This window comes from Massilia genomosp. 1 (assembly GCF_011682185.1).
In the GTDB taxonomy this organism is placed as follows: domain Bacteria; phylum Pseudomonadota; class Gammaproteobacteria; order Burkholderiales; family Burkholderiaceae_D; genus Telluria_A; species Telluria_A rubra.
In genome coordinates, this window is sequence record NZ_WHJF01000007.1 from 1 (window position 1) to 55,356 (window position 55,356).

Consider the following 55,356-nt stretch of genomic DNA (forward strand, 5'->3'; position numbering starts at 1 on the left):
GTCAGAAAAACCATCGATATCGTCTTGGATGCGTCCTGCTGCTGGTGTCATATTCGATTCCATGTGGGTACCAACTTCCTTAATTAGAGTTATGAAGTTGTCTCACAACAGTTTGACACAGGGGGGATCATGCCGCTGATCGCAGTGCCAATTGCGGCGCCAGCGGCGGCCCCGGCGCCGACCAAGGCCAAAGCGGCCAGTCCACCGGTACCGATGACAGCGACGGCAACCAGGGCGATTGCCGCGCCCACCAGCAAGCCTTTAAGCAGGCTGCTTACGACTGGCGCATGGCCGATTGGATCAAGAGCGCGTGCTGCTTTTGGCATGTCTAGCGCTCCTTTACGAGATGGGCGCGCACGTCGGCAATGCTGGTAAATAGCAATGCTGGTGAACTGGTGACCAATAGCGCTGCCATGTGCAGACAATCGTGCAGGCGTGGAGCAGACGAATCTGCCCGTACGTCGAGTACATACGATTTGCGCCCCGGCTTGTCGTCGGTCGGATCGAGCAGACGGGCGTGCAGCGGCGCACCGCTTGCACTAAAAAATGCCCAGGCATCCTGCTCGACTTCTCTCGGGTCAATTTTGCCACACGCCTCATTCATGTCGACAAAGGCGTGCAGCGTTCGGCGGCGTTCCGACAAAACAAAGATGGTGGACAAGGCCTCAGCTGGCGTGGCGAGGTCCACCGGCTGCGCCAGTTTGCGGCGTAGCCGGGTGCTATTGAGAATGCCATCAAAAGTTGCGTTCCAGCTCGCGCTAAATGGCGCAAGACAGGTCGCTGCGATCAGCATGGCCTGAACCGTACCACCTTGTGCGCCCTCCACCAGCGTCATCACCTGACGCTGGTACATATAGTGATTACCGCTGGGCCAGCTGTACGCAAGTTCCCAGGCTGGGGCGTCATCAAGTCTGCGTTCTTCAGAAAGGCTGAGTGTGAATCGTGGCAGGGCGTTCGACATCTCTTGGATCATGCGTTTGCTAAAGGCGATCAAGGTCTCGCCATCGAGCACCTCGGCGTGCGAAACGACTACGCTGAAATTGCTCGGCCCGCTGTCATTGAGCGTGAACATGTGCATGGACTTGTCCTTGAGTTGCGTCGGCATCTCAAAGGACGCGTGATTGGCATGGTACTCGGTTGCTGATTGTTGTTGCATAATTCTTGCGCTAATAAGCGCGGCCTATTTTCTGAAATCGGTGTTGTGAATGGTCACGAGTTACTAGATGCCCGCGAGAGGTTCGAAATACTGCCGCTCATATTTGACTGACAGCAAACAATTATTGCATCTTTTGCTAGCATTTCGGATTGTAAAACATTTCGGTGTAATCGAAGCCTATCTGAAGAGATTGATACGCCTCTTTAGCATATTTTTCTGGATTTTGTGATTTCTCTAGTCTGTGCCATGACATCCATTCCTCTTGTGCGTACCGCATTCGTCCCTAGGGACCGATGTGGACGTAAAATCCTGTTGGATTGCTGGGCAGTCGGAAATGTTACTTTAGACCATTTCCGTCACCGCCCCAAGGTGCTCAGCTGTAATTTGAGCTTAGCGTACTATTTTTTCCGAATTCTGTGGTCACCCCTTATCAGGCGTAGACGCGCACCCTTTCGACGGATTCCGGCACCACCGCACGCAGCACATCAACCCGGATCGCCGCTTCAAGCGACGGAATCGAGCCACCGGCGCGGTAATGAAAACTCACCTGCAACACATCGCCCGCCTTGCACTGTACGCCTTGTTGCAGCGGCAAGGTCATGTAATGGTTCAGCCAGTCGATGGTGGCGTTCTCTTCGCTCACGACTGCCAGCACGTTCTTGGTAATGAAACGCATCGCATTGACGACGCCATTCTTTTCGATCAAAAACTTGCCTTCCCATGCGATGCGGGTGTCTTGCGGCTGGCTGAAGTCGAGAATGCTGTACACCGACGGCGGCGCCAGTTCGACCGTGCCGGGATGGATCACCGTGGTTTCCTGGAACTGCACGATAGGCGCGTAAAACCCCTCGAAATCGTATTCCTGCTGCAATGGCTGGACCGCCATGATCACCGCTTCCGGCAAAAAGCGCGGCAGCGGGCCGCCAAAGCGCGCCAGGTAGCGCTGCTTGAACGATTCGATCACTTCCACCTGCTTTTCGCGCAACATGCCAACGTGGATCATTTCGCAGATGACGATGTCGACCGGTTCCGGCGGCAGGTATTCGAAGGCGTCGGCATGCACCACCTCGACCTTGTGGCCGTTCGGGTTCATCGACATCATCTTGCGCGCTTCCTTGACCATGTCGGGATTGAATTCGACGCAGTACACTTTTTCAGCCTTGGCGGCCGCGAACCAGGACAGCACGCCCGTTCCGCCGCCGAGCTCGAGCACCTTGGCGCCAGGGAAAACCGCGTAGTGGATCGCCGACTTGAAACCGTGCATCCGGTTTTGGTCCATCAACATATTGTGGTGATAGTGGACAGGAATGAACTGTCCCAGATAGCAGCTTTCGATTTCGCGTTCGTTCAGCATGATTTTCCCTTTGGATTGGCGGCCAGGCCGTCACGGCCCGGATGCCCCGCCGTTGCTTGGCTTTGATTAGTACGACCTAATCATTATCAACAACATGGGTGCAGTTTGATGCCGCGAGATAACTCGCTTTTCCGTGCCAGTTCGGCGCTTGACGGCGCCCGCTTGCGGCACCTGCTTGCGGTGCCCGCTTGCGGCACCCGCTTGCGGCACCCGCTTGCGGTGCCCGCTTGCACCGCCGGGTCCCCTAAAGGCCGCGCCGCCTCTGGGCAAGATGGGCGTTGATGGCGTCGGCAATGCGCGGCTTGTCGGCACGCTCGGCGATCTGGGCGGCGGTCAGGCTTTCATTATTGCGCAGGGTGGCGTCGGCACCCTCCCGCATCAGCAGCTTGGCGGCCGCTTCGTGGCCTTCGCGTGCGGCAATCATCAGCGGGGTCAGTCGACTGGGCGTTTCGGCGTCGATGTAGGCGTGGTGCTCGAGCAGGATGCGGACGATCTCGTCGTCGCCGCTGGCGGCCGCGTAGTGCAGCGGGGTCCAGCCAGGATAGGTGACGATGGCGCCCTTGGCCAGCAAGGCCAGCACCGCCGGCTTGTTGCGCTTGAACGCGGCCATCATCAGGGCGCGGTTGCCGTTCGGCGCGGCAAGTTCAAGGTCGATCCCGGGCTGGTCGAGCAACACATTGACGACATCGTTGGCGCCCTCGCGCAGCGCCAGGATCAGCACGCTCTGGCCGGTGATCGGATCGACCGTGTTCGGGTTGCCGCCGTTGTTGAGCAGTTTGCGGACCATGGACGCGTTGTCCATCTGGGCGGCAACGACGACATCGCGTACCGGATCGGCCGCCGCCGTGGCCGAGGCGCTCGCAAGCACGGCGGCCAGGAACAAACGACTGATCAGCTTGAGCATGAAGTTGACTCCCTAATCCCTTGAATTCATTGACAAATATCGATTTCCTCAGAAACGGGTTTACCTGCGCTCACAGTGCAGAATCGACTTCAACTTCATCGCGTATGGCCTTGAAAAGATTGAAAAAATTGTCGGTCGTTTGCTGCGCCACCGTTGCCAGCGGCACATCCTTGAGCGCCGCCAGGTATTCGGCCACATGGCAAACAAAGCCCGGTTCGTTCATCTTGCCCCGGTGCGGCACCGGCGCCAGGTAAGGCGAATCGGTCTCGATCAGGATGCGCTCAAGCGGCACGGCGCGGGCCACCGCTTGCAACTCCTTGGCGCTCTTGAAGGTGACGATGCCCGAAAAGGAAATGTAGAAACCCATCGCAATCGCGGCCTCGGCCACTTCCAGTGATTCAGTAAAACAATGCATGACGCCGGCCACGCCGCCCTTGTCGGTGCCGGCGCCCTCTTCCCGCATGATGCGGATGGTGTCCGCGCTGGCGGCGCGGGTGTGAATGATCAATGGCTTGCGCGTGATTCTGGAAGCACGGATATGCACCCGGAAGCGCTCGCGCTGCCACTCCAGGTCGCCCTGGAGCCGAAAATAGTCGAGGCCGGTCTCGCCGATGGCGACGATTTTCGGATGCTGTGACAATTCGACCAACTGGTCGACGGAAGGTTCCGGCGTGTCCTCGTAATCGGGATGCACGCCGACCGAGGCGTAGATATGGGGATATTCCTTGGCCAGGGCCAGCACCTGCGGAAAGTCCGGCAGGTCGACCGACACGCACAGGGCGTGGGTGACCTTGTTGGCGGCCATGGTGGCGAGGATCTCGGGCATGCGCGCGGCAAGCTCGGGGAAATTGATATGGCAATGGGAGTCGATATACATCCCGCCATTGTAAACCTTAGCCGATACGCTTGCCCAGAATGATCAGGTCGCGCTCGATGCCGTCCAGGTTGGCCACGCGCGGGAGGTTGGCCCAGGTATCGAAGCCAAACTTCTTGAACAAGGCCAGGCTGGGCGCATTGTGGCCGAAGATGAAGCCGAGCAAGGTATGCACGGAAATGTTCGGCGCGTAGGCGATCGCCTGTTCCAGGCAATAGCGCCCGATGCCCTTGCCGCGCCAGCTTTCGGCGATATAGATCGACAGTTCGGCGGTGCCCGAGTAAGCCGGACGGCCGTAGAAGTTGGAGTACGACATCCAGCCGATGAGCGCCGGGCTGGCGCCGGCGTCGTCGGCCGCGTGCAGCACCCACAGCGGGCGGCGCTCGGGATCATGGTCGTCGAACCATGCCTGGCGCGAGGCCACCGACACCGGCTCGGTATCGGCAGTCACTTCGCGCGAGGCGATGGTCGAATTGTAAATGTCGACGATGACAGGCAGGTCGTCGGGACGGGCAACACGATGGACGAAAGACGGCATACAGCGAGCGGTGACAGTCAGGTTAAGGGGTTGTTACAAGGGCGATTACAAGGTATGCGTGGCGCGCGAGGAGCGCAGGGCCGCGCCCAGGATCTCTTCGATGCGCAACTTGGCGCGCTGGCCGGTCTCGTCGTCGGGGAAATGCACGCCGATGCCTTGCGCCTTGTTGTTGTTGGCGCCCGCGGGCGTGATCCAGGCCACCTTGCCTGCGATCGGGTATTTATTGGTATCGTCCATCAACGCCAGAATCAGGTAAATCTCATCGCCGATCTTGTACGGCTTCACAGTGGGCACAAACATGCCGCCGTTGCGCAGGAAAGGCATATACGCGGCATACAGCGCCGCCTTTTCCTTGATGGCAAGCGACAGGACCGAAGGACGCGTGATTTGCGGAGCGCTTGGGTCAGTAGGGTTGCCAGACATTAAAATCCTTTCAGGTACAGCATGCAGTGTAATCAAGCAACAGGTCTTCGACAAACAATTTCGGCGACAGCGGATGGTCCGCGATCGCGCGCCGGTCGTTTGCATTTTTCATCGCGCGCAGCAGGTTCGCGGTGTGTACTTTGCCAGCAAGCACGGCGATTTCGTTCTGGTAACGTGGATAATACCGGATACTACCCGCTAGTTTGTAGGAAAACAGATCGTAAAGCCAGCGCTGCATCCAAGAAACCAACGTCAACAGCGGTGCTTTGCTCAATTTTTCAGCAGTCCGCAGTGCGCCGTCGACGCTCGGATGCGCCAGACAGTGCAATAGCGCCTCCAAATCCTCGCGGCTACCCGTTTCCGATTGCGCCAGCGCGGCCAGCGGCGCGCCGCCCTGCTCGCGCAGCCAGCTGGCGGCATCAAGCAGGCCCTGTTCTTTCAGCCAGGCCAGCGCGGCGGCTTCATCGGGCATGGGCAGGGCGAACTTGCGGCAGCGCGACAGGATCGTCGGCAGCAAGCGGTCCAGGCTGTTCGACGAGAGCAGGAACACGGTGCCCGGCGGCGGCTCTTCCAGGGTCTTGAGCAAGGCATTCGAGGCCGGCATGTTGAGCGCCTCGGCCGGATACACGACCACCACCCGCAGCCCCTGGCGGTGGGTGGAGATGTTCATGAAGTCGGCCAGCGCCCGGATCTGCTCGATCTTGATCTCTTTCGACGGCGCCTTGGTCGACTTGGCTTTCTTGCCGCCGTCAAGCTCGGCGCCCTCGTCGCCGTCCGCCGGCGCCTCGTCTTCCAGCGCTTCGGGCCGTACGCGGCGGTAGTCGGGATGGTTTTGCTGCGAAAACCAGCCGCAGGACCCGCAGGCGCCGCAAGCGTGGCCGTCGGGACGCACGTTCTCGCACAGCAAGGATTGGGCGAAGGCTTCGATAAAATCGGCCTTGCCGGTGCCGGCGGCGCCGTGGAACAGGATCGCGTGCGGCAAGCGCTCGCGCATCAGCTGCAATTGCTGCCACGCACTCGCCTGCCAGGGATAAATTGTATTGCTCATCGCGACATTCTTAGTTTAATCAATCACTTACAGCAGCGTTTCGAGGATGTCGACCAAGGCGGCCTGGATCTCGGCAATCGATTTCGTGGAATCGATGACAACAATCCGTTCTGGAAACTGCGCCGCGCGGCGCAGGTATTCATTGCGGCAGGCCGCGAAAAAATCGGCTTTTTCCTGTTCGAACTTGTCCAGCGTGCGGGTCGCGTCCAGGCGCGCACGGGCCACAGCGAGCGGCACGTCGAACAGCAAGGTCAGGTCCGGTTGCAGGTGCGGATGCACCCATTGCTCGAGCGCCTCCATCTTGGCCCGCTCCAGGCCCCGTCCGCCGCCCTGGTAGGCAAAGCTGGCGTCGGTAAACCGGTCGGAAATGACCCAGTCGCCACGCTCCAGGCCGGGTTCGATGACCTGGGCGATGTGCTCGCGGCGGCTGGCGAACATCAGCAAGGCCTCGGTTTCGAGGTGCATCTTTTCGTGCAATAGCAGTTCGCGCAATTGTTCGCCGAGCGCGGTGCCGCCCGGTTCGCGTGAGGAGACGACGCGCTTGCCGCGCGCCGCCAGGGCGGCGGCGACGAAGCCGATATGGGTGGACTTGCCGGCGCCGTCGATGCCTTCAAAGCTGATGAACTTGCCTCTTGAGGCGGTACTGTCGGTCATGGAACGGGAAACGCCTATCGTTGATATTGATTCACTGCCCGGTTATGATCGGACAAATTGCTGGAAAACTGGCTGGTGCCATCCTTGCGCGCCACAAAATACAGGGCGTCGGTCTTGGCCGGCCCCAGCGCGGCGGCCAGCGATTGCACGCCAGGCAAGGCAATCGGGGTCGGCGGCAGGCCGGTGCGCGTATAGGTATTGTACGGCGTGTCGGTTTCGAGGTCGCGTTTGCGGATGTTGCCGGCGTACTTGTCGCCCATGCCATAGATCACGGTCGGATCGGTCTGCAGCATCATGCCCTGGCGCAGGCGGTTCACGAACACGCCGGCGATCATGGCGCGCTCGGACTTCTGGCCGGTTTCTTTTTCGATGATCGAGGCCATGACCAGCGCCTGGTACGGGTTGTCGTACGGCAGGCTGGGGTCGCGCTTTTCCCAGGCGGCGCCGAGGCGGTTCATCATCAGGGTGTGCGCCTGCTTGTAGATCTGCATGTCGCTCGATCCCTTGGCGAACAGATAGGTGTCCGGGAAGAACAAGCCTTCGGCCGCCTTGTAGTCGGTCGTGATCCTGGCCAGCAGTTCGGCATCGGACAGCGTGTCCGTATCGTGCTTGAGGCCTTTGTTGCTGGCAATCGCCTGGCGCATCTGCTTGAAGGTCCAGCCTTCGATGATGGTCAGCGATTCCTGGGCGAATTCGCCGCGCACCAGTTGGTCGAGCAGGCGGCGCGGCGAGGTGTTCGGCTTGAGCTCGTAGGTGCCGGCCTTGATCTTCGACGCTGTCTGGGTGGCGCGCGCCAGCAAGGACAGCATGTAGGGATTGACCGGCACCCCGGCGTCGGCGATCTCCTGGGCCGCCGTGCCCACGCTGCTGCCAGGCTGGACCGTGAATGCGATGGGCTCGCCGGACGTGGTGATCGGCTCCTTGGCCCAGGTGAAGAAGTACATCGCCGCGCCGGTGCACAGCAGGAGGATCAATATGAGTAATTTTTTGAACAAGTCCGAACTCGATTCTGTGGTTTTACGCCGTGTCCGGCGCGATTTTCGCGACATCTCTATAATGAGCCCGTAATGATAAAGCTTAAATCGGGAAATATTTGGAATTTATGAACAACTGGAATGAATATCTCTCGTCGCAGGGCGCGCAACTCGCCACTGACGGCTCCGGCCACGTGCCGGACTTCGGCCATGCGCTCACCGCCGCCGAGCTGGCATCGGGCTTCGTTGCCGCCATCACCGACCAGGCCGTGCTCGCGGTCAGCGGCGACGATGCCGCCACGTTCCTGCACAATCAGCTGAGCAATGATGTTGAACATCTTGGCCTGGCGGACGTGCGGCTGGCGGGCTACTGTACCCCCAAGGGGCGCTTGCAGGCAACTTTCCTGATGTGGCGCGGCAGCGAGTCGGTCTTCCTCCAGCTGGCGCGCGACATTGCCCCCGCGCTGCAAAAGCGCCTGTCCATGTTCGTGCTGCGCGCCAAAGCCAAGTTCAGCGATGCTGGCGGCGCCATGGTGCTGCTTGGCATTGGCGGCGCTGGCGCCGAGGCCGCGCTGCTGCCCCTGTTCGGTGCGCTGCCGGCCACGCCGTACGCGCGCATCGACCACCCGCTCGGTACCTTGCTGCGCGTGGCCGACGTGTTTGGCGCGCCCCGCTACCAGTGGCTGGCCACGCCCGAGGCGGCCCAGGCGGCCTGGCCGGCGCTCGCCAGCGCCTTGCGCCCGGCTGGCGCCGACGCCTGGCGCCTGTCCGAGATTCATGCCGGCGTGCCGCAGGTCACCCTGCGTACGCAGGAGCAATTTGTTCCGCAGATGGTCAATTTCGAGTTGCTCGGCGGCGTCAATTTCAAGAAAGGCTGTTATCCGGGCCAGGAAATCGTTGCCCGCAGCCAGTATTTGGGCAAGCTCAAGCGCCGTACCGCGCTGGCGACGATCAATGCGCCGGCCCAGGCCGGTGACGAAGTATTCGCCGCAGACGATCCCGACCAGCCGTGCGGCATGATCGTCAACAGCGCGCCCAACGGCGCCGGCGGCGTCGATGCGCTGGTGGAAATGAAACTGGCGGCCATCGAGCAAGGCAATGTCCACCTTGGCTCGGCCAGCGGCGTGCCGCTGCGCATGTTGCCGATGCCCTACGCGCTCGACGCGCTCGACCTCTAGCCTGCCATGGTCGACCTGTATATTTACTACAAGGTGCGCGACGAGCACGCGGCGCGCCTCGCGCCGCTGGTGCGCGCCATGCAGGCCGCCCTGGCCTTGCCAACGGGCGTGACGGGCTCGCTCAAACGCCGTCCCGGCGCGCAAGACGGGCGCCAGACCTGGATGGAAATCTATCCCGCCAGCCCCACCGGGTTCGACACTGCGCTGGCGGCGGCGGTCGGGCAAGCCGGGCTGGATCAGTTCACCGATGGCCCGCGCCATACGGAAGTTTTCATGGATATAAGCACATGTGCCTGATTGTTTTTGCATGGCAGGTCGTTCCCGGCGTGCCCCTGATCGCCGCCGCCAACCGCGACGAATTCTATGACCGCCCGACCGCGCCGGCCGGCGTGTGGCCCGAGCATCCGAACATATACGCGGGGCGCGACCTCAAGTTCGGCGGCAGCTGGATGGGCATCACGCAAGACGGCGCCAACGGCCCGCGGTTTGCGGCGCTGACCAACATCCGCGCGCCCGAAGAGCGCCGTACCGATGCGCCCTCGCGCGGCGCGCTGGTGGTCGATTTTTTGGCCGGCACGATGACGGCGGCCGACTATATCGCGCAGATTGCCGATGGCAGCGCAGCTTACAACGGCTTTAACCTGGTGCTGGGCGACCGCAGCGGCATGGTCTGGTTTTCGAATCGCGGGGCCGGCGACGCGCGCAATGGGCAGGCTTTGGCGCCGGGCATTTACGGCATTTCCAACAGCCTGCTCGACGCGCCATGGCCGAAGGTGGTGCGCACCAAGGCGCAGTTCGCCAGTTTGCTGTGCCAGGGCGCGCCCGAAGACGCGTATTTCGAAATGCTGGCCGACACCACCCGCGCGGCCGACATGCGCTTGCCCGACACCGGCGTCGCGCTCGACCTGGAACGGGGCTTGTCCGCGGTATGCATCGAGATTCCGGGTTACGGCACGCGCACCTCGACCGTGGTCAAGCTGTATGACGATGCGCCTGCGGAGTTGCACGAGCGGATGCTGGCGTGAGTGCCCTGCCGGCACGCCATTAGCCTCCCCGCCCAGCCAGCTTGCGAAGCGGCGTTGATCGGTCTAAGCTGAATTTCCGAACGGAGAACCCGATGAGCGTCAGAGGATCAAGCAAACGCCCGATTGGCGAAAAGGCTGCTAACTTACCGATCGCCATGGCTTTGCCGCTCAGCTAAGCGGTTTTATGACCACCAACTTCCAGACCGTCATTCCCGCCTGCGCGGGAATGACGTAGCTTAAATTTGCGGCATTAGTGCCGGAGCCGCTCTTTTGGATGCTCGCAGCGCCATCCCTACCCAGCACAGCTGATGTCTTCAAGTCGCAGCAATTCCATGTCGCCGCACGAGATTTTGCCTTTGTCACCCATATCCAGCTTGACGATCAGCTTTCGGTTCCCAAAGGGGTTTCCCTTCTGGATGACGCTGAACCGGCGTACATCGCCCAGGGTGAAGCGCGGCCAAAAATCCATCCAGACATTGCGGCGCATTGCGAACGTCGCCACGCAGCTGCGCACCACCACCCGCTCGTAGGCGCCCGCGTCGATGCTGCGCCGCTCGTCTTCGGTAATCTGCAAGGACATCGTCCATTGATCAGGACGAGCACGCGGATTAGGCACTTCCCGAGCCAGGCCAACCAACTCCACGCGCAGCAGGCTGTCCTCGGCCGGGAGGCGCTGTTGCAGCGGTTCAATGGCGCGGATACATTCCAGTCCCCTGAACACGGGTACCGGGACCGCGATGCGGGTCATCGATTGCGGCACCAGATTTGCCGCAGCCAGGGTCGTGATCGCGGCGCGCGCCTCCGGCCCGCCATCCCAGAGTCGAGCGTCGGGCACGGCGCACAACTCGCGCTGCCCGGTTCTCCGATAGTGGCGCAAGGCGCGCAAGACGATTCGCCGGACGTCGGCTTGGGACTCTGTGAACAGCGCCGCACTAGCTGTTTGCGCCAACGACGCCAGCACGATGTCGGCCAATTCCCAGTAAGCGCTGCTGGGGTGCATGTGATAGCTCTCAGCGTCGTTGCGGACCTTATCGCATTTGTTGCGAAAGTCATCAATTGTCAGCGTGGTGTGAAGGTCCATTTGCATCCCCGGTTATGCAGAAACGATGAGTTTAGCAGATTGCACCACGTCAACTCCGGGGCGAGCCGAGGCCCCGGCATGCGTCGTCCTCAGCCCCTCATCTTGGCCCGCAACATGTCGCGGATATGCGGCGCGGCCTTGTACGGATCGCCCGGATTGATGCCCTTGACGATCTCGTCCATCCGCTCGCCCACGTTGCCCAGCGCGCCCGGATGCGAATAGATATAGAACTGCCCGTCGCGAATGGCGTCGAAGGTAATCTGCGCCACATCGCCGGCCGAGACCTTGCCCGACTCGACCGCCTTGACCGTCATCGCCTGCGCCGCCTTCTGGCTGGCGGTTGGCCCGCCGGTCATCTTCACGTCCTCGGGCCGGTTGCGGTGCGACTGGCTGATGCCGGTCGGTACAAAATACGGGCACAGCACCGACGCGCCGATCGGCGCCTCCACCAGTTGCAAGTCCTGGTACAAGGTTTCCGACAAGGACACCACCGCATGCTTGGACACGTTGTACACGCCCATGGTCGGCGCGTTCAGCAGCCCCGCCATCGAGGCGGTGTTGACGATATGCCCCTCGTACTGCGGGTCCTGCTTGGCGCATTCGAGCATCAATTTGGTGAAAATGCGCACGCCGTGAATCACGCCCCACAGATTGACGCCCAGCACCCATTCCCAGTCGGCTTCCGAATTCTCCCAGATCAAGCCGCCCGAACCCACGCCCGCGTTGTTGAACACCAGATGCACCGCGCCGTAGCGCGCCATGGTGGCGTCCGCCAGCGCCTGGACCTGCTCGCCCTTGCGCACGTCGCAGAGCATGGCCAGCACCTGCGCGCCCTCGCCTTCGAGCTCGGCCTGCGTGGCGTCCAGCGCGTCCTGCTGCACGTCGGCCAACACCACTTTCATGCCCAGGCTGGCGGCGCGTTTCGCGAATTCGCGGCCGAGACCGCTCGCGCCGCCGGTGATCACGGCGACTTTGTCTTGGAAGTTTTTCATGTCAGATGAGCTTTACCAGTTGTTTGCCGAAGTTGCGGCCCTTGAGCAGGCCGATGAAGGCGTCCGGCGCCGATGCCAGGTCCGGCGCCACGGTTTCGCGGTACGTGAGCTTGCCGCTCGCGACCAGCGCGCCCAGTTCACCCAAGCCTTGCGGCCACAGGTCGAGGTGTTCGCTGACGACGAAGCCGCGAATCGTCAGGCGGCTGGTGAGCATGAAGCGCATGTTGCGGATCGACACATCTTCGCCGTTATAGCCGGCGATCATCCCGCATAGCGCCACACGGCCGAAGGCGTTCATGCGCGGCAAGGCGCAATCGAAGCCGGCTCCGCCCACGTTCTCGAAAATGGCGTCGATGCCGTCCGGCGTGGCAGCGGCCAGGTCCTCGACCAGCTTGCCGGCCTTGTAGTCGATGCAGGCGTCGAAGCCCAGTTCCTTGACGACATAGGCGCATTTGTCCGGTCCGCCGGCGATGCCGACCACGCGGCAGCCTTGCATCTTGGCCAGTTGTCCGACCACGCTGCCGACCGCGCCGCTGGCCGCCGATACCAGGATGGTGTCGCCCGCCTTCGGCTTCATGATGTGGTTCAGGCCATACCAGGCCGTCATGCCGGGCATGCCCGCCACGCCCAGGAAGGCCGACAGGGGAATCTGGCTGGCATCAACCTTGCGCAAGGTCGTACCGTCGGCCACGCCCATCTCGGCCCAGCCGAGCATGCCGACCACCATGTCGCCAACCGCAAATGTGGGGTGCTTCGATTCCAGCACTTCGCCCGCAGTGCCGCCGATCATGGTCTCGCCGATGGCCTGGGTGGCCGCGTAGCTCTTCGCCTCGCTCATGCGCCCGCGCATGTACGGGTCGAGCGACAGATAATGGTTGCGCACCAGCACCTGGCCCTCGCCCAGTGCGGGCAGCTGCGCCGTCTCGAGACTGAAATTGTCGGGCTGGACTTCGCCGCGCGGACGCGACGCCAGGACCACGCGCTGGTAGGTAGCGGCCGTCATACCGCCGATACTCCACCGTCCACCGCCAGGGTCTGGCCGGTGATGTGCTTGCCCGCGTCGGATGCGAACAGCAAGGTTGCCCCTTTCAAGTCTTCATCGTCGCCGATGCGGCCCAGCGGCGCATCCTTGGCCAGCGCTTCCTCGCCAATGGTTTCCAGCACGCCCTTGGTCATCTTGGACGGGAAAAATCCCGGCGCGATGGCGTTCACGGTGATGCCGTACGCGCCCCACTCGCCCGCCAGCGCGCGCGTGAAGTTGACCACCGCGCCTTTCGAGGTGTTGTAAGCGATGGTTTTCATGGTGCCCGGCGGGTTGCCCGCCAGGCCGGCGATGGAGGCGATATTGACGATGCGGCCGTACTTGCGCGGAATCATCGACGCCTTGCCGACCGCCTGGGTCACCAGAAAGATGCTGCGGATGTTCAGGTTCATGACCTTGTCCCACGCCTCGACCGGATAGTCTTCGGCCGGCGCGCCCCAACTGGCGCCGGCGTTGTTGATCAAAATGTCGATGTGGCCGAGGCGCTTCATCGCTTCATCGACCAGCGGCTGGATATGCGCTTCCTGCGCCAGGTCGGCCGCGATGGCGCTGGCCTCGATGCCGCGCTCTTTCAGGTGGGCAACCGCTTCGTCGAGGTCAGCCTGCTTGCGCGAGGAAATGACGATCCTGGCGCCCTGCTCGCCTAGCGCTTCGGCCATTTGCAGGCCCAGTCCGCGCGAGCCGCCGGTAATCAGTGCCGTCTTGCCGGCGAGGGAAAACAGTTCTTGCGTAGTACGCATAGGGAATCCTTGTTATTCAGATGTGGTAGTCCATGCATTGGCGCTCGTCACGAATGGCGCCAAAGAATGGTTTGAGTGCGTGGTGGGTCGGATGCTCGCCGTACGCCTTCAACGCTTCCTTGTCGGCGAACTCCGCGTACAGCACCACGTCGTACGTCGCTTCCAGGCCCGGCTGGGCCAGCGACACTTCAAACGCGAACATGCCCGGCACGATGTTACGGCAGGCTTCCAGCTGCTCCTTCATCTTGCGCGCATTGGAGGCGCGGTCGGCGCCTTCGGCAACTGCTTTCAGCTTCCACATGACGATGTGCTTGATCATTGTCCGGTCGGTCCTCAGAACCACGCATCGCGCATGTCGAGCGTGGTGGTGTCGATGCTGGCCAGCAGGTCGAGCTGTTGCTGGACCTTGGGCAGTTCCCAGTGGAAGAAGTAGCGGCAGGCTTGCAGTTTGCCCTTGTAAAAGTTGCTGTCATCCAGAGACGGCGACCCCGCCAGTGCATGCGTGGCCACCAGCGCCTGTTCCAGCCAGATCCAGGCGACGACCGTGTGGCCGACCGCTTCCAGGTACAGGCTGGCGTTGGCCAGGGTCTTGTTCAGGTCGCCCACGGCGTACAGCGCCTTGGTGACCGTGGCGATGCGCTGCCATTCTTCTTCGAGCAAGTCGGCGTTGGCGTGCAGGTCGACCGACACATCGGCCGCGCGCACTGTGGCAATCGTGGCCGCAATCTCGCCGCCGATGGCCTTGAACAGCGCGCCCTCCTGGATCGACGCCTTGCGTCCCAGCAGGTCGAGCCCGTGGATGCCGTGCGTGCCTTCGTGGATGGCGTTGAGGCGGTTATCGCGGTAAAACTGTTCGACGTTGTACTCGCGCGTGTAGCCGTAGCCGCCATGCACCTGGATCGCCAGGCTGTTCGCTTCCACGCACCATTGCGACGGCCACGACTTGGTGATCGGGGTGAGGAAGTCGAGCAGGCGCCCGGCGTGTACCCGTGCGTCCGGGTCGGGCGCGCTGCGTTGTTCGTCCACCAGGCGCGCCGAATACAGCACCAGCGCCATGGCGCCTTCGGCATACGCTTTCTGGGCCAGCAGCATGCGCCGCACATCGGTGTGCTCGATGATCGGCAACTGCGGCTTGACCGGGTCTTTCTCGGCCGGATGGCGCCCTTGCGGGCGGCTGCGCGCGTAATCGAGGGCGTGCAGGTAGCCGGTCACGCCCAGCACGGCAGCGCCCAGGCCCACGCCGATGCGCGCTTCGTTCATCATGTGGAACATATTGGCCAGGCCCTGGTGCGGCTGACCGACCAGGTAGCCGACCGCGCCGGCCTTGCCGAGCGGCTTGAAGCGCCCTTCGCCGAAGTTGAGCAGGCAGTTGGTGGTGCCGCGATTGCCCATCTTGTGGTTCAGACCGGCCAGCACGACGTCGTTGCGCTCGCCCGGCTCGCCATCGTCGCCGACCAGGAACTTGGGCACGATGAACAGGGAGATGCCCTTCACGCCGGGAATCAGGCGCCCGTCCGGGCCGGGAATCTTGGCCAGCACCAGGTGGACGATATTGCCGGCCAGGTCGTGTTCGCCGGCGGAAATCCACATCTTGTTGCCGGAAAGGCGGTACTGGCGCTCGCCATCGACGCCGTCGACCGGGTCCGCCTCGGCGCGGGTGCTGATGTCGGACAGGCTGGACCCGGCCTGCGGCTCCGACAGGCACATGGTGCCGAAAAACTTGCCGGCGTACAGAGGCCGCACGAAGCGTTCGATCTGCTGCGGCGTGGCGGTTTTCAGCAAGGTGTTGGCGTTGCCGATGGTGAGGAAAATGTAGGCCGAGGTGGCCACATTGGCCGCCGTGAAGTAGGCGGTCACGGCTTTTTCCAGCACGCATGGCAACTGCATGCCGTCGAATTCGTAGTCTTGCCCGGCCGCCATCAGGCCGGCGGCGGAAAAGGCATCGAGCGCGATTTTTACTTCGGGAATGATGGTCACCGTGTGGCCATCGACATGCGGCTCGTGCTGATCGTTCTTTTTGTTATGCGGCGCGAACAGCTCGGTGGCGATCTGTTCGGCGGTATCGATGGCCGCGTTGAAGGTTTCGCGGCTGTGGTCGACAAAGCGCGGACGCGCGGTCAGCGCCTCGACATCGAGCCATTCGTACAGCAGGAAGTCGAGGTCGCGGCGCGACAGTATGTTCGATGGCATCTAGCGTCCCCCGGGAAGGCAAAGAAAGCGGGGCTGCGCCGGAGCGGCGCGCCCCGGCGTGGATCAGACGACTTCGAACAGGCCGGCGGCGCCCTGGCCGCCACCGATGCACATGGTGGCAACGACGTACTTGACGCCACGGCGTTTGCCTTCGATCAGCGCGTGACCGACCAGGCGCGCACCCGAGACGCCGTACGGGTGGCCGACGGCGATCGCGCCGCCGTTGACATTGAGGCGGTCCATCGGGATGCCGAGGCGGTCGGCGCAATACAGCACCTGGACCGCGAACGCTTCGTTCAGTTCCCACAGGCCGATGTCGGCGACCGACAAGCCAAGCTTTTTCAGCAGTTTGGGAATCGCAAACACCGGGCCGATGCCCATTTCGTCCGGCTCGCAACCGGCCACGGCGAAGCCACGGAAAATGCCGAGCGGCTGCAAGCCGCGCGCTTGCGCCACATTGCTGCTCATCAGGATGGCAACCGAGGCGCCGTCCGAAAACTGGCTGGCGTTACCGGCCGAAATGACGCCGCCCGGCACCGCGCTGCGGATCTTGGAGACGGCTTCGAGCGTGGTGTCGGCGCGGATGCCTTCGTCCGCGCTGATGGTCACTTCGCGCGTGACCAGCATGCCCGAGGCTTTGTCGGCTACGCCCATGATGGTGGTCATGGGCACGATCTCGGCGTTGAACAAGCCGGCGGCCTGGGCGTTGGCGGCGCGCTGCTGGCTCTGCACGCCATATTCATCCTGGCGGTCGCGCCCGATGTTGTAGCGCTTGGCCACGGTTTCGGCCGTTTGCAGCATGGGCCAGTAAATCTCTGGCTTGTGTTCCTTGAGCCAAGGATCGGCCAGCATGTGCTGGTTCATTTCCTGCTGCACGCAGGAAATCGATTCGACCCCGCCGGCGGCGTAAATATCGCCCTCGCCGGCAATGATGCGCTGCGCCGCGAGCGCGATGGTTTGCAGGCCCGACGAGCAGAAACGGTTGACCGTCATGCCGGCCGTGGAGACCGGGCAGCCGCCGCGCAAGGCGATCTGGCGCGCGATGTTCGCGCCCGTGGCGCCTTCCGGATTGGCACAGCCGATGATGACATCCTCGACCTCGCCCGGCTCGATGCCGGCGCGGGCGATGGCGGCCTGCAGCACGTGGCCGCCGAGCGTGGCGCCGTGCGTCATGTTGAAGGCGCCCTTCCACGATTTGGCCAGGCCGGTGCGGGCGGTCGATACGATGACGGCATCTATCATGTGTGTCTCCTGAGTTGGATTAATATGCGCAATGCGCTGTGTTGATCGCTACGAGAATAGCACATTTTAGTACGGTCGTTCGCAAAATCATTCGCGCCTGGCGCGCCGTCGTCCACCACCTTGAAAAAGAGGCCCATGAGCATTGCCGAACAAGTGACATCGCTGCTCGCGCCGCTGGCCGACCCGGCCCGGGCGGCGCGCATGAGCGCCTATATGCGCGACCAGTTCGCGTTCCACGGCATCCCCACGCCGGCGCGGCGCGCCGCGCTCAAGCCGCTCGTGGCCAGCCTCAAGGGGGCGGATCCGGGCGTGCTGCTCGACGCCGCCACCGCCCTCTGGCGCGCGCCGCAACGCGAATGCCAGTACGCGGCGATCGACCTGCTGGCCGCGCACGTCAAGCGCTTCGATGACGCGCATATCGACGCGCTGCTCGCGCTGGCGCGCCAGGCGGCGTGGTGGGATACGGTCGATGCGCTGGCGGCACTCGTCGGCACGGTGGTGCGCGCCGACACGTCGCAGCGCCAGCCGCGCATGGACGCGGCCGCGCGCCACGCCGACCTGTGGACGCGCCGCATCGCCATGCTGCACCAGTTGGGCTGGCGCGCCGAGACCGATCTGGCGCGCCTGTTCGGCTACGCAGGGCAACTGGCGCACGAAGAGGATTTTTTCATCCGCAAAGCCATCGGCTGGGGCTTGCGCGACTACGCCCACCATGACCCCGAGGCCGTGCGCGCATTTATCGTGGAAAACGACGCCAGCTTGTCGGCCCTGACCCGGCGTGAGGCGGCCAAACATCTGGATATGCAACAGTAAATTGATGCCAATCTTGGTTTTCCGAAATTTCTTTCTTGTCGGTCGCGTTGGGCATGTCCGTGCTGGTCTCGTTCAGTATCGTGCTGGTGCCAGGCGCCCCCGCCTGCCTCGGCAACAGCACACGGCAAGGTCACGCTGACAGGCGCGCCGGACAGCGCCGCCCGCAGCTTTCCTTGTTGCCTTTTTACGTCATACGCCGCGCAGCGCCCGCCACAATACGATCTTTACCGCGCTTACTTACTTGCCGATCGGGATATGTGGCAATATTGATAAAACAGCGCATGTGGACTCGTAATGACCACCCTGACCCAAGTTGAGAAACCATGCGAACCGGACAGCCTCGCGCCAACACCGCCGCTGCCCTCGCATTACGACATCCGCAGACGCCTTGGCGAAGGCGGCTTCGGCGTCGTCTACGAAGCTTGGGACAGCAAGCTGCGGCGCAGCGTCGCCATCAAATTTACCAAGCACAGCGTGCCGGGAGCGTCCGATAGCAGCCTGATGCGCGAAGCGCGGATTGCCGCCTCCCTGCACCATGCCGCCTTTGTCAAGGTGCATGCGATCGAGGAAACGGGCGACGCCCCCGGCATCGTGATGGAACTGGTGCGCGGCCGAACGCTCAAGGAAGTCCTCCAGGACGCTCTGCCGGGCATCGCTTCCGCCTGCGACTGGCTTACGCAACTGGTCGATGCGATGTGCGAAGCGCACGCCAGCGGCTTGATTCATGGCGACCTCAAGCCGTCGAACCTGATGATCGAACCGGGCGGCAGGCTGCGCATCCTCGATTTTGGCCTGGCGCAACTCCAGGACCCGCTGATCACCACCTCGCTGCATCAGGACTGCCTGCAAGGCACCATCGCTTACATGGCCCCGGAACGCCTGCTCGGCGCGCGGCCCGACGCGCAGGGAGACGTCTACGCGCTTGGCGTCATCTTCTACGAATTGCTGTGCGGCGCGCGCCCCTTCGACGACTTGAAGGGCATGGCGCTGGCGGCCGCGCAGATCCAGTCGGACCCGCGCAGCTGGCGCTTTACGCCGGGCCTGGCCACGCCGCTGCGCGAGCTGATCTGCGACATGACGGCGCGCCAGCCGGCCCAGCGCTTGCCGGACATGGCGCAGGTGCGCTTGCGGCTGGGGCAACTGGCCGACGCTGTGCCGGCGCCGGCCGCCCCGGATGCGGCGCCGCCACCCAAGGCGCGCGCGCGGCCTCGCCTGGCATGGGCTTATGCGGGCTGCGCCGTGCTGGCCGTCGCCGTGCTGGCCGGCGCCGCCTGGCGCTACGCGGCGCCAGCGCTGGTGGCTGTGGAGGCCGCCCTGACGCCCTACTCCGAGGCGGGCGAACTCAAACTCGGCCTGGCCGAACTGAAATTGCATGACCGCCCGGGCAGCCTGCAAAGCGGCAGTGCGCGCTTCCATCGCGTTCTCGCGCACCGTGCCGAGAACGCCGCCGCCGTCGCCGGACTGTCGCTCGGCTACAGCCTGCGCTACATGGCCGATACCCAGGACGAAAACTGGTTGCAAAAGGCCGCCGCCAGCGCGCAACAAGCCTTGAAACTGGACGACCAGCTGGCGCTGAGCCATACCGCCATGAGCTGGGTATTCCTGAACCAGCGCCGCCACGACCAGGCGCTGCACGAAATCGAGGCCGCCCTGCGCCTCGACCATGGCGACTTTTTCGCGTGGTACGGCAAGGTCCAGATCCTGCGCCACGCGCGCCGCTTCGACGAGGCATTCAAGGCGCTGGCGCAGGCACGCCAGCGTTTTCCCACCGAGCGCGCCTTCGAAGACGAACTGGGGGCGCTGCATTACGCCCGGGGCGAATATGCCGACGCCGAGCGGGCCTTCCGCCGCAGCATCGTGCTTGAGCCGGACGCGGTCGCCTCCTATGCCGGCCTGAACGCCTCATTACTGCGCCAGCAGCGCATCGAGGAGGCCTTCGCCGTGCTGCAGCAAGGCTTGCAGGTCCGGCCGAGCGCCAAACTGTACGGCAACCTGGGCAACGCCATGTTTCTCGTCGGCGACTACGTGGCCGCCGCCGCCGCCTTCGAGCATGCCGTCTCGCCCACGCGCGGCGCGCCCGGCGATTACCTCAACTGGGCCAACCTGGCCGACGCCTTGCAGTGGATTCCCGGGCGCGAAGCGGAGGCGCGCAACGCCTATGCCAGGGCGCGCGACTTGCTGGCGCCGCAGTTGCAGCGCGCGCCCGGCAACGCCACGCTGGTCTACCGCATGGGAATGTATTGCGCCCGCACCGGCGACAAGGCGCAGGCGATGGACTTGATGACGCGCGCGCTCGGACTGGCGCCGGAGAGCGCCGACGTGCGCTTTTACGCCGGCCTCGCGTATGAACTCATCGGCCAGCGCCGCCTGGCGCTGCAAGCCATTCTCAAAGCCAGGGAACTGGGCTATCCGGTCAAGTTCATCGAGGCTGAACCCGACCTGATCGCGTTGCGGCGCGATCCGGCCTATCACGCCGATTGACACCGATCGGTCCACGCGGACGCAAGCCCGCCCCTTTGTAGTTCTGGAAAGGAAGTGTATGTCGCAATATACGTTTACCATCGCCTTCAAGAGCGGCGTCAAGATCGCCACCTTCACCACGAATTGCCCCCGCCTTCCGACGGGTCTTTACAACCCCCAGAGCGGCGATACGCTCAAGTTCATATTCATATGCAAGAACGAGCCGATCGAGATACATAACGGCAAATTGATGGCGACGAACATGCACCTTCCCGAGGCATCATCGCCGTTCAACGGCGTGGTCGATGGCGCCGTTCCGATTATCAACAACAGCGTGGTGTCATTCGATGTCATCAGCGGCGACTGGTGCTTCTACATTAGTTTTTACGCCAGGAACAACAGCGGACAGTGGGAGTTCCATCTCTTGCCCGATCCCGAACTGCAGGTCGGATCGATCCCCAACGAGAAGAACACCCGCTGACGCCGCGACCGGCGCGCGGCGCGCCGCCCCTCCCATCTCAGCGCCGCTGTGCGGCTGCGACGCGCGCCATCCCTCTCCCTTCCAGCTCGTAGCCGAGGCCGACCGGCCGGCAACAGCGCGCCAGTATCGCGTTGGCCGCGAGTGCGCGCTCCCTGGCGTTTCAAGAGCGCCATGCTCGCATTCGCCGGGATTCCCGGCTCGAATTCACGGCAAATGACGGCATGGCCCGGTTCACGTAAATTGCCCATGAAACCTGCACCTTGACAGTCACCCTGTGCTGAACTTGGGGCGAACCTGGAAAACGGGAAAATGGACTAAATGAGTACTTCCATAGGTTCCTGGAAAGCGCGAGGGATGCCGGGCGCCACTCTTTTTCATATCCATGGTGTAAAGAAAGCGTGTCAACAAGACACTGATATGTCAACAAAGGCTGGATTAGACATGAAAACCCTGAAAAAGCAGGCATAAAAGCGGTCTTTTTTGCTGGCACGCTGCTTGCGATAGTGAAGATGCGGGCGGCAACAAACCATTAGCCGGTAAGTTGCATCACCGCTTAACCTCAACATTTTCTTTCTCAAGGATAAATCATGACAACCCAGTACAAAATCCACATCGTCAACCAGAGCATGGCGACCCAAGATTTCTGGTGCTTTCTGAGCGCGCCTGAAATGAATGTCGGCTCCACGGTGTATGCAAACTCGGCAGCGAATTTGAGCGTTGTGCCAAATTCGCCGTCGGACAATTCCTTTACCATTCCCCTGCAGTTCAGCATCGGCGCCGATGCGTCGAATCTCGCAGTTGGCCTGAATGTCGTGGTCGATTCCAAGGTCACGGAAAATGTCGAGCTGGGTCAAGCCTGGACTGCAGGCTATGCAACCACCCCTCCCGCGCAAGGTCCGACGCTTGCCATGGCAAGTCAGGGGGGGCCAAGCACTAGCCTCAGTATCGCCAGCAATCACTTCAACGCCGGAATCAATGCCGGAAATAATTGGTACGAAAGCCAGTCGTTTGGCGTTGAAAGTGCCCAGGGCTTCATGGGAGTGACCTGGGCGCCCAATCCGGGCGACGTCACTACCATCACCCCAACCCTGTCGTTCTATGTCGCTACGGGCACCTTCTCGGCCAACGCGCTGGCCGAGATGAACACCATCTCCGGCGACTGCGCCACCATCAGCACTAACCAATTTTCTGGGAGCAATGAAGCATGGGTGATGCTGGACAGCCAGGGATACTGGCATGTCTCTAGCACCAATCCCGGCAGCTCCGGCAACGCCAATGTCGACCTGCTCATTCACAGCCATGCCAAGCTCGCGATCGCTCACGCACAACTGGTGAACTACGCGGTCGGCGATGGCAAGGAACGCGGCACCTCCCCCTCCATCAATGACACGGTCAAACGCGTTAGCTGGGGACCGGCAACGATCGATGCCGAAACCGGTGACATGATCGTTGTGACAGGCGCCATGGTGCTGGCCACCGCCGCAGTGGCGATCACGACATTCATCGTCGGCGGGATCAGTTTCACAGCGAATGGCACCACCGACGGTGGAAGCACGTGGAATTTCTCGTACAATGGACCGAAGACGCTCAAGACGCTGAAAGAAGCCCTGAAAGAAGGCGCGACCATTGCGTATCAAAAATAGTGCGGCGCATTGAGCAAGTGAACGCCGGAGGCCGCGCGCCGGAGGCCGCGCGCCGGAGCGCGCCCTCTTTTCTTGGAGACCGGACAGCTTGTTCAGGCCAGTGGCACCAGCACCTCAAAAACAGCCGCCAAAAAAATGCCTGGGAGCCACTCCTAGGCATTTTTCTATCCACGCCCGCGAGGATGTGCTCGCGTAACGCTGGATATCCGAAAATGCATGGTAACCAATGTCAACGTGCCGAACTTCACCGTTTTCAGCACTATTGCCATCTCAACGGTCACTGGCGCATCACCGCTTTCTTTCGGTAAACACGTCATTGTATTTACACAAAACACCTGCGTTTTCGACATCGGAAAAGTCAGCTTCATGTAAGTTCCAAGCAAGCATCGCGTAAGTTTGGGAGTCCACACTCGGATCCGGCTGGACAAACACGGCTATTCCGATGACGCAATAACTATATTAAACACGGAGACATCTATGGCAATTACACCTGGCAACGCGATCGACGGGCGCAAGGGGAATCCCGCCGACGCGGGAATGACCAAGGAAGAGCGCAAGGTCATCTTTGCCTCCTCCCTGGGCACGGTATTCGAATGGTATGACTTCTACCTGTACGGCTCGCTCGCTCCCATCATCGCCAAGCAATTTTTCGTCGGCGACCCCACCACCACCTTCATTTTCGCGCTGCTCGCCTTCGCCGCCGGCTTCATCGTGCGTCCGTTCGGGGCGCTGGTGTTCGGCCGCCTCGGCGACATGATCGGCCGCAAGTACACCTTCCTGGTCACCATCCTGCTGATGGGCGCCTCGACCTTCATCGTCGGCCTGTTGCCGAGTTACGCATCGATCGGCATTGCCGCGCCAATCATCCTGGTCAGCTTGCGCATCCTGCAGGGCCTGGCGCTGGGCGGTGAATACGGCGGCGCGGCAACCTATGTGGCCGAGCACGCGCCGCACGGCAAGCGCGGCTTTTTCACCTCGTGGATCCAGACCACCGCCACGATGGGCCTGTTCCTGTCGCTGCTGGTGATCCTGGGCACCCGTACCGCCCTCGGCGAACCCGAGTTCGCGGCCTGGGGCTGGCGCATCCCGTTCCTCGTGTCCGTGCTGCTGCTCGCCGTGTCGGTCTGGATCCGCCTGTCGATGAACGAGTCGCCCGCATTCGCCAAGATGAAAGCCGAAGGCAAGACCTCCAAGGCGCCGCTGTCGGAAGCCTTCCTCCAGCCAAAGAACGCCAAGATCGTGTTCCTGGCCCTGGTCGGCCTGACCATGGGCCAGGCCGTGGTCTGGTACACCGGCCAGTTCTATGCCCTGTTCTTCCTGACCCAGACGCTCAAGGTCGACGGCGCGGTGGCCAACATCCTGATCGCCATTTCGCTGCTGCTGGCCACGCCGTTCTTCATCGTGTTCGGTACCCTGTCGGACAAGATCGGCCGCAAGTGGATCATCCTGGGCGGCTGCGCGATTGCGGCGGTTACCTACTTCCCGATCTTCAAGGGCATCACCCACTACGCCAACCCGGCGCTGGAAGCTGCGCTGCAAAGTTCGCCGGTGGTGGTCGTGGCCGATCCGGCATCGTGCCACTTCCAGTTCAAGCTGACCGGAACCGAAAAGTTCCCGTCCTCGTGCGATATCGCCACCGGCATCCTGACGGCGGCATCGGTGAGCTACACGCGTGATGACGCCCCGGCCGGTTCGCTGGCCAAGGTGCGCATCGGCGACAAGGAATTTACGTCCTTCACCGCCGGGATGACGGCCGGCGACCTGGATTTCGACGCCGACAGCAAAGCCAAGGAAAAAACGCTGAAAGCCGATGTCGGCGCGGCGATCAAGGCCGCCGGGTATCCGGCCAAAGCCGACTCGGACCAGATCAACAAGCCGATGGTCGTCCTGCTGCTGTTTATCCTGGTGCTGTATGTGACGGCCGTGTACGGCCCGATTGCGGCCATGCTGGTCGAAATGTTCCCGACCCGCATCCGCTACACCTCGATGTCGCTGCCTTACCATATCGGTAACGGCTGGTTCGGCGGCTTGCTGCCAACTACCGCGTTCGCACTGGTTGCGTACAAGGGCGATATTTACTACGGCCTGTGGTATCCGATTATCGTGGCGCTGGTCACGGTGGTCATCGGTGGCCTGTTTGTCCGCGAAACCAAGGACAACGACATTTACGCCGCCGATTAAGCCATCCGGCTTCACTTATGAAAAATGCCGCTCTCGTGAGCGGCATTTTTTTGTCTCAGCGTACCGCCGCGGGGCGCCTGCCATCGAACAGGGTCCACACGCCTTCGTGATGGAACATCCAGACCAGCTTCGAGTCGATGCCGATAATGAAGGTGTCGCTATCGAACATGTCCACCCCATGGCGTTCGGGATAAGCACGGATGAAGCCGGACAAGTCGTCACGCCGCACGGCGAATGCCCCCACGCCTTCCCGGTACGATTCGTCGCTCACCACGTACAGCGTTTCGGGCAAAAAGGCGGCGCTGTCGGCCACGGCCTGGCACGCCGGATCATGCGGGCGGCGCCAGCGCCCGGGCGGCACCAACTGCTCGATCAGGGCCGAGAACGAGGCGAAGTCCCATCCGAAGGCCGCATTCACGCGCCCCAGCAAAACAGCCAATGCCGTCATCGATGCACTGCCATGCCTAGGTCGCGCCAAGGTAGTTATTTTTCACGCGCACATAATGTTCGGCCGAGTATGTGAGGAAGGCCAGCTCCTCCGGCGTCAAGGCGCGCACTTTCCGTACCGGGCGGCCGACATACAGATAGCCGCTTTCCAGCACTTTGCCCGGCGGGACCAGGCTGCCCGCACCGACCATGACCCGGGACGAAATGAGGGCGTCGTCCATCACGATCGCGCCCATGCCGACCAGGCATTCGTCCTGTATGGTGCAGCCGTGCAGAATGGCGTTATGGCCGATGGTGACGTAGTCGCCGATGACCAGCGGCGAACCGAGCGGCTTGCCGGGGTTCTTGTGCGAGACATGGCACATCACGAAATCCTGGATATTCGAGCAGCGCCCAACCACGATGTGATTGACGTCGCCGCGCACCACCGCATTGCACCAGATCGATGAATCGTCGCCCAGGGTAACGTCGCCGATGACCTGCGCCGACGCGTGGATATACGTTTGCGCGCCAATGCGCGGGTGTACGCCGAGATAGGAAGCGAGCGCCATTCAAGCCGCCTTCTGGATCAGCATTGCCATGCGTTGCAGGTCGATATTGCCGCCCGAAACGATCACGCCGACCCGCTTGTTCTTGAAGTCCATGCGCGGATCGAGCGCCACGGCCGCGCCCAGGCATCCGGAGGGCTCCACGGTGATTTTCATGTGACCGGCGAAAAACGTCATCGCCGCGACCAGTTCGGCGTCCGGCACCGTCAGGATATCGTCCACCCGCGCGCGGATCACGGCAAAGGTATGCTGGCCCAGGTGCTGGGTCTGGGCGCCATCGGCGATGGTGTCGGGCGTGGCGATGTGGACGATCTGGCCGCTGCGAAAACTGCGCTGGCCATCGTCGCCCGCCTCGGGCTCGACGCCCAGCACGCGGCAATCGGGATTCATCGCCTTGGCGGCGGTGGCGCAACCGGACAGCAGGCCGCCGCCGCCCAGCGGCACCAGCAGCACGTCGAGCGGGCCGGCGTCTTCGATCAGTTCCTTGGCGGCGGTGCCCTGCCCGGCCATCACGTGCGGGTGGTCGTACGGCGGAATCAGGGTCAGCCCGCGCTCAAGCGCCAGCGCGTTGCCGATCGCTTCGCGGTCTTCGGTATAGCGGTCGTAGGTGACGACCTCGGCGCCGTAGCCGCGCGTGGCGGCCACCTTGATGGCGGGCGCGTCGAGCGGCATGACGATCACCGCCTTGATGCCGAGCAGTCTGGCCGCCAGCGCGATGCCCTGCGCGTGGTTGCCGGACGAATAGGTCACCACGCCACAGGCGCGCTGCTCGGGCGAAAATTGCGCCAGCGCGTTGTAGGCGCCGCGGATCTTGAAAGCGCCGGTGCGCTGCAGGTTTTCGCACTTGAAGAAAATCTGCGCGCCGGTGCGCTCGTTGGCGCTGCTTGAGGTCAATACCGGCGTGCGGTGGACCGCGCCGGCGATGCGCTCGTGCGCGCGCGCCACGTCGTCGAAGGAAATGGGAAGCTGGATCATGGCGATGGATCTTTCTGTGGAAGATAGGAATACACGGTGGGCCGGGCAACGCCGAGCATGGCCCCCACCACCGCCTGGGCGTTCTTGAGGTCCATCAGGCCGGCGTCGGCCAGTTGCTGCACGGCCTCGCGCCGCTGGGCAGGCGTGAGCGCGCGCGGGGTTTTGTTGAGGCCGGCGGCAAAGCGTTCGAGGGTGGCGCGCAGCTCGTCCAGGCGCGGCGACGCCAGCGATTCGCGCACGGGGACCACCTCGGCCTGGGTTTGCGCCAGCTGCGACAGGCTGGCGACGACGCTGGCAAGCATCGACACATCGACATTCAGGCACAGTGCGGCAACATAGTCGCCAGCGCTGTTGCGCAAGCCAATTGACGTGCTTTTCGCCGCGCGGCCGTCGGGAAACTGGTTGGCGTAGTTCTGCAAAATATCGGGAAACCTGGGATCGGTGATCCGGGCCATGCCGATTTCGGTGGTGGGATCGCCCACTTCGCGCCCGGACAAGCTGTTCGAGATCGCCACGATGGAGGACGCCGGACGAGTCAGGTCGTGCAGCACCACCTCCACCATCGGCGCCAGGGTGCGGCCAAGGGCATCGACAATCTTTTTGCCTTCGCGCAGGAGCAGTTCGTTTTCGGTGAGGGTCATGCCTGACATTATGTCACCAACAAACAAAATGTCAATCCACTTTACCATACTGCACGGTATTGACGAATGAGATGCATTGCCCGTATAGTGATGCCCATACCTCAAGGTATGGACAAATCAAGCCGCTTGCATCATAGGATGAAACCATGACAATTTCCTCAGGACATATCGCCGCCGCCACCTTGTTCGTGCTCGGCATGTTGCACATCGTGTTTGGCGTGGCGAAATTCCGGCAAGCCTTGGGCGCAGCCTGGGGCGAAGGCCTGTTCAACCGGTTCGGCGCCAATGACGAGCGCCGACTTGCCTTCTGGTTCATCGCGTTCGGCCCGCCGCTGGTCTTGTGCGGCCACCTTGCCTGGCGCGCCGCCGGCGCCGCCGATGCGGCCGGACTGGGGCTGGTCGGGATCTACGGCTTCGCGACCGGCGCCGTGGGGGTCGCCGCCTTTCCCCGCTCACCGCTATGGGGCTTGGTCGCCGTCTCGGCCGTGCTCATTGCCATTGGCGAGGGTTGGATCGCCTAGCCGCCTGGCGGAAGCGACCCTTTGCGCGGCGGCGTCAGCAATTGCACCACGATGCCAATCTCTGCCTCGCTCATCTCCGGCGCGCCAATGGCGGCGTGCCCGATAAAGGCGCAGTAATTCCAGCGCGCAATCACGGGCGCCTGGTCCGCCGGCCAGCCGATATCGGTCAACAGGCGCGCCACGTAATCGACCCGCTTGCGGTCGACCCGTTCCTGCACTTGCCTCACCTGTTCATTGGTCATGGACCATGCGCGGATCGCCCGGCCCAGCGTAAACAGGTGCGGCGGGCCACCCGTGAACAGCTTGCCGAGCTTGCTGCCGACATCCACATCCTGCTGGTCGACAATATCCATCACCTGTTGGGTGTGGACCTGCTCCCACTCTTCCATGAGCACGGATTGATAATCTTCCAGATTCTTGAAGTGCCAGTAAAAACTGCCCTTGGTCACGCCCATCTTTTGCGCGATCGTCATGATGCGCAAACCTTCCGGGCCGTCGTCGGCCAGTGCCTGCAAGCCGGCGCCGAGCCAGCTTTGTCGGTTCTTTTTATCGTCCATGCCGTCATCATACCGAATGGTCCTGGCAACTCCAATGCTTGATGTAATGCTTGCCATGCCTTACGGTGTGGAAAGAGGCGATAATGCGCCGTCTTCCACCAGCAGTTCCCAAGGACATTCTGCCGTCAGGGGGCAGACAGGCGGTCGGCAAGCGCTTTCACGCCGTCCTCCGGGATGAACTGGTCGGCAAATCGGCTGGCAGCGCGCCGTCCCTGAGCGCCGTTTGCAGCAAGTGGAGCGCCATGTCAGCCAGCAGTATCGGCTCCTTGTCCGCCCACCCCGCTTCACCGCGCGTGGAAGGGTGGCTGCGCTAGGCGGCCTCGGTCAAGTCGTGCGCCGTGTACCCCAACGCGGCAATTTCCTTCTTCATCGCCTCATCCATTGCTCTCAATCCTAGTCGAAATTTGATGATACATTGCAATTTGAGCAGGATAAGCTGCTTTTGAACACCTTACATGGATGATAACCGCATGAGCACGATTCATATTCGCCAGGCCGTACTTGCCGATCTTGACGCATTGTCAGTTCTATTCGATGGCTACCGCCAGTTTTATGAACGCGACAGTAATGTGGCGGCTGCGAAGCAGTTTCTGACGGACCGTTTCAATCACGGCGAATCGGTCTTGTTGATCGCGCATGAAGGCGCCGAACCAGTCGGTTTTGCGCAGTTGTACCCGAGTTTTTCGAGTGTGTCGCTCGGGCGGATCTATATCCTGAATGATTTGTTTGTCAATGAACTGGGGCGTCGCAAGGGCGTCGGCTCCCGGCTCATTGCCGCTTCCGTCGATTTTGCGAAGACGGTTGGGGCAATCCGTCTCACCCTGTCGACCGCGCACACCAACACCAGGGCGCAAGCGCTGTACGAGGCGAAAGGCTGGGAGCGCGACGACGACTTCTTTTATGTCTACCCCATTGCTGGATAAGCGCGCCGGAAAGAATCTCAAGGCAGCGCGACGAGTCGCTTGTCAGGCGTTCTGCTTCCCGATCCGCTTCCAGTACAACAGCGTGCCCGTCAGGCCGCCGTGGGGTTTGAGCGCGTAGCCGGGGATTTCCCCGGTCAGCGTGAAGCCGTGTTTCGCGTAGAGCCCGGCCGCGCCGCCCTCGCTGGCGGTGTCGAGCACCAGCAAGGTCTTGCCGCGTGCCACGGCAGCCGCTTCGGCGGCGCGCAGCAGGGCCGCCGCGATGCCGCGTCCACGACAGCGCGGCAAGGTCATCATCTTGGCGATTTCCGCGCGATGCGCTTGGTTGGGCGGGCAGTCGAGCAGCAAGCTCACTGTCGCCACCAAGTGATCGTCCTCAAAAGCGCCGAACACGATGCGCTGGCCGTCCGCCGCCGCTTGCAGCGCGCGTTCCCAGAAGAGGCGCGCTTGCGCCAGGGCCAGCGGATGCATGAAGCCGACCGAGCCGCCTTGCGCGACGACGTCGGTGAGCAGCCCGGCGAGGACGTCGATCAATGCCGGGGTGGCCGCGAGTGGGGCAATGTGCATGTTGCGCATGTTTCAGCTCCTTGATTCTTCGCACTCGATCTTGCTGAAGAAAAAGAACCGTTCATAGGCAAACGCCGGCAGGGCGGGAGTTGCCGGGCTGCCGCTTGATGCTGCCGCGCGTTATTATTTATAGCTCAATTGTGTTTTTATAGTTAATATCAAAGTTCTACGATAACCAAGAAGAGGTGACCTCATGCTGAATGTGGACAGTCAAGGCTACATTGTCAATGGACGCGTGACGCGCACGCCCCGCCCTGTGATCGAGCACGGGGTGTTGACCAAGGTAAACGGCATCATCGTGCATCAGACTGGCGGCTCGACTGGCGCCTCAAGCTTGAGTAGCTACACCTTGCCCAATGCGAACGGCGCGCATTTTTTGATCGACAAGGATGGATCGATCTATCAGTGCGCGTCCTTGAAAAAGCAGACCTGGCACGTGGGCAAGCTGAAAGCGCGCTGTGTTGCCGAGCACCGTTGCAGCCCGACCGAGTTCAAGTACAGTCCATCGGCGGAAAACAAAAGGGAACTGGCCAAGAAGGTGCCCGAGCGTTACCCCTCCAACCAGGACAGCGTGGGCATCGAGATTGTTGGCGCCCTGGCCACCAAGGATGTCTATGAAGCGGTCAACGAGGCACAAAACGCGTCGCTCAAATGGCTGGTCGCCGAGCTCAGTGCGACCCTGGGCGTACCGATGACGGAGGTCTTCCGGCACCCGGACGTATCGCGCAAGAACATGACCGAAGCGTCGACCGCATCATGGTAAGCGCCCCCTTCGTCTTCGCGCTGATGGTGAGCGCCTCTGCGGCGGCGTCCGATGGTTCAGGAACGGAACCGACGATGCGCAATGCGCATCTTGCTGCGGTCACCAAAGTCACTATCGAGCACAATGGCGCCACGTCCCCGGCGGCCACCGAGCCTGCGCCGCAATGCGCGGATTTCAAACTGAGCCCGCAGGAGGTTCGCAAGTACCTCGGCACGGCCGCCGAAGTCGCCGAACACGATTACCTGCACATGCTCGACTGGTCGCCCTGCAACGCGAGCGGCAAGGTCACCTTTAAGGGCGGCGTCACGGGTACCTGGGAAATCCAGCAATATCGCGCCGGATCGCTGAAGCTGAGCAATGGCCGAACCGTGTATCTGTATTGCCCAAAATGCAAAGCGAAAGCATTCCCGGCGGCCGATGAATAAAGACAGGCCCGCTCGTCAGTGAGGTACGCGACATCGATGACGACGGCGGCGTGATCATGGGGACCACGCAGGTCAAGATGAGCCGGCATGGGTTTGCGCGCGTCAAAAGAATCGTCACGAAAATGGCCAGGGACAGCGGCCTGCCATTGGACTAGCGCCCCGCACAGGCGGGCCAACAAAAAGGCAGCGCCGGATTACCGGGCTGCCTTTTTTAATGGGCGAAGCTACATCAACTGTTGAAGCCCTTGCCTTCGGCAGCCAGGCGCACCATCAGCGGCGCCGGTTTCCAGGCGTCGCCATGGCGGCCCTTGGCGTATTTCTCCATCGCCATGAGCACATTCGCCAGGCCGACGGTGTCGGCGTAGAACATCGGGCCGCCACGGAACACGGGGAAGCCGTAACCGGTCAGGTAGACCATGTCGATGTCCGATGCGCGCATGGCAATGCCTTCTTCCAGGATCCGCGCGCCTTCGTTGACCAGCGAATACACCAGGCGTTCGACGATTTCTTCATCGCTGATCTTGCGCCGTTCGACGCCAATGTCGGCCGAGTGCTTGACGATCATGTCGTTCACATCCTGCGCGGCATAAGCCTTGCGGTCGCCCGCCTTGTAGTCGTACCAGCCGGCCCCGGTTTTCTGGCCATAGCGGCCCATTTCGCACAGCAGGTCGGCGGTTTTCGAGTACGTAATCTCTGGCGACTCCACATAGCGGCGCTTGCGGATGTACCAGCCGATATCGTTGCCAGCCAGGTCGCCCATGCGGAACGGCCCCATGGCAAAGCCGAATTTTTCGACGGCTTTATCGACCTGTTCCGGCAAGCAGCCCTCTTCCAGCAAGAAACCGGCCTGGCGGCTGTACTGTTCGATCATGCGGTTGCCGATGAAGCCGTCGCACACGCCCGATACCACGCCGGTCTTGCGCAGTTTTTTCGACAGCGCCAGCGTGGTGGCCAGCACGTCCTTGCCGGTCTTTGCGCCGCGCACGATTTCGAGCAGCTTCATGACGTTGGCGGGGCTGAAGAAGTGCGTGCCGACCACGTCCTGCGGGCGGCTGGTGAAGTCGGCGATCTTGTTCACGTCCAGGGTCGAGGTGTTCGATGCCAGGATCGCGCCCGGCTTCATGACCGCGTCGAGTTGCTTGAACACCGATTCCTTCACGCCCATGTCTTCGAACACGGCTTCGACCACGATGTCGGCCTGGGCGATGTCGGCATAGTTCAGGGTGCCGCTGATAAGCCCGACACGCTGTTCGAACTTCTCTTGTGTGAGCTTGCCCTTTTTCATCGTGTTTTCGTAATTCTTGCGGATCGTGGCGATGCCTTTGTCGAGCGCTTCCTGCTTGGTTTCGAGCAGGATGACCGGGATGCCGGCGTTGACGAAATTCATGGCGATGCCGCCGCCCATGGTGCCGGCGCCGATGATGGCGGCCTGCTTGATCTCGCGGGTCGGCGTGTCGGCCGGCACGTCGGCAATCTTGCTGGCGAGGCGTTCGGCGAAGAAGGCGTGGCGCAGCGACTTCGATTCCGGCGTCTGGATCAGGTGCAGGAAGCGTTCGCGTTCGAACTTGATGCCGTCTTCAAACTTCTTGGTGACCGAGGCTGCGACCGTCTCGACGCATTCCAGCGGCGCCGGGAACGCGCCCGACATGGCCTTGACGGTATTGCGCGAAAATTGCAAGAACGCTTCGTGGTTCGGGTAGTTGACCTTGCGGTCGCGCACGCGCGGCAGCGGACGCACGTCGGCGACCTTGTTGGCGAAGGCCACTGCCGCGTCGATCAGCTTGGCGTCGGAGGCGAAGACTTCGTCAAACAGCGCGGTGCCGGCGAATTTTTCCGACGGCACAGGCGTACCGGAAACAATCATGTTCAGAGCCATTTCGAGGCCGACCACGCGCGGCAGGCGCTGGGTGCCGCCGGCGCCCGGCAGCAGGCCGAGCTTGACTTCCGGCAGGGCGATTTGCGCGCCCGGCATGGCGACGCGGTAGTTGCAGCCGAGGGCCAGTTCGAGGCCACCGCCCATGCAGACCGTGTGGATGGCCGCGACGACCGGCTTGGTCGAGCTTTCGGCGACCTGGATCAGCGAATGCAGCGATGGTTCGGTAAGGGCCTTGGGCGAGTTGAATTCCTTGATGTCGGCGCCACCGGAAAACGCCTTGCCGGCGCCGGTGATGACGATCGCCTTGACGGCGTCGTCCGCCAGCGCGCGGCGAATGCCGGCGACCGCGGCGGTACGCGTCTCAAGGCCCAGTCCATTGACCGGTGGATTGTTCAGTGTGATGACGGCAACGCTGCCATTGACCAGGTATTCGGCGCTCATGTCTCTTCCTTTGTTAGTGGGTTCAGCAGTCTTCGACTATACATCATAATAGAACGGTCGTATTATTTTTTGTGGGGAGAAAGACGGGAGTTTTCATCGTAATCGTATGCGCGGCAAAGTTGGGTTGCCGTGGGGGCGCCAAGCCCTTCGCGGGAACGACGGAGGTATGGACGGAGGTATGTTTTGTCCACCACCCTTAAATCCGTCGTTCCCGCGCAGGCGGGAACCCAATTTCGTCAATCCACCTACACCTCCAACCATTCCTTCCTCACCCCCGCATCCGCCTTCAACGCCTGCGGCGTCCCCTCGAACACAATCGCGCCATGCCCCATCACATACACCCGCTGCGAAATCTCCAGCGCAATGGCCAGTTTTTGCTCCACCAGCAGCACCGACATCCCCTTTTCTTTCAGCGCCAGCAAATACTCGGCCACCAGCGCCACAATCTTCGGCGCCAGGCCCTCGGTCGGTTCATCGATCATGATCAGGTCCGGATCGCCCATCAAACTCCGGCACAAGGTGAGCATCTGCTGCTCCCCGCCCGACAAAAAACCGGCCGCCACGGTGCGCCGTTCCAGCAAGCGCGGGAACATCTTGTACATATCCTCCAGCGACCAGCGTCCCACCACACCGGTCTTCTTCTGCCCCAGAATCAGGTTCTGCTCCACCGTCAAGGTCGGGAAAATATCGCGATTTTCCGGCACATACGCCAGCCCTTTATGCGCAATCTGGAACGCCTTCAAGCCTAATACTTCCTCGCCCTTGAACAGCACCGAGCCGGTCGCATTGACCTGGCCCATTACCGCCTTGACCAGGGTGGAGCGCCCCACGCCATTTCTCCCCAGCAGGGAAACGATCTCGCCTTTGCCGATCCGCAGATCGACGCCGTGCAAAATATGGCCCTTGCCATAAAACGCGTGCAGGTTCTTAATCTCCAGAATGGCGCTCATGCGGCTTCCTCGCTGCCTTCGTGTCCCAGGTAGGCCGCCTGCACCGCCGCATTCGAGCGGATATTGGCCGGCGTATCGCAGGCAATGACTTCGCCATACACCAGCACCGCGATTTTATCGGCCAGCCCGAACACCACGCTCATATCGTGCTCCACCATCACCAGCGATTTCCCGACCGTGACCTTGCGGATCAACTCGACCGCCGCGTCGGACTCCGAACGGCTCATGCCGGCGGTCGGCTCGTCGAGCAAAATCACATCGGCCCCGCCGGCGATGGTGATGCCGATTTCCAGTGCGCGCTGTTCGGCATAGGTCAGCACCCCGGCCAGCACCTTGCGCTGGCGCTGCATGCCGATCTGCTCCAGCACCTGTTCCGCGCGCTCATGGGCGTCGCGCAGCCCGTTCAGGCGCTGCCAGAACGAGTATCGATACCCGAGCGACCATAATACCGCGCAGCGCAGGTTGTCATACACCGACAGCTTGTCGAACAGATTACTGATCTGGAAGCTGCGTGATAATCCCAGGCGGTTGATTTCAAACGGCCGCAAGCCGCTGATGCTGTTCCCGTTGAGGCGGATATCGCCCGAGCTGATCGGAAAACGGCCCGATACCAGGTTGAACAAGGTCGATTTACCCGCCCCGTTCGGCCCGATCACGGCGCAGCGCTCGCCTTTTTGCACGGTCAGGTTGGCGCCCCGGATAATCTCGGAACGGCCAAAACTCTTGCGCACGTCTTTCAATTCAAGTGCGGCCGTTGTCATGCGACACCTCCGCGCTGCTGGGCCACGATTTCTGCATTCACATCACTCCAGACTGCGTCATATCCCGGCTGGAAGCGCCGGTAGCCAACAATGCCTGCCAGCAGGAACGCGCCGGCCACCAGCCACGGCATGGCCGTTCTGGTGTCGATCGCCTGCCCGAACCGGGTCATGACGCTGCCGTTGGCCGCGTCCAGGGTCAAGTGATACAGCATTTCGATACCCATCACCATGCCCACCAGCCCGACCAGCGCGCAGGCGCTCACCGCCAGCAAGGGCTTCCAGAGACGCCCGAACTTGCGTGCGCCGGCCACCCGCAGCAACATCAAAATCAGGCTCGACAGTCCAGCCGGAGCGTAGCGCACCAGCAAGATGAAGAACAAGCCCAGGTACAGTTGCCAGGCCGGCGTGAAGTCCGACAACATCACCGAAAAAAACACGCCGACGATGGTGCCGAGCAAGGGGGCGAAGAAGAATCCAATCCCGCCGATGAATACGAACAGCAAGATGCTGCCCGAGCGGATGGCGCTGACGTTCTCGGCGCTGACGATCTCGAAGTTGATCGCCGACAGCCCACCCGAGATGCCGGCGAAAAAAGCGGACAGGATCAGGGTCAGGTAGCGCACCCACTGGGTGTCGTAGCCGATGAATTCGACCCGTTCCGGATTGTCGCGCACGGCGTTGGCCATGCGCCCGAGCGGCGTTTGCGTGAAGGCGAACATGGCGACCGTGCTGACGAACAGCCATGCGGCAATGAGGTAGTACACCTGCACCTGCGGCCCGTAGGTCAGGCCCAGGAAGGCCTGGCCGCGCACGCGGTTGGTGGTGATGCCGCCTTCGCCGCCAAAAAAGCCCGGAAACATCAGCGAGCAGGCAAACACCAGTTCCACCAGGCCCAGGGTAATCATGGCGAAGGTGGTGCCGGATTTCTTGGTCGTCACGTAGCCGAACAGCACGCCGAAGGCCATGCCGGCCACGCCGCCCACCAGTGGAATGAGCGAGGTCGGCAGCAGCGCGCCGATGCCGCTGCTGTTCATGGCATGGATGGCAAAGAAGGCGCCCAGGCCGGAATAGACGGCGTGGCCGAACGACAGCATGCCGCCTTGCCCCAGCAGCATGTTGTAGGACAGGCCGAAAATCATGACCGTGCCGATCTGGGACAGGATCGACAGCGCCGCGCCCTTGGAAAAGATCAGCGGCGCCAGCGCCAGCAGCAGCGCAAAGCCGCCCCAGACGAGATAGCGGCCCAGGTTCGGTGGGGTGTAGGTCAGTCTCATTCGCGCGTCCCCATCAAGCCTTTTGGGCGGAAAATCAGGATCAATACCAGCAGCAGGAACGGCAGGATGGCAGCACTTTGCGAGATGGTCAGCTTGAGCACCTCGTAGCCGGGCGTGTCCGCAGTGATGTTGGCGCCGAGGCCGTTGAACAGGCTCATCAGCGAATAATCGAGCGCCACGGCAAACGTTTGCAGCACGCCAATCAGGATCGAGGCATAGAACGCCCCGGCCAGGGAGCCCATGCCGCCGACCACGACCACCACGAAGATGATGCTGCCGACCGTGGCCGCCATGCCCGGTTCGGTCACGAATGCGTTGCCACCGATCACGCCAGCCAAGCCAGCCAGCGCGCAACCGCCGCCGAACACCCACATGAAGATGCGCGGCACGTTGTGGCCAAGCGCCTCGACCGCGTCTGGATGGGTCAGCGCCGCCTGGATCACCAGCCCGACCCGGGTGCGCGTGAGGACCAGGTAAATACCGGCCAGCATCGACAGCGCAACGAGCATCATGAAGCCGCGGTACATCGGGAAACTGGTCGAAAACAGGGTGAACAGCGGGCCGTCGAGTTCCTTGGGGATGGGATACGGCACCGCCGCCCTGCCCCAGATCAGCTGGACCAGCTCGACCACCAGGAAGGACAGGCCGAAGGTAAACAACAGTTCAGGAATATGCCCGAATTTATGCAGCGGGCGCAGGCCGTAGCGCTCGACCAGCGCGCCGATCAGGCCGACCGCGACGGGCGCAAGCACCAGCGCCGGCCAGAATCCGAGTACGCTGCTGATGGTATAGGCGATGTAGGCGCCGAGCATGTAGAAACTGGCGTGCGCAAAGTTGAGCACGCCCATCATGCTGAAGATGAGGGTCAGTCCGGACGAGAGCATGAACAGCAACAGTCCGTAACTGATCCCGTTCAGCAGGGTGAACAGTGTAAATTCCATAGGTGTGATCGGCTTGGGTGGGCATGCGGGCTCCACCGTGGTCGGAAACGCGAAGGTGGTGGACACGCGCGCCGCAACTACCGGAACCGGACCCGTCCACCCTGCAGTCTTGCCGGGAAAGCGCCGCCGGCTGGTGGCCGGGCGGCGCATCCCGCAGCCAGGGCGCTGCTTAGGCCCCGGGCCGCTTCATCTGGCAGGAAGTCGGCTGGTTCGCCAGGTAGGCGTCGATCTTCTTGTCCATTCTCCAGCCGTAGCCGGTATTTTCCTGATCGTACTTGATGTCCTTGCCGTTGGTCTTGGTCCAGGTGCCGATGTACAGCGGCTGCTGCAACTGGTGATCGACCTTGTTCATGAGGACTTCGCCATTGACGCTGTTGAACTTGGCGCCTTCCAGGGCGAACGCCACTTTGACGGGATCGGTGGTTTTGGCGGCCTTGATGGCCTGGGCCAGCATGCCGATGCCGCTGTGGGTCTGGGCGGCGTAGTAATCGTCGTTGTATTTCTTCTTGAACGCTTCGACGATGTCCTTGCCGGTGAACTTGTCGTTGTTGACCATCCAGTTGCCGACGATCTTGACGCGGTCGGCGCCGGCCGCCCCCATGGCGGTCGGCACGCCCGTGGTGACGCCGTAGTAGGTGTAGAAACTGGCCTTGAGATCGGCATCTTTGGCAGCGCGGATCAAGAGGGCCAGGTCGGCGCCCCAGTTGCCGGTAATGACGGTATCGGCCCCGGACGCCTTGATCTTGGCGATGTACGGCGAGAAATCCTTGACCTGGGCGATCGGGTGCAGGTCGTCGCCGGCGATCTTGATGTCCGGCCGCTTGCGTTTCAGGTATTGCTTGGCGGCGCGGCTGACGGCCTGGCCGAAGGCATAGTTCTGGCCGATGATGTAGACGCTCTTGATGTCTTTATTGGGCGCCATGTAGGAGGTCAGCGCCTCCATTTTCATGTCGGAATTGGCGTCGAAGCGAAAGTGCCAGAAGCTGCATTTGCTGTTGGTCATGTCCGGATCGATGGCCGCGTAGTTGAGGTAGACGACTTCCTTGCCCGGATTGCGCTCGTTATGCTTGTTGATGGCGTCGAGCAGGGCCAGGCCGACGCCCGAGCCGCTGCCCTGGGTGATGTAGCGGTAGCCCTGGTCGATGACGGTTTTGAGCAGGGTGAGCGATTCCTGGGGGCTGCCTTTGTTGTCGAAGCCGACCACCTCGAGTTGATGCTCGCCGGCCCATTTTTGCTGGGTGGCCATGTCGGCGATCAACTGGAAGCTTTTTAGCTGGTTCTGCCCGACCGGCGCAAAAGGCCCCGACAGAGGGTCGATGTAGGCGATCTTCACGGTTTCGGCCTGGGCCGCAGCCGACAGCAATGCAAACGAAACAGCCAGTGTCAACGGGCGAATAGTCTTGATCATGCGTCTCCATCCTTCTCTATTGTCTATGCGGGTCTGATGCCCTTGCAGCGAGTGCTGCCCATCCTGATGCTGAATACCGCTTGTTAGGTGTTAATCGTATTACGCCCACCGGCCGCCAGACCGTCGCCCCCGCGCCAAGGCGGCCCTCGGCGGGGGCGACGAATCTTAGGTCAGCGTTGTTATCGTTGAAGCGCCTCAAACCACCGGCAACTGATGCGCCTTGAACTGTTCGCGCAGCTTGTTCTTTTGGATCTTGCCGGTCGCCCCCATCGGCAGCGCCTCGATGAACAGCACATCGTCCGGCATCCAGAATTTGGCGATCTTGCCACCAAAGAAAGCGAGCATCTCGTCCCGCGTCACATCCATCCCTGGACGTTTGACCACCAATAACAGCGGACGTTCATCCCATTTCGGGTGCGCGATGCCGATGCAGGCCGCCTGCAGCACCGCCGGATGCGACATGGCGATATTTTCCAGGTCGATCGTGCCGATCCACTCGCCGCCGGACTTGATCACATCCTTGCTGCGGTCGGTAATCTGCATGTAGCCGTCGGCGTCGATGGTGGCCACGTCGCCGGTTGGAAACCAGCCATCCTGGAGCACGTCGCCGCCCTCGTTTTTGAAGTAGCTCTTGATGATCCACGGGCCTTTGACCAGCAAATGGCCATAAGTACTGCCATCCCACGGCAATTGCGTACCGGCGTCGTCGACGATTTTCATGTCCACGCCGTAAATCGCATGCCCCTGCTTTTGCAAGATCTTGCGCTGGGCATCTTTCGGCAAGCTCAAATGGCGGGTCTGCAAGCCGCCGGCGGTGCCCAGCGGCGACATTTCGGTCATGCCCCAGGCGTGGATGACCTCGACATTGAACTTGTCGATCAAGGTATCCATCATCGCCGGCGGACAGGCCGAGCCGCCGATGACCGTGCGCCGCAACGTGCTGAACTGCAGCTGATTCTGGAGCGCATGGTTAATCAGGCCCAGCCAGACGGTCGGCACGCCGGCCGAGAACGTGACCTTTTCAGCTTCGAACAGCTCGTACAGCGACTTGCCGTCCAGCGCCGCGCCCGGATAGACCATCTTCGCGCCCGACAGCAGTACCGAATACGGCAAGCCCCAGGCGTTGACGTGGAACATCGGCACCACTGGCAGCACGGTATCGGCCGACGACACGTTGAGCGCATTCGGCATCGCGGAACCATACGCGTGCAGCACGGTCGAACGATGGGAGTACAAGGCCCCCTTGGGGTTGCCCGTGGTGCCGGACGTGTAGCACAGCGAAGCGGCCGAGTTTTCGTCGAACAGCGGCCAGGTGTAGTCGGCCGAGCTGCTCGAAATCAAGTCTTCGTAGCACAGCAACTGGGGGATCTTGGTCTCGGCCGGCATGTGCTCGCGCCCGGCCATCAGGATGAACGCTTTTACCGTCTTGCAGTGGGCGGCCACGGCCTCGATCAGCGGCAGGAAGCTCAGGTCGAAAAACAGGTACTGGTCTTCGGCGTGGTTGGCGATGTAGGCGATCTGTTCCGGGTGCAGGCGCGGGTTGACCGTATGCAGCACGGCGCCCGATCCGGACACCGCGTAATACAGTTCCATGTGGCGGTAGCCGTTCCAGGCCAGGGTGGCGACCCGGTCGCCGAGCTGGACGCCCAGGCCGGTCAGCGCATTGGCCATCTGGCGCGCGCGCCGGTGGCAGTCGCTGTAGGTGTAGCGGTGGAGATCGCCTTCGACCCGGCGCGAAACGATTTCGGTGCTGCCGTAGTGCCTTGCCGCGAATGCGATAATGCTGGAGATGAGCAATGGCTGGTCCATCATTTGCCCCATCAGTGGGCTCATCGGGTAAGGCCTCATCAATACTCCTGTCATGACATTGCGGCTGCGCTGCGGCAACCGTTGACTTAGTTTCGTACGACCGTGCTAAAACAGTCAATCATTTTCGATGGTGCAGCGCATCCAGACCGGATGGTCCAGTGGTCAGGCGACCTGTGGTACGTTGATCGGCATTACGATCAGGCGCGACACTTGTCGGCACGTTACAGCCCGCCCGATGCCGAAGCGGTTGTTGCCTTCTCAGCCGAAATACAATCCTCGACCCACAAAAACGGGATGAATCATGAAAAAGATAATTGTTGCCGCCCTTACCTTGGCTTGTACGAGTGCGTTCGCGCAAGGTCCCCAAGGCGGCGCCGACCGCGTGCTGCTGGTCGCGCCCGATAAGATGCCGCTTCCGCCACCGCCCGGGCAGTTGCATCAGATGCAGCGCAGCGCCATGATCAAGGCGGAAGACGGCTTCAGCACTGTCAAGAAGTCGCCCGAACGGGTACGCAAGTTCATGAACGAGCTGGCGGTGATAAGAGGGCGCCAGTCGACTGCTGCGGAAGCGGCCGCGTTTGTCGAGACAGTCAAGTCTGGAAAGCCGATCCCGGCCACTCCCATCGTCGTCAACAGCGTGGGAGGCCTGAAGTTAGGCTTCCATGCTGTCGCCGTGCGCAGCGGCAAGCTTATCGGCGCGACGCCCCAGGGCACGATCATCGATGGCAAATGGACCGGCATCGAGCGCTACTTCCATATCGACGGCAGCGGCTACTGGCGCGTATCCGAAATGGACCTGGCCGCGTCCGGTGGCATGTTTTACATGAATCAAGCAGCGCTCAATACGACCGTGGCTGGCAAACCGGCCATCTCTCTTGTGCTGACCGACGATCAGGGCCGACGACTCGAGGAAGTACTCTGGGTCAATGGCGGAACGCTTTACAAGGTCACGTACGCGCCTGACCAGCACGCCGGGCAAGGCGGGGGAAAGATCAATTCCGCGATCAGCGCAGTTTCCCTGGCGGCGGAACTTGAATGATCGTGGCTGGCCGCAAGCCCGGTCGAGGGAAAGCTGGCGCCACTGCCGTCTGGATGCTTGGCAATGTTCATTGATGGCGATGATAGCGTGCATCACCGGCCAAAAAACAGCCGGTACGGTAGAATTCCGCTATTGTTTTCACCCCTTACCGCGACTGGATCCGCTATTAACGTCGATGACTTGCCGCTGGACAATTCGTTTGCCGGATTGCCTCCCGCTTTCTACACCCGGCTGATGCCCACGCCGCTGCCGGCGCCCTACTTTGTGGCCGCCAGCGCGCGCGCCGCCGCCCTGGCGGGCCTCGACCCGGCCTTGCTTGAGCAAGACGACTTCGTCGCCACCTTCACCGGCAACCACGTCCCGGCGCGCGCCAAGCCGCTCGCCGCCGTCTATTCCGGCCACCAGTTCGGGGTCTGGGCCGGCCAGCTCGGCGACGGCCGCGCCATCCTGCTCGGCCAGCTCGCCGGTCCGCACGGTCCGATGGAACTGCAACTCAAGGGTGCCGGCAAAACCCCCTACTCGCGCATGGGCGATGGACGCGCCGTGCTGCGCTCGTCGATCCGCGAATTCCTGTGTTCCGAGGCAATGGCCGCGCTCGGCATCCCCACCACCCGCGCGCTGGTGGTCACCGGTTCCGACCAGGGCATCCTGCGCGAAACGGTCGAAAGCGCCGCCGTGGTCACCCGCATGGCGCCCAGCTTCGTGCGCTTCGGCTCCTTCGAGCACTGGTCCTCGCGCGACAAACCCGAGGAACTGCGCATCCTGGCCGATTACGTGATCGCCACGTTTTACCCGGAACTGGCCGGCGCGCCCAATCCCTACCAGGCCCTGCTGAAAGAAGTCACCCGCCGCACCGCGCACATGATTGCGCACTGGCAAGCGGTTGGCTTCATGCATGGTGTCATGAACACCGACAATATGTCGATCCTCGGCCTGACGCTCGACTACGGCCCGTTCGGCTTCATGGACGCCTTCGACTCCGAACACATCTGCAACCACACCGACCAGCAGGGACGCTATTCCTACGCCAACCAGCCGCAGGTAGGCCACTGGAATTGCTACGCGCTGGCGCAGGCGCTGCTGCCGCTGATCGGCAGCGTGGAAGAAGCCGAGGAGGCGCTGGCGGTGTACCAACCCGCCTTTGCCGGCAAGATCGACGAACTGCTGCGCGCCAAGCTGGGCCTGGCGACCGCGCAAGATGATGATGCGCAACTGTTCGATGCCATGTTCAGCTTGATGCACGCCAATCACGCCGACTTCACCCTGTTCTTCCGCAAGCTCGGCACGCTGCGCCTGGACGCGCCGGACCAGGATGCGCCGCTGCGCGACATGTTCCGGCGCGACGATTTCGACGCCTGGGCGGTGCGCTACCGCGCCCGCCTGCGCCTGGAAAACCGGGTCGACTCCGAACGCAAGCTTGCAATGGACAAGGTCAACCCAAAGTATGTATTGCGCAATTACCTGGCCCAGGCGGCCATCGAAAAAGCGCAGGACAAGGATTTTTCCGAAGTGGCGCGGCTGCTGGCCGTGCTGGAGCATCCATTCGACGAACAACCCCATAACGATCGCTATTGCGCGTTGCCGCCCGACTGGGCGAGCCACCTGGCAGTGAGCTGTTCTTCCTGAAAGCAATCATCATGTCCAATAAAGTCACCAAAACCGACGCCGAATGGCGTGCCATGCTCGATCCGATGGAATACGAGGTCACGCGCCACGCGGCCACCGAACGCGCCTTCACCGGCAAATTCTGGGACCACCACGAGCACGGCATCTACACCTGCGTATGCTGCGAGACGCCGCTGTTCGCCTCCGACGCCAAATTCGATTCCGGCTGCGGCTGGCCGAGCTACTTCACCGCGCTCGACCCGGCCAATGTGATCGAAAAAACCGACCGTACGCATGGTATGCTGCGCACCGAGATTATTTGCGCGGTCTGTGACGCGCATCTCGGCCACGTGTTTCCGGACGGCCCACCGCCGACCGGATTACGTTATTGCATCAATTCCGCGTCGCTGCGCTTCGACCCAACCTGATCCACGAATAACAATATGAAATTTCTGTTCGACTTTTTCCCCATCCTGCTGTTCTTCGCCGTCTTTAAACTGGCCGAGATCTACGAGCAGGCCTCGTTCGCCCTTGCCACCAAGTTTTTGGCAGGATTCGTCTCAGGTGGGAGCATCAAGCCGGACCAGGCGCCGATCATGATCGCCACGGTGGTCGCGATCGTTGCCACCACCTTGCAGCTGGTGTATCTCAAAGTACGCGGCCGCAAGATCGACGCCATGCTGTGGGTCTCGTTCTTTATCATTACCTTCTTCGGCGGGCTGACCATCTATTTCCACGACGATGCGTTTATCAAGTGGAAGCCGACCATCATCTACTGGGTCTTTGCGCTGGCCATGTGCGTGGCGCAATACGGCTTCGGCAAGAACCTGATGAGAGAGGCGATGGAAGTGCAGATCAAGCTGCCCGAGCCGGTGTGGAAAAACGTCGGCCTGTCATGGATGGTGCTGTTCTTTGCACTCGGGGCGATCAATCTGCTTGCCGCGTTTGTGATTTTCGAAGGTAATACCAGCGCCTGGGTCAGCTTCAAGCTGTTCGGCATGAATGGCCTGCTGTTCGTGTTCATCATCGTCCAGACCCTGATGCTGTCGAAGTACATTGAAGCGGAGGAACAAGCATGAACCAGTCAAGCCGTCCCGAGCGCATCCGCGCGCAACTGAGCGCCGCGCTGGCGCCGAGCGTGCTCGAGCTGACCGACGAATCGGCCTTGCATGCAGGCCACGCCGGGGCCGCTTCCGGAGGCAGCCACTTCCGCCTGAAGATCGTTTCAGCGCGTTTCGAGGGGCTCAGGCTCGTCATGCGACATCGACTCGTGTATGATTCCGTGCACGATATGATGCACAATGAAATACACGCACTGGCCATCACCGCGCTGGCGCCGTCCGAGCTGTGAACCGTGCGCTTTCAGAGCGCCTTAAGAAATCTGTCCGACAATTGAACGTAAAGTAAAAAAACTAATCTGATCTTTGTCCAAGTAACCATCCCCGAACAGGAACGAATAATGACCTTTAAGCCAGCCCGCTTGCTGTTAGCACTGATCGCCGTTGCCGCCATGCCTGCCTTTGCGCAGAACGTTGCTGTTGTCAACGGCAAGCCCATTCCTTCGGCCCGCGTCGATGCAGTCGTCAAGCAAGTTGTCGCCCAAGGCCAGCAGCCCGATTCCCCACAGCTGCGCGAAATGGTCAAGAAAGACCTGATCGCCCGCGAAGTGATGATGCAAGAAGCCGTCAAGAAGGGTTTCGAGAAAGACGCCACCGTCAAGCAGCAGCTCGAGAGCGCACGCCAGACCATCGTCATCAACGCCCTGGTGCGTGACTTCGTGAGCAAGAACGCCGTCAGCGACGCCGACATCAAGGCCGAATACGATCGCTACAAGTCGCAGGCCGGCGACAAGGAATACCATGTCCGCCATATCCTGGCCGAGAACGAAGCCGACGCCAAGGCCATCATCGCCAAGCTCAAGGGCGGCGCCAAGTTCGAAGACCTGGCCAAGACCTCCAAGGACAGCGGCACCGCCAACAATGGCGGCGACCTCGACTGGGCATTGCCATCGTCGTTCCCGAAAGAATTCAGCGACGCCTTCGTCAGCCTGAAAAATGGCCAGGTCGGCGACAACCCGGTGCAAACGCCAGCCGGTTTCCACGTCATCAAGCTCGACGACACCCGTGCCGCCAAACTGCCGGCGTTCGACGAAGTCAAGCCGCAGATCGCCGATTCGCTGCAGCAGAAGAAGCTGCAAGCCTATCAGGATGACATGGTCAAGAAAGCGTCGGTCAAATAGACCGGTGCACGGCGCATGATTGCCGCGGCGCACGCGTGCGCCGGCTCGCTGGACCGATTGGCGGTATGATCCCGTCCAGCCGCTTACTTTTGTATTGATAAAGGATCCAAGATAATGATGTTGAAGCCTGCCCGCCTGTTGTTAGCCCTGCTCGCGCTCGCCGCCGCGCCTGCGTTCGCGCAAAATATTGCTACCGTCAACGGTAAAGGCATTCCTGCCGCCAAGGTAGACCAAGTCGTCAAGCAAGTCGTTGCCCAAGGCAAGCAAACCGATTCCCCGCAACTGCGCGAAGCCATCAAGAAAGACCTGATCGGCCGTGAAGTCATGATCCAGGAAGCCGACAAGCAAGGCTTCGGCATCCGTCCTGAAGTCAAGTCCGCGCTCGAAAACGCCCGTCAGAGCATCATCATCAACGCGATGCTGGCTGACTACGTGAAAAAGAACCCGGTCAAGGATGCCGAAATCAAGGCCGAGTACGACAAGTTCAAAGCCACGATGGGCGACAAGGAATACCACGCCAAGCACATCTTGGTGCCGACCGAAGAAGAAGCCAAGGCCATCATCGCCAAGCTGAAATCCGGCAGCAAGTTCGAAGACCTGGCCAAGGCCTCGTCGAAAGACGGCTCGGCCGCCAACGGTGGCGATCTGGATTGGGCCAGCCCGGCTGGTTACGTGCCTGAGTTCTCGAAAGCAATGGTTGCCCTGCAAAAAGGCGCCATCACCGACACCCCGGTCAAGTCGCAGTTCGGTTACCACATCATCAAGCTGGAAGACACCCGTACGGCCAAGATTCCGCCGATGGAAGAAGTCAAACAGCAAATCGCCGAACAGCTGCAACAGCGCAAGCTGCAAGCGTTCCGCGAAGAGTTGATGAAGAAGGCGTCGATCAAGTAATTCCTGGTCTGCCTCTCTGAAAAAAGCGCATCGTCCGATGCGCTTTTTTTACGCCTGTCACAAAGGCAAGGCGCCGGCGGACGGTGTACGCAACATGCCAACAGAATGTACAAGCGCCTTACCACAAAATAGAGCTGATCGACAAAGCCGCGCTGTGGAGGCCGGGCGGGCCAGGGCCAAGGTCGTCATCAAGGTCAGGTAAGTCAGGCCACGGGCGGCGCGTCGTGGCGGGCGCGCGAGTCGGGCGGCGCTTCGGCGCGCTCATCGATCCCGTAGTCGCGCAGGACCGCCGCTACCCGCAAGCGGTAATCGGCAAAAATGAACGCGCGCCCCTGCTCCTGGCTTGCGCGGTGCAGGCCGTGGTTGCGCCAGGCACGCACGGCGTCTTCATCGCGCCAGAACGACAGCGACAGGATCTTGCCGGGCGTTGCCAGGCTCTGGAAGCGCTCGATCGACATGAAGCCATCCATCTGCTCCAGATGCCCGCGCAAGCTGGCGGCGGCGTCGAGGTAAGCCTGGCGCTGGTCGTCGTGCGGAACGACCTCGAAGATCACGGCGATCATTGCGCCGCGCGCTGGAAGGCGCCTTCGACCACTTCGGTGAAGGTGCGCTCTTCGCGCAGGATGAAGCGCTTTTCCTGGGCCATGGCGAAGTTGGCGCGACTGTCGGGATCGATGCGCAGGCGCGCGCGGTAAGCCTCGTACGCGGCCAGGCTGTCGAAGCCGACCAGGCCCCAGGCTTCGTAATTGGTCCCTTCGAGCGGCAGGAAGTACCCGATCAGGTTACCGCCGCAACGCGGGATGATGTGGCCCCAGTTGTCGGCGTATTCGCGGAAGGCCTCGCGCTGGAACGGGTCGATGTCGTAACGGATGAAGCAAGCGATGGTCATGATGGTCCTCTCTGGTTGAAGGCTCAACTATACCGCCGCGCATGCGCCCGAAGGTTCGGCGTGGGCCGAACCATTGGCCCGGATTGTTGGTATGATGGCGCATGCGCTCCGCTTTCCGTCGCCTGCTCGCCTGCCTCCTGCTCGTGCTGATGCCTTTCCAGGCAATCGGCGCGTCCGTGTCGGCATGCGCCTGTCCCAGCCAGATGATGCAGATGATGGACTGCTGCGATCACGACAGCGACGTGCAGGCGTCCGACTCCCATTGCGGCGCGGCGCTCGGCTGCATGGCCGCCCCGGCTCCGGCCCTGCCGGAGCGCGTGCCGGCGGCCGCGATGCCATCCCAGGGCGGCATTGCAGCCGCCACGCCGGTTCATTTCCACGACTCCTTCATTCCCGACGGGCCGCAACGCCCTCCCCGCCCGCTGTCCTGATCCCGACGAAGCCTGGCTGCCACGCCAGCCCTTTCATCAACAGGACGCGCAATGCACAACACAACCCTAAGGCACTGCACGCTGGGCGTGCTGCTGGCGGCCGCCCTTCCCTTGCACGCCGCACCCATGGGCTTCAAGGGCGCATGGATGGCCATGGCGGACGCCGGCCCGAACTGGCGCGAGCTGTACGTCAACTACGCCTTCACCCCGCGCGACGCCGTGGGCGCCAGCGCCACCTGGATGCGCGCCGACGACCACGGCATCACGCGTGAGGTCGACGAACTGACCTACACGCGCCTGCTCAAACGCTGGAACATGCGGCACGCGCAAGCCAATGTCTGGTTCATGGGTGGCGTCGGCGCGCTGCGCGGCGACGGTCCCACCCGTCCGATGGCCACGCCGGGCGTCCAGCTCGACTACGAGACCACCCGCGTCTACCTCGCCGCCACGCACCGTCTGTACCGGGCCAGCGGCGTCAACCACGACTTCAGCTCGGCGCGCGCCGGATTCTCGTTCTACGAAACCGGCTACGACCAGACCCAGCCCTGGCTGGTGGTCGAAGCGCGCCGCATGCATGGGCTGAGCGAGCGGACCGACGTCACGCCCATGCTGCGGCTGATCAACAAGCGCTACTTTATCGAAGCGGGCGTGAACAATATGCGCCAGGCCCGCTTCAACTTCATGTATATCTTTTAAGGAACCATCATGCGAAAACTACTTGCAAGCACGCTGCTCGCGGCAGCCTCATCTTCCCAGGCGGCGCCAACGCTCAAGGCCGAGGTCAACGGCATGGTCTGCGCCTTCTGCGCCCAGGGCATCGAAAAGCACCTGCGCCAGCTGCCTCAAACCAAGGACGTGTACGTCAACCTCAAGGACCGCGTTGTCGCCGTGGAGATCAAGGATGGTCAATCGCTGGCGCCGGACACGGTCAAGGCGGTGGTCAAGGATGCCGGTTATGACGTGGTGGGGATCGAAACGGTGAGCCAGACGGCCGGCGAGCTCAAAGCCGCGGCGGCCAAATGAGCGATGCGGATGGCGGCGCCGGGCTGAGGCAGACGTCGGCGGCGTCGCTGCTGTCGCTGTTGACCAGCGCGAGCACGCTGATCTGCTGCGCGCTGCCGGCCGTGCTGGTGGCGCTGGGCGCAGGTGCCGCACTCTCATCGGTGATCGCGGCGGTGCCGCAACTGGTGTGGTTCTCGGAGCACAAGGAACTTGTGTTCGGATGCGCCACCGTGATGCTGGTGCTGTCCGGCGCGATGCAGTGGCGCGCCCGCTCGCTGCCCTGCCCGGCCGATCGGGCGCTGGCGGCCAGGTGCGCCAGTACGCGCAGGTCGGCCGCGCGGGTGTATGCGGGCGCGGTCGGCCTGTATCTGCTTGGCGGCTTTTTTGCGTTTATTGCGCCGCTGCTGTAGATCGGCTTCGGCTTTCAGGAACGGGGCGCGAGTCCCGTTCCTAGAGCGCCTCGTCCCACAGGGTGACATCGTGTGCGATGAAAGAGACGATACTCTCCGGCTCGGGCCACAGGCCGCCCATTTCTGCTTCGGACAAGCAGAAACAGGCTTCGCCAGCCGTGATGAAGCCGTAGCGTTGCGCACCCGGGTCGGCCGATTGGCTTTCGACGATGCCGGTGACCTTGAATGACCCTGGTGTGTCCTGCGCTTCCACCGCGTTCAATGCCGGCTGATCGAGCACGCCGAATTGCGTGACCGAACCCTGGCAGATCTCCACGTTGAACTCCTGGCCGAGACAGTCTTCGGCGCGTTCGAGCGCCGGGACCAGCCGGGCGATGCCGCTGAATGCGGCGCTGCGGAAGTGGACCACGAAACTCGGTTGAGGGCTCGATCCGATCGGGCGCATGGATGCGCTGTCGATTTCTTCGATTGTTACGTTCATTGAGATGCTCCAGTTTCAGTTTCAGTTTAAGTCGCGGGTGAGGTCAAGGGTAAGCGCAAGCATTAGCCGTTAACCGCAAAACCGTCATTCCCGCGCAGGCGGGAATGACGGTTTTGAGGGTGGTGGTCGCGTTCTACGTTCTACGTTCTACATCCACCTTGGCTTAACCCACCCACTTGCGCGCATTGCGGAACATGCGCATCCATGGCGAATCCTCGCCCCACGACGCGGGATGGTACGACTGCTGCACCGACCGGAACACGCGCTCGGCATGCGGCATCAACACACTGAAGCGCCCGTCCGCCGTCGTCACCGACGTCAATCCCTGCGGCGAGCCGTTCGGGTTGAACGGATAGGCTTCCGTCGCCGCGCCACGGTTGTCGACAAAGCGCATCGCCTTGACCACCGCGTCGATATCGCCCGTCTGCGAGAAGTCGGCAAAACCCTCGCCGTGGGCAATCGCAATCGCCGCCTGCGTACCGGCCATGCCGCTAAAGAAGATGGACGGCGAATCGAGCACTTCGACCATCGCAAAGCGCGCTTCGAACTGCTCCGATTTATTGCGCGTGAACTTCGGCCACGCGTGCGCGCCCGGAATGATCGATTTCAGGTTGCTCATCATCTGGCAACCATTGCACACGCCCAGCCCGAACGTGTCGCCACGGTTGAAGAAGCGCGCGAACTGTTCCGCCAATTGCGCGTTGAACAAAATCGTCTTGGCCCAGCCTTCGCCCGCACCGAGCACGTCGCCATACGAAAAACCACCGACGGCGATGACGCCCTGGAAGTCGTCCAGCCTGGCGCGGCCGGCAATCAGGTCGCTCATGTGTACATCGACCGCCGCAAATCCGGCCTGGTGCATCACCCACGCGGTTTCGATATGCGAGTTGACGCCCTGCTCGCGCAGGATCGCCACGCGCGGACGCACGCCGGTCGCCACGAACGGCGCGGCGATGTTCTCGCTCGCATCAAAACTAAGCTTCGGCGTGATCCCCGGATCGGTTTCGTCCAGCAGGCGATCGTATTCGGCATCGGCGCACGCCGGGTTGTCGCGCAGGCGCGCGATGCGCCAGCTCGTGTCGCTCCACACGCGGTGCAGCGCGCTGCGCGCTTCGGTATAAATCACCTTGGCGTCGCGCGTGAATTCGATCACGCCACGCTCGTTCGGCTTGCCGATGATATGGCTGCACGCACCCAGGTTGTGCTCGCGCAGCACATTCATCACGGCCGATTTTTCGTCCGCGCGCACCTGGATCACGGCGCCCAGCTCCTCGTTGAACAAGGCGCCCAGGGTTTGCTCGTTGCGCCGTTCGGCCACCTGGCCCGCCCAGTTCTTGGCATCGCCCCAGTCGGCGCCATGGCCGGCCTCCAAAGTGAGGATGTCGAGGTTGACCGACAAGCCGCTGCGGCCCGCGAACGCCATCTCGCACAGCGTCGCAAACAGGCCGCCGTCGGAACGGTCGTGGTACGCGAGCAGCTTGCCGTCGGCGTTCAACTGCTGGATCGCGGCGAAGAAGCCTTTCAGGTCATCGGCGCTGTCCACGTCCGGCGTCTCGTTGCCGAGCTGCTGGATCACCAGCGACAGCGCAGAAGCGCCGAGGCGGTTCTTGCCGCGTCCGAGGTCGATCAGGATCAGCGCCGTCTCGCCGGCATCCATCTTGATCTGCGGCGTGAGCGAACGGCGCACGTCGTACACCGGCGCAAACGAAGAGACGATCAGCGACACCGGCGAGACCACCGCCTTGGCCGTGTCTTCATCGCGCCAGGTGGTGCGCATCGACAGCGAATCCTTGCCCACCGGGATACTGATCCCCAGCGCCGGGCACAGTTCCATGCCGACCGCTTTCACAGTGTCGAACAGCGCGGCGTCCTGCCCGGGCTGGCCGCACGCGGCCATCCAGTTGGCCGACAGCTTGATGTCGGAGATGTCGCGGATCGGCGCGGCGGCGATGTTGGTCACCGCTTCGCCCACCGCCATGCGGCCCGACGCGGCGGCGTTAATCACCGCCAGCGGGGTGCGTTCGCCCATCGCCATCGCTTCGCCCAGATAGCCTTCGAAGCTCATGGCGGTGACGGCGCAATCGGCCACCGGCACCTGCCACGGGCCGACCATCTGGTCGCGCACCGTGGTGCCGCCCACCGTGCGGTCGCCAATCGTGATCAGGAACGACTTGTCGGCCACCGCAGGCAGCAGCAGCACGCGTTTGGCCACGTCAAGCAGATCGAGCCCGGTCAGGTCGAGCGCCGGAAATTCGTTATGCACGTGGGTGACGTTGCGCAGCATTTTGGGCGGCTTGCCGAGCAAGACGTCCATCGGCATGTCGACCGGCGAGTTGCCCAGTTCCGCATCGATCAGCTTGAGCTGGCGTTCTTCGGTGGCCACGCCGACGGCGGCGAACAGGCAGCGCTCGCGCTCGCACATGGCGGCGAACAGCGGCAGGCTGTCCGGCGCAATGGCCAGCACGTAGCGTTCCTGCGATTCATTGGACCAGATTTCTTTCGGCGCCATGCCGCTTTCTTCGAGCGGCACTTTGCGCAGGTCGAAAATCGCGCCGCGCTTGGCGTCGTTGGTGATTTCCGGGAAAGCGTTCGACAAGCCGCCCGCACCCACATCGTGGATCGAGATGATCGGATTGTCGGCGCCCATCTGCCAGCACGCGTTGATGACTTCCTGCGCGCGCCGTTCCATCTCCGGGTTGCCGCGCTGGACCGAGTCGAAGTCCAGGTCGGCCGTGTTGGTGCCGGTCGCCATCGACGACGCGGCGCTGCCGCCCATCCCGATGCGCATGCCCGGACCACCGAGCTGGATCAGCAGGCTGCCGACCGGGATGTCGTTCTTGTGCGTGTGCTGGCCCGAGATGTTGCCGATGCCGCCGGCGATCATGATCGGCTTGTGGTAGCCGAACACCGCGTCCGGCAGGCCGGCGGCGAGCGCGCCGACGTTCTGTTCGTAGGTGCGGAAGTAGCCGCCCAACACAGGACGTCCGAATTCGTTGCTGAACGCGGCGCCGCCGAGCGGGCCTTCGATCATGATCTGCAGCGGCGAAGCGATGCGGTCAGGCTTACCGTAGGCCGCCGCCTCGGCGCGCTGGCCGACCGGCTGGGTGACGTTGGCCGCGTTTTCCCACGGACGCACGGCGTCGGGGATCATCAGGTTCGACACCGTAAAGCCGGTCAGGCCGGCTTTCGGCTTGGCGCCGCGCCCGGTCGCGCCTTCGTCGCGGATCTCGCCGCCCGCGCCGGTGGAGGCGCCGGGGAATGGCGAAATCGCGGTCGGGTGATTGTGCGTCTCGACCTTCATCAGGGTGTGCGTCAGTTCCGTCGACGCGGCGTATTCGTGCCCGGCGCCGCGCGGATAGAAGCGCATCACGGTCGCGCCTTCCATGATCGACGAGTTGTCGCTATAGGCGACGATGGTCCCCTTCGGCTGCAACTCGTGGGTGTTCTTGATCATCTGGAACAGCGTCTTCAGTTGCGAGAAGCCGTCCACGATCCAGTCGGCGTTGAAGATCTTGTGGCGGCAATGTTCACTGTTCGCCTGCGCGAACATCATCAGTTCGACGTCGGTCGGGTTGCGCCCGGCGATGCTGAAGGCCTGGAACAGGTAGTCGATTTCGTCGTCCGACATGGCCAGGCCAAGTTCGGTGTTGGCTTTTTCCAGCGCGTGCCTGCCGGCGCCGATCACGTCGACCGATTCCAGCGGACGCGCTTCGAGTTCGCGGAACAGCTCGGAGGCCTGGTCGGCGTTGCGCAGCACGCTTTCGGTCATGCGGTCGTGCAGCAGCGCTGCGACAGCCTCGGTCTCAAGATCGGCGAGCTTTTTGGCCGCGCCGATGCTGGACCCCAGCAGGCCGGTTTTCAGGCTGATCGAAAAAGCGATCCCGCGCTCGATCCGGTGTACGTGCGCCATGCCGCAGTTGTGCGCGATATCGGTCGCTTTCGATGCCCACGGCGAGATCGTGCCCAGGCGCGGGATGACGAAGAATTCTTCCGTCACGCCCTCGCGCGGGCTTGCCGCGGCCGCTTCGCCGTAGGTCAGCATCGCATCCAGGCGCGACGTGTCCTCGGCCGACAACGCGGCGCTGGTATCGATAAAGTGATAAAAACGCGCCTGGACCGCCGTAATCGCCGGGGCGACAGCTTGCAATTGGCTCAGGAGGCGTTGGCTGCGAAATACGGACAGGGCATTGGAACCCGGTAGTATCAACATGGTTGGAAGGTGGTTGATGCAGCGAGGCTGCGGGGTTAAAGGTAATGAAGGCACGAAACTGGGCAGGGCTGGAATCCTTTAGGCCGACATTATACCGTGTTGCTACCCCGGCAGCGCGGCGTATTCGCCTCACCGCCCTAATGGGGACCTCGAAAAACCGTAGCGAGCGGCGCAAGTTTTGCCCAAGAAGCGCAGCCGTACGAAGGTACGGTGAGCATCGCAGGGCGAAAATTGCGCCGCGCAGTCGGTTTTTCGAGGTCCCCACGTGTGACAGTTGCCGACGGCGCCGACATTAGCGTATCGTAGGGTTTCAAGAGTTTCCCGCACGAACCGTTAATAGGCGTACTACCCCTGTTCGAGGGGCACGAAAGTGAACAGATGCAAGATAACAGCAACTTGTCCGTATTGGTGATCGACCCGAATCCGGGCATGCGCGGCAGCCTGCAAAACATGCTGGTGCAGTCCAGCATCACGAAAATCGAGTTCGCCGTCAACGCCAGCACGGCCATCAAGCAGGTCGGGAAGCGCCATTACGACCTCATTTTGTGCGAATACGACCTCGAGGGCGGCGGCGCGGACAGCGGCCAGGATGGCCAGCAGTTACTGGAAGACATGCGCCATCACAAGCTGATCGGCCTCGGTACCATTTTTATCATGATCACCTCCGAAGGCGTCTACAGCAAGGTGGTCAGCGCCGCCGAACTGACCCCGACCGACTACATCCTCAAGCCGTTCACAGTGGACACGCTCAGCGTGCGCATCAACCGCGCCATCGAGCGCCGCGCGGTGTTCCTGCCGACCTATCAGCTGATCGGCCAGGGCAACCTGCGCGAGGCGATCAAGTCGGCGGCGGCCGGCGAAACGTCGCACCCGCGCCATGTGGCCGATTTTGCCCGCCTGCGCGCCGACATGCATGTGACACTGGGCGAGTTGCCCCAGGCCGAGGATATCTATACCGGCATCCTGGCCAGCAAGTCGATCGGCTGGGCCAGCCTGGGCCTGGCGAGGGCGCTGTTTGCGCAGGACAAGATCGAGGAAGCCGAGGCCGTTGTCACCAAGCTCATCGAAGACAATCCGAAGTTCATGGCCGCCTACGACTTGCTGGCCACATGCCACGAAATGAACGGCGCCGCCTATCGCGCCCAGAAAACCCTGGAGGAAGCGGTGGCGATTTCGCCGCACATGGTGCGCCGCCTGCGCCGCCTGGGCGAGGTGGCGCTGGAAGCGGGCGACGTGGTGGTGGCCGAAAAATCGTTCAAACAGGTGGTATCGAAGTCCAAATACTCTGAATTTCGCGATCCGGAAGACCACGTCAAGCTGGTCAAGACGCTGCTGAAAA

The 55,356-nt window shown here is 62.2% G+C and carries 58 protein-coding genes (1 of these 58 only partly in view); 24 read left to right on the forward strand and 34 right to left on the reverse strand.

Annotation, left to right across the window (positions count from 1 at the left end):
• Window positions 1–89: 89 nt before the first annotated feature.
• The 10 genes from F1735_RS03970 to mltG form a co-directional block, all read right to left on the reverse strand.
• Entirely contained in the window at window positions 90–326 is a 237-nt protein-coding gene (locus F1735_RS03970; protein WP_167235720.1) for a hypothetical protein, read from the reverse strand.
• Between the two features lie 2 nt (window positions 327–328).
• Complete coding sequence (locus F1735_RS03975; protein ID WP_167235721.1) at window positions 329–1,156, reverse strand: DcrB-related protein; 828 nt, start codon at window positions 1,154–1,156, stop codon at window positions 329–331.
• 430 nt (window positions 1,157–1,586) lie between these two features.
• Window positions 1,587–2,510, reverse strand: coding sequence for a methyltransferase domain-containing protein (locus F1735_RS03980; RefSeq protein WP_167235722.1), 924 nt, complete (start codon window positions 2,508–2,510; stop codon window positions 1,587–1,589).
• A gap of 244 nt (window positions 2,511–2,754) precedes the next feature.
• On the reverse strand, window positions 2,755–3,414 hold the full coding sequence (locus F1735_RS03985) for an ankyrin repeat domain-containing protein (RefSeq protein WP_167235723.1): 660 nt from the start codon (window positions 3,412–3,414) through the stop codon (window positions 2,755–2,757).
• 70 nt (window positions 3,415–3,484) lie between these two features.
• A complete protein-coding gene (locus F1735_RS03990) occupies window positions 3,485–4,291 on the reverse strand; it encodes a TatD family hydrolase (protein WP_167235724.1) in 807 nt (268 codons plus the stop codon).
• A 16-nt stretch (window positions 4,292–4,307) separates the two neighbouring features.
• Window positions 4,308–4,826 (reverse strand): GNAT family N-acetyltransferase, encoded by a 519-nt coding sequence (locus F1735_RS03995; RefSeq protein ID WP_167235725.1) that lies wholly within the window; start codon window positions 4,824–4,826, stop codon window positions 4,308–4,310.
• Between the two features lie 45 nt (window positions 4,827–4,871).
• Window positions 4,872–5,249, reverse strand: a complete 378-nt coding sequence (locus F1735_RS04000; RefSeq protein ID WP_054262511.1) for a PilZ domain-containing protein — start codon at window positions 5,247–5,249, stop codon at window positions 4,872–4,874.
• A 10-nt stretch (window positions 5,250–5,259) separates the two neighbouring features.
• A complete protein-coding gene (locus F1735_RS04005) occupies window positions 5,260–6,297 on the reverse strand; it encodes a DNA polymerase III subunit delta' (RefSeq protein WP_167235726.1) in 1,038 nt (345 codons plus the stop codon).
• Between the two features lie 27 nt (window positions 6,298–6,324).
• Window positions 6,325–6,951 (reverse strand): dTMP kinase, encoded by a 627-nt coding sequence (gene tmk / locus F1735_RS04010; protein ID WP_167235727.1) that lies wholly within the window; start codon window positions 6,949–6,951, stop codon window positions 6,325–6,327.
• A 14-nt stretch (window positions 6,952–6,965) separates the two neighbouring features.
• Window positions 6,966–8,000, reverse strand: a complete 1,035-nt coding sequence (gene mltG, locus F1735_RS04015; RefSeq protein ID WP_167235728.1) for an endolytic transglycosylase MltG — start codon at window positions 7,998–8,000, stop codon at window positions 6,966–6,968.
• A gap of 53 nt (window positions 8,001–8,053) precedes the next feature.
• Between mltG and ygfZ the strand changes: the two genes are divergently transcribed.
• Genes ygfZ through F1735_RS04030 form a run of 3 tightly spaced genes read left to right on the forward strand, consistent with a single transcriptional unit; the run spans window position 8,054 to window position 10,128 of the window.
• Window positions 8,054–9,103, forward strand: coding sequence for a CAF17-like 4Fe-4S cluster assembly/insertion protein YgfZ (gene ygfZ, locus F1735_RS04020; protein WP_167235729.1), 1,050 nt, complete (start codon window positions 8,054–8,056; stop codon window positions 9,101–9,103).
• Between the two features lie 6 nt (window positions 9,104–9,109).
• On the forward strand, window positions 9,110–9,400 hold the full coding sequence (locus F1735_RS04025; protein WP_167235730.1) for a DUF4936 family protein: 291 nt from the start codon (window positions 9,110–9,112) through the stop codon (window positions 9,398–9,400).
• On the forward strand, window positions 9,391–10,128 hold the full coding sequence (locus tag F1735_RS04030) for an NRDE family protein (protein ID WP_167235731.1): 738 nt from the start codon (window positions 9,391–9,393) through the stop codon (window positions 10,126–10,128). The genes F1735_RS04025 and F1735_RS04030 overlap by 10 nt, the downstream gene beginning before the upstream one ends.
• A gap of 292 nt (window positions 10,129–10,420) precedes the next feature.
• On the opposite strand, the gene F1735_RS04035 is transcribed toward F1735_RS04030, so the two are convergent.
• From F1735_RS04035 to F1735_RS04065, 7 genes are all read right to left on the reverse strand, one after another.
• Complete coding sequence (locus tag F1735_RS04035; RefSeq protein ID WP_167235732.1) at window positions 10,421–11,209, reverse strand: hypothetical protein; 789 nt, start codon at window positions 11,207–11,209, stop codon at window positions 10,421–10,423.
• 89 nt (window positions 11,210–11,298) lie between these two features.
• Window positions 11,299–12,201, reverse strand: coding sequence for an SDR family oxidoreductase (locus F1735_RS04040; protein ID WP_167235733.1), 903 nt, complete (start codon window positions 12,199–12,201; stop codon window positions 11,299–11,301).
• Between the two features lies 1 nt (window position 12,202).
• Complete coding sequence (locus F1735_RS04045) at window positions 12,203–13,204, reverse strand: NADP-dependent oxidoreductase (RefSeq protein ID WP_167235734.1); 1,002 nt, start codon at window positions 13,202–13,204, stop codon at window positions 12,203–12,205.
• Window positions 13,201–13,983, reverse strand: coding sequence for an SDR family oxidoreductase (locus F1735_RS04050; RefSeq protein WP_167235735.1), 783 nt, complete (start codon window positions 13,981–13,983; stop codon window positions 13,201–13,203). The genes F1735_RS04045 and F1735_RS04050 overlap by 4 nt, the downstream gene beginning before the upstream one ends.
• A 16-nt stretch (window positions 13,984–13,999) precedes the next feature.
• Complete coding sequence (locus F1735_RS04055) at window positions 14,000–14,302, reverse strand: Dabb family protein (RefSeq protein WP_167235736.1); 303 nt, start codon at window positions 14,300–14,302, stop codon at window positions 14,000–14,002.
• Between the two features lie 14 nt (window positions 14,303–14,316).
• The gene (locus F1735_RS04060; RefSeq protein ID WP_167235737.1) at window positions 14,317–16,173 is read right to left on the reverse strand and encodes an acyl-CoA dehydrogenase; all 1,857 of its coding nucleotides are present in this window, start codon (window positions 16,171–16,173) and stop codon (window positions 14,317–14,319) included.
• Between the two features lie 63 nt (window positions 16,174–16,236).
• Window positions 16,237–17,415: an acetyl-CoA C-acyltransferase gene (locus F1735_RS04065; RefSeq protein ID WP_167235738.1), complete on the reverse strand. Its 1,179-nt coding sequence runs from the start codon at window positions 17,413–17,415 to the stop codon at window positions 16,237–16,239.
• 135 nt (window positions 17,416–17,550) lie between these two features.
• Between F1735_RS04065 and F1735_RS04070 the strand changes: the two genes are divergently transcribed.
• The 5 genes from F1735_RS04070 (at window position 17,551) to F1735_RS04090 (ending at window position 24,993) form a co-directional block, all read left to right on the forward strand.
• Window positions 17,551–18,228, forward strand: coding sequence for a DNA alkylation repair protein (locus tag F1735_RS04070; RefSeq protein ID WP_167235739.1), 678 nt, complete (start codon window positions 17,551–17,553; stop codon window positions 18,226–18,228).
• A gap of 294 nt (window positions 18,229–18,522) precedes the next feature.
• The gene (locus F1735_RS04075; protein WP_167235740.1) at window positions 18,523–20,709 is read left to right on the forward strand and encodes a serine/threonine-protein kinase; all 2,187 of its coding nucleotides are present in this window, start codon (window positions 18,523–18,525) and stop codon (window positions 20,707–20,709) included.
• A gap of 58 nt (window positions 20,710–20,767) precedes the next feature.
• Window positions 20,768–21,169: a hypothetical protein gene (locus F1735_RS04080; RefSeq protein ID WP_167235741.1), complete on the forward strand. Its 402-nt coding sequence runs from the start codon at window positions 20,768–20,770 to the stop codon at window positions 21,167–21,169.
• 587 nt (window positions 21,170–21,756) lie between these two features.
• Window positions 21,757–22,812, forward strand: a complete 1,056-nt coding sequence (locus tag F1735_RS04085) for a hypothetical protein (RefSeq protein ID WP_167235742.1) — start codon at window positions 21,757–21,759, stop codon at window positions 22,810–22,812.
• A gap of 477 nt (window positions 22,813–23,289) precedes the next feature.
• Entirely contained in the window at window positions 23,290–24,993 is a 1,704-nt protein-coding gene (locus tag F1735_RS04090; protein WP_167235743.1) for an MFS transporter, read from the forward strand.
• Between the two features lie 55 nt (window positions 24,994–25,048).
• On the opposite strand, the gene F1735_RS04095 is transcribed toward F1735_RS04090, so the two are convergent.
• The 4 genes from F1735_RS04095 to F1735_RS04110 are packed head-to-tail and all read right to left on the reverse strand — an operon-like array spanning window position 25,049 to window position 27,604.
• Window positions 25,049–25,441 (reverse strand): hypothetical protein, encoded by a 393-nt coding sequence (locus F1735_RS04095; protein ID WP_167235744.1) that lies wholly within the window; start codon window positions 25,439–25,441, stop codon window positions 25,049–25,051.
• A 16-nt stretch (window positions 25,442–25,457) separates the two neighbouring features.
• A complete protein-coding gene (locus F1735_RS04100) occupies window positions 25,458–25,991 on the reverse strand; it encodes a gamma carbonic anhydrase family protein (RefSeq protein WP_167235745.1) in 534 nt (177 codons plus the stop codon).
• Window positions 25,992–26,963, reverse strand: a complete 972-nt coding sequence (locus tag F1735_RS04105; protein WP_167235746.1) for a threo-3-hydroxy-L-aspartate ammonia-lyase — start codon at window positions 26,961–26,963, stop codon at window positions 25,992–25,994.
• A complete protein-coding gene (locus tag F1735_RS04110) occupies window positions 26,960–27,604 on the reverse strand; it encodes a helix-turn-helix transcriptional regulator (protein ID WP_167235747.1) in 645 nt (214 codons plus the stop codon). Before F1735_RS04110 ends, F1735_RS04105 begins: the two co-directional genes overlap by 4 nt.
• Window positions 27,605–27,750: 146 nt before the next feature.
• Between F1735_RS04110 and F1735_RS04115 the strand changes: the two genes are divergently transcribed.
• Window positions 27,751–28,125 (forward strand): DUF6463 family protein, encoded by a 375-nt coding sequence (locus tag F1735_RS04115; protein ID WP_167235748.1) that lies wholly within the window; start codon window positions 27,751–27,753, stop codon window positions 28,123–28,125.
• Here the strand turns inward: F1735_RS04115 and F1735_RS04120 are convergent.
• Window positions 28,122–28,682: a TetR/AcrR family transcriptional regulator gene (locus F1735_RS04120; RefSeq protein ID WP_167235749.1), complete on the reverse strand. Its 561-nt coding sequence runs from the start codon at window positions 28,680–28,682 to the stop codon at window positions 28,122–28,124. The genes F1735_RS04115 and F1735_RS04120 overlap by 4 nt on opposite strands.
• A gap of 470 nt (window positions 28,683–29,152) precedes the next feature.
• Here F1735_RS04120 and F1735_RS04125 point away from each other — a divergent pair, with 470 nt between their 5' ends.
• Entirely contained in the window at window positions 29,153–29,605 is a 453-nt protein-coding gene (locus F1735_RS04125) for a GNAT family N-acetyltransferase (RefSeq protein ID WP_167235750.1), read from the forward strand.
• A 42-nt stretch (window positions 29,606–29,647) separates the two neighbouring features.
• Here F1735_RS04125 and F1735_RS04130 read toward each other — a convergent pair whose 3' ends face one another.
• The gene (locus tag F1735_RS04130) at window positions 29,648–30,178 is read right to left on the reverse strand and encodes a GNAT family N-acetyltransferase (RefSeq protein WP_167235751.1); all 531 of its coding nucleotides are present in this window, start codon (window positions 30,176–30,178) and stop codon (window positions 29,648–29,650) included.
• 184 nt (window positions 30,179–30,362) lie between these two features.
• On the opposite strand from F1735_RS04130, the gene F1735_RS04135 reads away from it, so the two are divergent.
• Together F1735_RS04135 and F1735_RS04140 are read left to right on the forward strand one after the other, a co-directional pair.
• Window positions 30,363–30,932, forward strand: a complete 570-nt coding sequence (locus F1735_RS04135; RefSeq protein ID WP_167235752.1) for a peptidoglycan recognition protein family protein — start codon at window positions 30,363–30,365, stop codon at window positions 30,930–30,932.
• Window positions 30,926–31,357, forward strand: a complete 432-nt coding sequence (locus tag F1735_RS04140; RefSeq protein WP_167235753.1) for a hypothetical protein — start codon at window positions 30,926–30,928, stop codon at window positions 31,355–31,357. Before F1735_RS04135 ends, F1735_RS04140 begins: the two co-directional genes overlap by 7 nt.
• Before the next feature lie 229 nt (window positions 31,358–31,586).
• On the opposite strand, the gene F1735_RS04145 is transcribed toward F1735_RS04140, so the two are convergent.
• The 7 genes from F1735_RS04145 to F1735_RS04175 all read right to left on the reverse strand — a co-directional run bounded on the left by F1735_RS04145 (window position 31,587) and on the right by F1735_RS04175 (window position 40,856).
• Window positions 31,587–33,674, reverse strand: coding sequence for a 3-hydroxyacyl-CoA dehydrogenase NAD-binding domain-containing protein (locus F1735_RS04145; RefSeq protein ID WP_167235754.1), 2,088 nt, complete (start codon window positions 33,672–33,674; stop codon window positions 31,587–31,589).
• Window positions 33,675–33,919: 245 nt separating this feature from the next.
• Window positions 33,920–34,624 (reverse strand): ABC transporter ATP-binding protein, encoded by a 705-nt coding sequence (locus tag F1735_RS04150; protein ID WP_187364150.1) that lies wholly within the window; start codon window positions 34,622–34,624, stop codon window positions 33,920–33,922.
• Window positions 34,621–35,385, reverse strand: a complete 765-nt coding sequence (locus F1735_RS04155; protein ID WP_167235755.1) for an ABC transporter ATP-binding protein — start codon at window positions 35,383–35,385, stop codon at window positions 34,621–34,623. Before F1735_RS04155 ends, F1735_RS04150 begins: the two co-directional genes overlap by 4 nt.
• Window positions 35,382–36,659 carry a branched-chain amino acid ABC transporter permease gene (locus F1735_RS04160; protein ID WP_167235756.1) on the reverse strand — a complete coding sequence of 426 codons (1,278 nt, stop codon included), beginning with the start codon at window positions 36,657–36,659 and terminating at the stop codon, window positions 35,382–35,384. The genes F1735_RS04155 and F1735_RS04160 overlap by 4 nt, the downstream gene beginning before the upstream one ends.
• Window positions 36,656–37,600 carry a branched-chain amino acid ABC transporter permease gene (locus F1735_RS04165; protein ID WP_167235757.1) on the reverse strand — a complete coding sequence of 315 codons (945 nt, stop codon included), beginning with the start codon at window positions 37,598–37,600 and terminating at the stop codon, window positions 36,656–36,658. The genes F1735_RS04160 and F1735_RS04165 overlap by 4 nt, the downstream gene beginning before the upstream one ends.
• A 169-nt stretch (window positions 37,601–37,769) precedes the next feature.
• Window positions 37,770–39,008 (reverse strand): branched-chain amino acid ABC transporter substrate-binding protein, encoded by a 1,239-nt coding sequence (locus F1735_RS04170; RefSeq protein ID WP_167235758.1) that lies wholly within the window; start codon window positions 39,006–39,008, stop codon window positions 37,770–37,772.
• A 195-nt stretch (window positions 39,009–39,203) separates the two neighbouring features.
• Entirely contained in the window at window positions 39,204–40,856 is a 1,653-nt protein-coding gene (locus tag F1735_RS04175; RefSeq protein WP_167235759.1) for a 3-(methylthio)propionyl-CoA ligase, read from the reverse strand.
• Window positions 40,857–41,118: 262 nt separating this feature from the next.
• On the opposite strand from F1735_RS04175, the gene F1735_RS04180 reads away from it, so the two are divergent.
• From F1735_RS04180 to F1735_RS04210, 7 genes are all read left to right on the forward strand, one after another.
• Window positions 41,119–41,856: a hypothetical protein gene (locus F1735_RS04180; RefSeq protein ID WP_167235760.1), complete on the forward strand. Its 738-nt coding sequence runs from the start codon at window positions 41,119–41,121 to the stop codon at window positions 41,854–41,856.
• A 63-nt stretch (window positions 41,857–41,919) separates the two neighbouring features.
• A complete protein-coding gene (locus F1735_RS04185) occupies window positions 41,920–43,482 on the forward strand; it encodes a protein adenylyltransferase SelO (protein ID WP_167235761.1) in 1,563 nt (520 codons plus the stop codon).
• Between the two features lie 11 nt (window positions 43,483–43,493).
• Window positions 43,494–43,889 carry a peptide-methionine (R)-S-oxide reductase MsrB gene (msrB, locus tag F1735_RS04190; RefSeq protein ID WP_167235762.1) on the forward strand — a complete coding sequence of 132 codons (396 nt, stop codon included), beginning with the start codon at window positions 43,494–43,496 and terminating at the stop codon, window positions 43,887–43,889.
• Between the two features lie 15 nt (window positions 43,890–43,904).
• Window positions 43,905–44,540: a septation protein A gene (locus tag F1735_RS04195; RefSeq protein ID WP_167235763.1), complete on the forward strand. Its 636-nt coding sequence runs from the start codon at window positions 43,905–43,907 to the stop codon at window positions 44,538–44,540.
• Complete coding sequence (locus F1735_RS04200) at window positions 44,537–44,812, forward strand: BolA family protein (protein WP_167235764.1); 276 nt, start codon at window positions 44,537–44,539, stop codon at window positions 44,810–44,812. The genes F1735_RS04195 and F1735_RS04200 overlap by 4 nt, the downstream gene beginning before the upstream one ends.
• Window positions 44,813–44,920: 108 nt before the next feature.
• Window positions 44,921–45,700 (forward strand): peptidylprolyl isomerase, encoded by a 780-nt coding sequence (locus F1735_RS04205; protein ID WP_167221877.1) that lies wholly within the window; start codon window positions 44,921–44,923, stop codon window positions 45,698–45,700.
• A gap of 114 nt (window positions 45,701–45,814) precedes the next feature.
• Window positions 45,815–46,594, forward strand: coding sequence for a peptidylprolyl isomerase (locus F1735_RS04210; RefSeq protein WP_167235765.1), 780 nt, complete (start codon window positions 45,815–45,817; stop codon window positions 46,592–46,594).
• 203 nt (window positions 46,595–46,797) lie between these two features.
• On the opposite strand, the gene F1735_RS04215 is transcribed toward F1735_RS04210, so the two are convergent.
• Complete coding sequence (locus tag F1735_RS04215) at window positions 46,798–47,157, reverse strand: antibiotic biosynthesis monooxygenase family protein (RefSeq protein WP_167235766.1); 360 nt, start codon at window positions 47,155–47,157, stop codon at window positions 46,798–46,800.
• A complete protein-coding gene (locus F1735_RS04220; RefSeq protein ID WP_167235767.1) occupies window positions 47,154–47,483 on the reverse strand; it encodes an NIPSNAP family protein in 330 nt (109 codons plus the stop codon). The genes F1735_RS04215 and F1735_RS04220 overlap by 4 nt, the downstream gene beginning before the upstream one ends.
• 101 nt (window positions 47,484–47,584) lie before the next feature.
• Between F1735_RS04220 and F1735_RS04225 the strand changes: the two genes are divergently transcribed.
• From F1735_RS04225 to F1735_RS04240, 4 genes are read left to right on the forward strand one after another with little or no spacing between them, the layout of a single operon-like run.
• A complete protein-coding gene (locus F1735_RS04225) occupies window positions 47,585–47,914 on the forward strand; it encodes a hypothetical protein (protein WP_222852939.1) in 330 nt (109 codons plus the stop codon).
• A gap of 51 nt (window positions 47,915–47,965) precedes the next feature.
• Window positions 47,966–48,610 carry a hypothetical protein gene (locus tag F1735_RS04230; RefSeq protein ID WP_167235769.1) on the forward strand — a complete coding sequence of 215 codons (645 nt, stop codon included), beginning with the start codon at window positions 47,966–47,968 and terminating at the stop codon, window positions 48,608–48,610.
• A gap of 9 nt (window positions 48,611–48,619) precedes the next feature.
• Window positions 48,620–48,937 carry a heavy-metal-associated domain-containing protein gene (locus F1735_RS04235; protein ID WP_167235770.1) on the forward strand — a complete coding sequence of 106 codons (318 nt, stop codon included), beginning with the start codon at window positions 48,620–48,622 and terminating at the stop codon, window positions 48,935–48,937.
• Entirely contained in the window at window positions 48,934–49,326 is a 393-nt protein-coding gene (locus tag F1735_RS04240; protein ID WP_167235771.1) for a hypothetical protein, read from the forward strand. The genes F1735_RS04235 and F1735_RS04240 overlap by 4 nt, the downstream gene beginning before the upstream one ends.
• Before the next feature lie 40 nt (window positions 49,327–49,366).
• Here F1735_RS04240 and F1735_RS04245 read toward each other — a convergent pair whose 3' ends face one another.
• Both F1735_RS04245 and purL read right to left on the reverse strand, forming a co-directional pair.
• Window positions 49,367–49,807, reverse strand: coding sequence for a hypothetical protein (locus tag F1735_RS04245; RefSeq protein ID WP_167235772.1), 441 nt, complete (start codon window positions 49,805–49,807; stop codon window positions 49,367–49,369).
• Window positions 49,808–49,970: 163 nt separating this feature from the next.
• Window positions 49,971–54,017, reverse strand: coding sequence for a phosphoribosylformylglycinamidine synthase (gene purL, locus F1735_RS04250; RefSeq protein WP_167235773.1), 4,047 nt, complete (start codon window positions 54,015–54,017; stop codon window positions 49,971–49,973).
• A 378-nt stretch (window positions 54,018–54,395) separates the two neighbouring features.
• Between purL and F1735_RS04255 the strand changes: the two genes are divergently transcribed.
• Window positions 54,396–55,356: the 5' portion of a tetratricopeptide repeat-containing response regulator gene (locus tag F1735_RS04255; RefSeq protein ID WP_167235774.1), read on the forward strand. Its footprint extends 671 nt past the window's final position; 961 of the gene's 1,632 nt are visible here — the first part of the coding sequence; it begins with the start codon at window positions 54,396–54,398; the stop codon falls past the right edge of the window.

Bases quoted from the DNA above. Each gene is read 5' to 3' on its own strand.
- F1735_RS03970 (WP_167235720.1), bottom strand. From the start codon at position 326: ATGCCAAAAGCAGCACGCGCTCTTGATCCAATCGGCCATGCGCCAGTC.
- F1735_RS03975 (WP_167235721.1), bottom strand. From the start codon at position 1,156: ATGCAACAACAATCAGCAACCGAGTACCATGCCAATCACGCGTCCTTT.
- F1735_RS03980 (WP_167235722.1), bottom strand. From the start codon at position 2,510: ATGCTGAACGAACGCGAAATCGAAAGCTGCTATCTGGGACAGTTCATT.
- F1735_RS03985 (WP_167235723.1), bottom strand. From the start codon at position 3,414: ATGCTCAAGCTGATCAGTCGTTTGTTCCTGGCCGCCGTGCTTGCGAGC.
- F1735_RS03990 (WP_167235724.1), bottom strand. From the start codon at position 4,291: ATGTATATCGACTCCCATTGCCATATCAATTTCCCCGAGCTTGCCGCG.
- F1735_RS03995 (WP_167235725.1), bottom strand. From the start codon at position 4,826: ATGCCGTCTTTCGTCCATCGTGTTGCCCGTCCCGACGACCTGCCTGTC.
- F1735_RS04000 (WP_054262511.1), bottom strand. From the start codon at position 5,249: ATGTCTGGCAACCCTACTGACCCAAGCGCTCCGCAAATCACGCGTCCT.
- F1735_RS04005 (WP_167235726.1), bottom strand. From the start codon at position 6,297: ATGAGCAATACAATTTATCCCTGGCAGGCGAGTGCGTGGCAGCAATTG.
- tmk (WP_167235727.1), bottom strand. From the start codon at position 6,951: ATGACCGACAGTACCGCCTCAAGAGGCAAGTTCATCAGCTTTGAAGGC.
- mltG (WP_167235728.1), bottom strand. From the start codon at position 8,000: ATGTCGCGAAAATCGCGCCGGACACGGCGTAAAACCACAGAATCGAGT.
- ygfZ (WP_167235729.1), top strand. From the start codon at position 8,054: ATGAACAACTGGAATGAATATCTCTCGTCGCAGGGCGCGCAACTCGCC.
- F1735_RS04025 (WP_167235730.1), top strand. From the start codon at position 9,110: ATGGTCGACCTGTATATTTACTACAAGGTGCGCGACGAGCACGCGGCG.
- F1735_RS04030 (WP_167235731.1), top strand. From the start codon at position 9,391: ATGTGCCTGATTGTTTTTGCATGGCAGGTCGTTCCCGGCGTGCCCCTG.
- F1735_RS04035 (WP_167235732.1), bottom strand. From the start codon at position 11,209: ATGGACCTTCACACCACGCTGACAATTGATGACTTTCGCAACAAATGC.
- F1735_RS04040 (WP_167235733.1), bottom strand. From the start codon at position 12,201: ATGAAAAACTTCCAAGACAAAGTCGCCGTGATCACCGGCGGCGCGAGC.
- F1735_RS04045 (WP_167235734.1), bottom strand. From the start codon at position 13,204: ATGACGGCCGCTACCTACCAGCGCGTGGTCCTGGCGTCGCGTCCGCGC.
- F1735_RS04050 (WP_167235735.1), bottom strand. From the start codon at position 13,983: ATGCGTACTACGCAAGAACTGTTTTCCCTCGCCGGCAAGACGGCACTG.
- F1735_RS04055 (WP_167235736.1), bottom strand. From the start codon at position 14,302: ATGATCAAGCACATCGTCATGTGGAAGCTGAAAGCAGTTGCCGAAGGC.
- F1735_RS04060 (WP_167235737.1), bottom strand. From the start codon at position 16,173: ATGCCATCGAACATACTGTCGCGCCGCGACCTCGACTTCCTGCTGTAC.
- F1735_RS04065 (WP_167235738.1), bottom strand. From the start codon at position 17,415: ATGATAGATGCCGTCATCGTATCGACCGCCCGCACCGGCCTGGCCAAA.
- F1735_RS04070 (WP_167235739.1), top strand. From the start codon at position 17,551: ATGAGCATTGCCGAACAAGTGACATCGCTGCTCGCGCCGCTGGCCGAC.
- F1735_RS04075 (WP_167235740.1), top strand. From the start codon at position 18,523: ATGACCACCCTGACCCAAGTTGAGAAACCATGCGAACCGGACAGCCTC.
- F1735_RS04080 (WP_167235741.1), top strand. From the start codon at position 20,768: ATGTCGCAATATACGTTTACCATCGCCTTCAAGAGCGGCGTCAAGATC.
- F1735_RS04085 (WP_167235742.1), top strand. From the start codon at position 21,757: ATGACAACCCAGTACAAAATCCACATCGTCAACCAGAGCATGGCGACC.
- F1735_RS04090 (WP_167235743.1), top strand. From the start codon at position 23,290: ATGGCAATTACACCTGGCAACGCGATCGACGGGCGCAAGGGGAATCCC.
- F1735_RS04095 (WP_167235744.1), bottom strand. From the start codon at position 25,441: ATGACGGCATTGGCTGTTTTGCTGGGGCGCGTGAATGCGGCCTTCGGA.
- F1735_RS04100 (WP_167235745.1), bottom strand. From the start codon at position 25,991: ATGGCGCTCGCTTCCTATCTCGGCGTACACCCGCGCATTGGCGCGCAA.
- F1735_RS04105 (WP_167235746.1), bottom strand. From the start codon at position 26,963: ATGATCCAGCTTCCCATTTCCTTCGACGACGTGGCGCGCGCGCACGAG.
- F1735_RS04110 (WP_167235747.1), bottom strand. From the start codon at position 27,604: ATGACCCTCACCGAAAACGAACTGCTCCTGCGCGAAGGCAAAAAGATT.
- F1735_RS04115 (WP_167235748.1), top strand. From the start codon at position 27,751: ATGACAATTTCCTCAGGACATATCGCCGCCGCCACCTTGTTCGTGCTC.
- F1735_RS04120 (WP_167235749.1), bottom strand. From the start codon at position 28,682: ATGGACGATAAAAAGAACCGACAAAGCTGGCTCGGCGCCGGCTTGCAG.
- F1735_RS04125 (WP_167235750.1), top strand. From the start codon at position 29,153: ATGAGCACGATTCATATTCGCCAGGCCGTACTTGCCGATCTTGACGCA.
- F1735_RS04130 (WP_167235751.1), bottom strand. From the start codon at position 30,178: ATGCGCAACATGCACATTGCCCCACTCGCGGCCACCCCGGCATTGATC.
- F1735_RS04135 (WP_167235752.1), top strand. From the start codon at position 30,363: ATGCTGAATGTGGACAGTCAAGGCTACATTGTCAATGGACGCGTGACG.
- F1735_RS04140 (WP_167235753.1), top strand. From the start codon at position 30,926: ATGGTAAGCGCCCCCTTCGTCTTCGCGCTGATGGTGAGCGCCTCTGCG.
- F1735_RS04145 (WP_167235754.1), bottom strand. From the start codon at position 33,674: ATGAGCGCCGAATACCTGGTCAATGGCAGCGTTGCCGTCATCACACTG.
- F1735_RS04150 (WP_187364150.1), bottom strand. From the start codon at position 34,624: ATGAGCGCCATTCTGGAGATTAAGAACCTGCACGCGTTTTATGGCAAG.
- F1735_RS04155 (WP_167235755.1), bottom strand. From the start codon at position 35,385: ATGACAACGGCCGCACTTGAATTGAAAGACGTGCGCAAGAGTTTTGGC.
- F1735_RS04160 (WP_167235756.1), bottom strand. From the start codon at position 36,659: ATGAGACTGACCTACACCCCACCGAACCTGGGCCGCTATCTCGTCTGG.
- F1735_RS04165 (WP_167235757.1), bottom strand. From the start codon at position 37,600: ATGGAATTTACACTGTTCACCCTGCTGAACGGGATCAGTTACGGACTG.
- F1735_RS04170 (WP_167235758.1), bottom strand. From the start codon at position 39,008: ATGATCAAGACTATTCGCCCGTTGACACTGGCTGTTTCGTTTGCATTG.
- F1735_RS04175 (WP_167235759.1), bottom strand. From the start codon at position 40,856: ATGAGGCCTTACCCGATGAGCCCACTGATGGGGCAAATGATGGACCAG.
- F1735_RS04180 (WP_167235760.1), top strand. From the start codon at position 41,119: ATGAAAAAGATAATTGTTGCCGCCCTTACCTTGGCTTGTACGAGTGCG.
- F1735_RS04185 (WP_167235761.1), top strand. From the start codon at position 41,920: ATGTTCATTGATGGCGATGATAGCGTGCATCACCGGCCAAAAAACAGC.
- msrB (WP_167235762.1), top strand. From the start codon at position 43,494: ATGTCCAATAAAGTCACCAAAACCGACGCCGAATGGCGTGCCATGCTC.
- F1735_RS04195 (WP_167235763.1), top strand. From the start codon at position 43,905: ATGAAATTTCTGTTCGACTTTTTCCCCATCCTGCTGTTCTTCGCCGTC.
- F1735_RS04200 (WP_167235764.1), top strand. From the start codon at position 44,537: ATGAACCAGTCAAGCCGTCCCGAGCGCATCCGCGCGCAACTGAGCGCC.
- F1735_RS04205 (WP_167221877.1), top strand. From the start codon at position 44,921: ATGACCTTTAAGCCAGCCCGCTTGCTGTTAGCACTGATCGCCGTTGCC.
- F1735_RS04210 (WP_167235765.1), top strand. From the start codon at position 45,815: ATGATGTTGAAGCCTGCCCGCCTGTTGTTAGCCCTGCTCGCGCTCGCC.
- F1735_RS04215 (WP_167235766.1), bottom strand. From the start codon at position 47,157: ATGATCGCCGTGATCTTCGAGGTCGTTCCGCACGACGACCAGCGCCAG.
- F1735_RS04220 (WP_167235767.1), bottom strand. From the start codon at position 47,483: ATGACCATCGCTTGCTTCATCCGTTACGACATCGACCCGTTCCAGCGC.
- F1735_RS04225 (WP_222852939.1), top strand. From the start codon at position 47,585: ATGCGCTCCGCTTTCCGTCGCCTGCTCGCCTGCCTCCTGCTCGTGCTG.
- F1735_RS04230 (WP_167235769.1), top strand. From the start codon at position 47,966: ATGCACAACACAACCCTAAGGCACTGCACGCTGGGCGTGCTGCTGGCG.
- F1735_RS04235 (WP_167235770.1), top strand. From the start codon at position 48,620: ATGCGAAAACTACTTGCAAGCACGCTGCTCGCGGCAGCCTCATCTTCC.
- F1735_RS04240 (WP_167235771.1), top strand. From the start codon at position 48,934: ATGAGCGATGCGGATGGCGGCGCCGGGCTGAGGCAGACGTCGGCGGCG.
- F1735_RS04245 (WP_167235772.1), bottom strand. From the start codon at position 49,807: ATGAACGTAACAATCGAAGAAATCGACAGCGCATCCATGCGCCCGATC.
- purL (WP_167235773.1), bottom strand. From the start codon at position 54,017: ATGTTGATACTACCGGGTTCCAATGCCCTGTCCGTATTTCGCAGCCAA.